Annotated in this window: 48 protein-coding genes and 4 pseudogenes; 28 read left to right on the top strand and 24 right to left on the bottom strand. The window is 69.5% G+C overall.

Annotated elements, in window-relative coordinates:
* The first annotated feature begins 102 nt into the window (after positions 1-102).
* Positions 103-2,469, top strand: a complete 2,367-nt coding sequence (locus AQJ27_RS36365) for a glycoside hydrolase family 3 N-terminal domain-containing protein (protein ID WP_079065495.1) — start codon at positions 103-105, stop codon at positions 2,467-2,469.
* Positions 2,470-2,601: 132 nt separating this feature from the next.
* Positions 2,602-3,645 (top strand): LacI family DNA-binding transcriptional regulator, encoded by a 1,044-nt coding sequence (locus tag AQJ27_RS36360; protein ID WP_067378296.1) that lies wholly within the window; start codon positions 2,602-2,604, stop codon positions 3,643-3,645.
* Positions 3,646-3,688: 43 nt separating this feature from the next.
* Here AQJ27_RS36360 and AQJ27_RS36355 read toward each other — a convergent pair whose 3' ends face one another.
* Both AQJ27_RS36355 and AQJ27_RS36350 read right to left on the bottom strand, forming a co-directional pair.
* The gene (locus AQJ27_RS36355) at positions 3,689-5,866 is read right to left on the bottom strand and encodes a ricin-type beta-trefoil lectin domain protein (protein WP_067378293.1); all 2,178 of its coding nucleotides are present in this window, start codon (positions 5,864-5,866) and stop codon (positions 3,689-3,691) included.
* A 271-nt stretch (positions 5,867-6,137) separates the two neighbouring features.
* Positions 6,138-6,851 carry an SDR family NAD(P)-dependent oxidoreductase gene (locus AQJ27_RS36350; protein ID WP_067378290.1) on the bottom strand — a complete coding sequence of 238 codons (714 nt, stop codon included), beginning with the start codon at positions 6,849-6,851 and terminating at the stop codon, positions 6,138-6,140.
* Between the two features lie 378 nt (positions 6,852-7,229).
* Here AQJ27_RS36350 and AQJ27_RS36345 point away from each other — a divergent pair, with 378 nt between their 5' ends.
* The 4 genes from AQJ27_RS36345 (at position 7,230) to AQJ27_RS36330 (ending at position 14,178) form a co-directional block, all read left to right on the top strand.
* On the top strand, positions 7,230-10,064 hold the full coding sequence (locus AQJ27_RS36345; protein ID WP_201264479.1) for a SpoIIE family protein phosphatase: 2,835 nt from the start codon (positions 7,230-7,232) through the stop codon (positions 10,062-10,064).
* 199 nt (positions 10,065-10,263) lie between these two features.
* Positions 10,264-11,811, top strand: a complete 1,548-nt coding sequence (locus AQJ27_RS36340; protein ID WP_067378542.1) for a sugar ABC transporter ATP-binding protein — start codon at positions 10,264-10,266, stop codon at positions 11,809-11,811.
* A complete protein-coding gene (locus AQJ27_RS36335) occupies positions 11,808-12,944 on the top strand; it encodes an ABC transporter permease (RefSeq protein WP_067378285.1) in 1,137 nt (378 codons plus the stop codon). The genes AQJ27_RS36340 and AQJ27_RS36335 overlap by 4 nt, the downstream gene beginning before the upstream one ends.
* A 70-nt stretch (positions 12,945-13,014) precedes the next feature.
* Positions 13,015-14,178 (top strand): substrate-binding domain-containing protein, encoded by a 1,164-nt coding sequence (locus AQJ27_RS36330; RefSeq protein ID WP_235613899.1) that lies wholly within the window; start codon positions 13,015-13,017, stop codon positions 14,176-14,178.
* A gap of 13 nt (positions 14,179-14,191) precedes the next feature.
* Here AQJ27_RS36330 and AQJ27_RS36325 read toward each other — a convergent pair whose 3' ends face one another.
* Positions 14,192-16,285: a SpoIIE family protein phosphatase gene (locus AQJ27_RS36325; protein WP_067378281.1), complete on the bottom strand. Its 2,094-nt coding sequence runs from the start codon at positions 16,283-16,285 to the stop codon at positions 14,192-14,194.
* A gap of 177 nt (positions 16,286-16,462) precedes the next feature.
* Complete coding sequence (locus AQJ27_RS36320; RefSeq protein WP_067378277.1) at positions 16,463-17,509, bottom strand: NAD(P)-dependent alcohol dehydrogenase; 1,047 nt, start codon at positions 17,507-17,509, stop codon at positions 16,463-16,465.
* A 96-nt stretch (positions 17,510-17,605) separates the two neighbouring features.
* Between AQJ27_RS36320 and AQJ27_RS36315 the strand changes: the two genes are divergently transcribed.
* Both AQJ27_RS36315 and AQJ27_RS36310 read left to right on the top strand, forming a co-directional pair.
* Entirely contained in the window at positions 17,606-18,205 is a 600-nt protein-coding gene (locus tag AQJ27_RS36315; RefSeq protein ID WP_067378271.1) for a TetR/AcrR family transcriptional regulator, read from the top strand.
* A gap of 140 nt (positions 18,206-18,345) precedes the next feature.
* Positions 18,346-19,557, top strand: a complete 1,212-nt coding sequence (locus tag AQJ27_RS36310; RefSeq protein WP_067378268.1) for an FAD-dependent oxidoreductase — start codon at positions 18,346-18,348, stop codon at positions 19,555-19,557.
* A 95-nt stretch (positions 19,558-19,652) separates the two neighbouring features.
* Here the strand turns inward: AQJ27_RS36310 and pgm are convergent, their stop codons facing one another.
* Complete coding sequence (gene pgm, locus AQJ27_RS36305) at positions 19,653-21,293, bottom strand: phosphoglucomutase (alpha-D-glucose-1,6-bisphosphate-dependent) (protein ID WP_067378265.1); 1,641 nt, start codon at positions 21,291-21,293, stop codon at positions 19,653-19,655.
* A gap of 232 nt (positions 21,294-21,525) precedes the next feature.
* Between pgm and AQJ27_RS36300 the strand changes: the two genes are divergently transcribed.
* Positions 21,526-22,344 (top strand): SAM-dependent methyltransferase, encoded by an 819-nt coding sequence (locus tag AQJ27_RS36300; protein ID WP_067378262.1) that lies wholly within the window; start codon positions 21,526-21,528, stop codon positions 22,342-22,344.
* Between the two features lie 81 nt (positions 22,345-22,425).
* Here AQJ27_RS36300 and AQJ27_RS36295 read toward each other — a convergent pair whose 3' ends face one another.
* Positions 22,426-23,346 (bottom strand): helix-turn-helix domain-containing protein, encoded by a 921-nt coding sequence (locus AQJ27_RS36295; RefSeq protein ID WP_067378259.1) that lies wholly within the window; start codon positions 23,344-23,346, stop codon positions 22,426-22,428.
* A 98-nt stretch (positions 23,347-23,444) separates the two neighbouring features.
* Positions 23,445-23,654 (bottom strand): DUF397 domain-containing protein, encoded by a 210-nt coding sequence (locus tag AQJ27_RS36290; RefSeq protein WP_054233872.1) that lies wholly within the window; start codon positions 23,652-23,654, stop codon positions 23,445-23,447.
* 309 nt (positions 23,655-23,963) lie between these two features.
* Here AQJ27_RS36290 and AQJ27_RS36285 point away from each other — a divergent pair, with 309 nt between their 5' ends.
* The 5 genes from AQJ27_RS36285 to AQJ27_RS36265 all read left to right on the top strand — a co-directional run bounded on the left by AQJ27_RS36285 (position 23,964) and on the right by AQJ27_RS36265 (position 26,512).
* Positions 23,964-24,467, top strand: a complete 504-nt coding sequence (locus tag AQJ27_RS36285) for an ATP-binding protein (RefSeq protein WP_079065494.1) — start codon at positions 23,964-23,966, stop codon at positions 24,465-24,467.
* The gene (locus tag AQJ27_RS36280) at positions 24,464-25,006 is read left to right on the top strand and encodes a hypothetical protein (RefSeq protein ID WP_067378256.1); all 543 of its coding nucleotides are present in this window, start codon (positions 24,464-24,466) and stop codon (positions 25,004-25,006) included. The genes AQJ27_RS36285 and AQJ27_RS36280 overlap by 4 nt, the downstream gene beginning before the upstream one ends.
* Before the next feature lie 120 nt (positions 25,007-25,126).
* Positions 25,127-25,762: a ParA family protein gene (locus AQJ27_RS36275; RefSeq protein ID WP_235613902.1), complete on the top strand. Its 636-nt coding sequence runs from the start codon at positions 25,127-25,129 to the stop codon at positions 25,760-25,762.
* Complete coding sequence (locus tag AQJ27_RS36270) at positions 25,759-25,983, top strand: hypothetical protein (protein WP_067378253.1); 225 nt, start codon at positions 25,759-25,761, stop codon at positions 25,981-25,983. Before AQJ27_RS36275 ends, AQJ27_RS36270 begins: the two co-directional genes overlap by 4 nt.
* An 88-nt stretch (positions 25,984-26,071) precedes the next feature.
* Positions 26,072-26,512, top strand: a complete 441-nt coding sequence (locus AQJ27_RS36265) for an OsmC family protein (protein WP_067378250.1) — start codon at positions 26,072-26,074, stop codon at positions 26,510-26,512.
* Between the two features lie 30 nt (positions 26,513-26,542).
* Here the strand turns inward: AQJ27_RS36265 and AQJ27_RS36260 are convergent, their stop codons facing one another.
* The 6 genes from AQJ27_RS36260 to AQJ27_RS36235 all read right to left on the bottom strand — a co-directional run bounded on the left by AQJ27_RS36260 (position 26,543) and on the right by AQJ27_RS36235 (position 32,615).
* Positions 26,543-27,028: a (2Fe-2S)-binding protein gene (locus AQJ27_RS36260; RefSeq protein ID WP_067378247.1), complete on the bottom strand. Its 486-nt coding sequence runs from the start codon at positions 27,026-27,028 to the stop codon at positions 26,543-26,545.
* A 21-nt stretch (positions 27,029-27,049) separates the two neighbouring features.
* Positions 27,050-29,137, bottom strand: a complete 2,088-nt coding sequence (locus tag AQJ27_RS36255) for a xanthine dehydrogenase family protein molybdopterin-binding subunit (protein WP_067378530.1) — start codon at positions 29,135-29,137, stop codon at positions 27,050-27,052.
* A 114-nt stretch (positions 29,138-29,251) separates the two neighbouring features.
* Positions 29,252-30,220, bottom strand: coding sequence for a LysR family transcriptional regulator (locus AQJ27_RS36250; protein ID WP_067378244.1), 969 nt, complete (start codon positions 30,218-30,220; stop codon positions 29,252-29,254).
* Complete coding sequence (locus AQJ27_RS36245; protein WP_067378241.1) at positions 30,213-31,142, bottom strand: DMT family transporter; 930 nt, start codon at positions 31,140-31,142, stop codon at positions 30,213-30,215. The genes AQJ27_RS36250 and AQJ27_RS36245 overlap by 8 nt, the downstream gene beginning before the upstream one ends.
* Before the next feature lie 115 nt (positions 31,143-31,257).
* Positions 31,258-31,743: a hypothetical protein gene (locus AQJ27_RS36240; RefSeq protein ID WP_067378238.1), complete on the bottom strand. Its 486-nt coding sequence runs from the start codon at positions 31,741-31,743 to the stop codon at positions 31,258-31,260.
* Between the two features lie 83 nt (positions 31,744-31,826).
* Complete coding sequence (locus AQJ27_RS36235) at positions 31,827-32,615, bottom strand: ArsR/SmtB family transcription factor (protein WP_067378524.1); 789 nt, start codon at positions 32,613-32,615, stop codon at positions 31,827-31,829.
* A 266-nt stretch (positions 32,616-32,881) separates the two neighbouring features.
* Here AQJ27_RS36235 and AQJ27_RS36230 point away from each other — a divergent pair, with 266 nt between their 5' ends.
* Complete coding sequence (locus AQJ27_RS36230) at positions 32,882-33,367, top strand: VOC family protein (protein WP_341866123.1); 486 nt, start codon at positions 32,882-32,884, stop codon at positions 33,365-33,367.
* A 10-nt stretch (positions 33,368-33,377) separates the two neighbouring features.
* A pseudogene (locus AQJ27_RS59070) lies at positions 33,378-33,464 on the top strand (VOC family protein); the annotation flags it as partial.
* A gap of 26 nt (positions 33,465-33,490) precedes the next feature.
* On the opposite strand, the gene AQJ27_RS36225 reads toward AQJ27_RS59070, so the two are convergent.
* The 3 genes from AQJ27_RS36225 to AQJ27_RS36215 are packed head-to-tail and all read right to left on the bottom strand — an operon-like array spanning position 33,491 to position 36,215.
* Positions 33,491-34,015 (bottom strand): hypothetical protein, encoded by a 525-nt coding sequence (locus tag AQJ27_RS36225; protein ID WP_067378235.1) that lies wholly within the window; start codon positions 34,013-34,015, stop codon positions 33,491-33,493.
* Positions 34,012-35,520: a sensor histidine kinase gene (locus AQJ27_RS36220; protein ID WP_067378232.1), complete on the bottom strand. Its 1,509-nt coding sequence runs from the start codon at positions 35,518-35,520 to the stop codon at positions 34,012-34,014. The genes AQJ27_RS36225 and AQJ27_RS36220 overlap by 4 nt, the downstream gene beginning before the upstream one ends.
* Positions 35,517-36,215: a response regulator transcription factor gene (locus AQJ27_RS36215; RefSeq protein ID WP_067378229.1), complete on the bottom strand. Its 699-nt coding sequence runs from the start codon at positions 36,213-36,215 to the stop codon at positions 35,517-35,519. Before AQJ27_RS36215 ends, AQJ27_RS36220 begins: the two co-directional genes overlap by 4 nt.
* Before the next feature lie 161 nt (positions 36,216-36,376).
* On the opposite strand from AQJ27_RS36215, the gene AQJ27_RS36210 reads away from it, so the two are divergent.
* The gene (locus tag AQJ27_RS36210; protein ID WP_067378226.1) at positions 36,377-37,333 is read left to right on the top strand and encodes a DUF3152 domain-containing protein; all 957 of its coding nucleotides are present in this window, start codon (positions 36,377-36,379) and stop codon (positions 37,331-37,333) included.
* A 304-nt stretch (positions 37,334-37,637) separates the two neighbouring features.
* Positions 37,638-39,197 (top strand): FAD-dependent monooxygenase, encoded by a 1,560-nt coding sequence (locus AQJ27_RS36205; protein WP_067378224.1) that lies wholly within the window; start codon positions 37,638-37,640, stop codon positions 39,195-39,197.
* Between the two features lie 60 nt (positions 39,198-39,257).
* On the opposite strand, the gene AQJ27_RS36200 is transcribed toward AQJ27_RS36205, so the two are convergent.
* A complete protein-coding gene (locus AQJ27_RS36200; RefSeq protein WP_067378222.1) occupies positions 39,258-40,163 on the bottom strand; it encodes an AraC family transcriptional regulator in 906 nt (301 codons plus the stop codon).
* A 197-nt stretch (positions 40,164-40,360) separates the two neighbouring features.
* Between AQJ27_RS36200 and AQJ27_RS36195 the strand changes: the two genes are divergently transcribed.
* The 4 genes and pseudogenes from AQJ27_RS36195 to AQJ27_RS52890 form a co-directional block, all read left to right on the top strand.
* A complete protein-coding gene (locus AQJ27_RS36195; protein WP_067378519.1) occupies positions 40,361-40,678 on the top strand; it encodes a putative quinol monooxygenase in 318 nt (105 codons plus the stop codon).
* Positions 40,679-40,770: 92 nt separating this feature from the next.
* Positions 40,771-41,751, top strand: a complete 981-nt coding sequence (locus tag AQJ27_RS36190; protein ID WP_067378219.1) for an alpha/beta hydrolase — start codon at positions 40,771-40,773, stop codon at positions 41,749-41,751.
* A 131-nt stretch (positions 41,752-41,882) separates the two neighbouring features.
* On the top strand, positions 41,883-42,641 hold the full coding sequence (locus tag AQJ27_RS36185; protein ID WP_067378216.1) for an SDR family NAD(P)-dependent oxidoreductase: 759 nt from the start codon (positions 41,883-41,885) through the stop codon (positions 42,639-42,641).
* Positions 42,642-43,301: 660 nt separating this feature from the next.
* Positions 43,302-43,681: pseudogene (locus tag AQJ27_RS52890) on the top strand (transposase); the annotation flags it as partial.
* A gap of 15 nt (positions 43,682-43,696) precedes the next feature.
* On the opposite strand, the gene AQJ27_RS52885 reads toward AQJ27_RS52890, so the two are convergent.
* From AQJ27_RS52885 to AQJ27_RS36165, 5 genes and pseudogenes are all read right to left on the bottom strand, one after another.
* Entirely contained in the window at positions 43,697-44,035 is a 339-nt protein-coding gene (locus AQJ27_RS52885; RefSeq protein WP_159064467.1) for an ankyrin repeat domain-containing protein, read from the bottom strand.
* Positions 44,036-44,114: 79 nt separating this feature from the next.
* On the bottom strand, positions 44,115-46,823 hold the full coding sequence (locus AQJ27_RS36180; RefSeq protein ID WP_067378213.1) for a SpoIIE family protein phosphatase: 2,709 nt from the start codon (positions 46,821-46,823) through the stop codon (positions 44,115-44,117).
* Positions 46,824-47,547: 724 nt separating this feature from the next.
* A complete protein-coding gene (locus AQJ27_RS36175; RefSeq protein ID WP_162489368.1) occupies positions 47,548-47,997 on the bottom strand; it encodes a hypothetical protein in 450 nt (149 codons plus the stop codon).
* A gap of 499 nt (positions 47,998-48,496) precedes the next feature.
* Positions 48,497-48,692: pseudogene (locus tag AQJ27_RS60920) on the bottom strand (RHS repeat-associated core domain-containing protein); the annotation flags it as partial.
* Positions 48,693-48,780: 88 nt separating this feature from the next.
* A complete protein-coding gene (locus tag AQJ27_RS36165) occupies positions 48,781-49,377 on the bottom strand; it encodes a DUF308 domain-containing protein (RefSeq protein ID WP_067378205.1) in 597 nt (198 codons plus the stop codon).
* A gap of 194 nt (positions 49,378-49,571) precedes the next feature.
* Between AQJ27_RS36165 and AQJ27_RS36160 the strand changes: the two genes are divergently transcribed.
* The 5 genes and pseudogenes from AQJ27_RS36160 (at position 49,572) to AQJ27_RS36140 (ending at position 54,113) form a co-directional block, all read left to right on the top strand.
* Positions 49,572-50,771, top strand: a complete 1,200-nt coding sequence (locus AQJ27_RS36160) for a sensor histidine kinase (RefSeq protein ID WP_235613898.1) — start codon at positions 49,572-49,574, stop codon at positions 50,769-50,771.
* Entirely contained in the window at positions 50,771-51,430 is a 660-nt protein-coding gene (locus AQJ27_RS36155; protein WP_067378199.1) for a response regulator transcription factor, read from the top strand. The genes AQJ27_RS36160 and AQJ27_RS36155 overlap by 1 nt, the downstream gene beginning before the upstream one ends.
* A gap of 430 nt (positions 51,431-51,860) precedes the next feature.
* Entirely contained in the window at positions 51,861-52,076 is a 216-nt protein-coding gene (locus tag AQJ27_RS36150) for a DUF6243 family protein (protein WP_201264478.1), read from the top strand.
* Positions 52,077-52,447: 371 nt separating this feature from the next.
* Positions 52,448-53,008 (top strand): annotated as a pseudogene (locus AQJ27_RS36145) (transposase); the annotation flags it as partial.
* Between the two features lie 187 nt (positions 53,009-53,195).
* Positions 53,196-54,113 (top strand): immunity 49 family protein, encoded by a 918-nt coding sequence (locus AQJ27_RS36140; RefSeq protein WP_201264477.1) that lies wholly within the window; start codon positions 53,196-53,198, stop codon positions 54,111-54,113.
* Positions 54,114-54,666: 553 nt separating this feature from the next.
* Here the strand turns inward: AQJ27_RS36140 and AQJ27_RS36135 are convergent.
* Positions 54,667-55,116, bottom strand: coding sequence for a hypothetical protein (locus AQJ27_RS36135; protein WP_235613897.1), 450 nt, complete (start codon positions 55,114-55,116; stop codon positions 54,667-54,669).
* Positions 55,117-55,965: 849 nt separating this feature from the next.
* Between AQJ27_RS36135 and AQJ27_RS58010 the strand changes: the two genes are divergently transcribed.
* Positions 55,966-56,175 (top strand): hypothetical protein, encoded by a 210-nt coding sequence (locus AQJ27_RS58010; protein ID WP_067378192.1) that lies wholly within the window; start codon positions 55,966-55,968, stop codon positions 56,173-56,175.
* On the opposite strand, the gene AQJ27_RS36125 is transcribed toward AQJ27_RS58010, so the two are convergent.
* A partial coding sequence (locus AQJ27_RS36125; RefSeq protein ID WP_079065491.1) for a PP2C family protein-serine/threonine phosphatase occupies positions 56,172-57,112 on the bottom strand: 941 nt, incomplete at its 5' end. The genes AQJ27_RS58010 and AQJ27_RS36125 overlap by 4 nt on opposite strands.

Here is a 57,112-nt window from a genome sequence, read left to right as displayed (position 1 = left end):
GCCTCACCACCTTTGTCTCAGCAACGCGTCCCGCGACGGCGGCCGGGTTGGCATGCCCGGCCGCCGCGACGCGTTCCCCCGTACCTCCCCGAGGAGTCGTGAATGACGACCACCATGCCGGACCACGGCGGCCTCCCGCACCCGGGAGACCGCACCGGGCCCGATCGCCCCTGGACCGACCCCGCGCTGCCGGTCGACGAGCGCGTCGAGGCCCTGCTCGCCCGGCTCACCCTGCCCGAGAAGGTCGCGCAACTGAGCAGCACCTGGGAGGACATCGAGGCCACCGGCCCCGAAGTCGCCCCGGGCAGCAACCACTTCGGCCGGGTCGGTGACCTCGACGAGACCGCCCGGCACGGCCTGGGCCAGCTCACCCGCCCCTACGGCACCCTCCCCCGGCCCGCACTGGAACACGCCCGGCTGCTGGCCGGGCACCAGCAACAGGTCGTGAGGCAGAGCCGGTTCGGCATCCCGGCCATGGCCCACGACGAGTGCCTGACCGGCTTCACCGCCTACGGCGCCACGATCTACCCGACCTCCCTGGGCATGGCGGCCACCTTCGACCCCGCCCTGATCCGCCGGGTCGGCGAGGCCATCGGCTCCGACATGGCCGAGGCCGGCGTCCACCAGGGTCTGGCCCCCGTCGTCGACGTGATCCGCGACTACCGCTGGGGCCGCTGCGAAGAGACCTTCGGTGAGGACCCCTATCTCGTCGGCGAGATGGCCGAGGCCTATGTACTGGGCGTGCAGAGCGCGGGGGTGGTCGCCACCCTCAAGCACTTCGCGGGGTACTCCGCCTCGATGGGCGGCCGCAACCACGCGCCCGCGCAGCTCGGCCGCCGGGAGCTGTTCGACGTCATCCTGCCGCCCTTCGAACGACTCGTCGCCGCGGGTGTGGGGTCGGTCATGAACTCGTACGCCGAGATCGACGGCGAGGCCCCCGCCGCGAGCGAGTGGCTGCTGACGTCCGTGCTCCGCGACCAGTGGGGCTTCGAGGGCACCGTCGTCTCCGACTACTGGTCGCTGCCGTTCCTGGTGAACGCGCACCGGGTGGCGGCCGACCTGCCCGCGGCCGGGGCGCTCGCCCTGCGGGCCGGGATGGATGTCGAACTGCCCGACCAGCGCGGCTTCGGCGAGGCGCTGGTGAGCGCCGTGGAGAAGGGGCAGGTGGCCGAGAGCGCGGTCGACCGGGCGGTACGCCGGGTCCTGCGGCAGAAGATCGGGCTGGGGCTGCTCGACCCCGACTGGGACCCGCGCCCACCCGCCCTGCGCGCCGGGGCGCTCGACCTCGACAAGCCGGAGCACCGCCGGCTTGCCCACGCGGCCGCCCGGTCGAGCGCCGTGCTACTGACGAACGACGGAGCCTTGCCCCTCCCCTCGGCCGGCCGGATCGCTCTGATCGGCCCGTGCGCCGACGACGTCCGCACCATGTTCGGCTGCTACAGCTTCCCCAACCACGTCCTCGCCGACCGCGACGATCTCGGCGACGGGGTGGAGGCGGTGTCCCTGCGAACCGCACTGACCGCCGAACTACCGCATGTGGAATGGCAGTTCGCCCAGGGCTGCCCGATCCGCGACGAGGACCGCACCGGCATCCCGGCCGCCGTGGAGGCCTGCTCCACCGCGGACGTGACCGTCCTGGTCGTCGGGGACAAGGCCGGCATGTTCGGCGTCGGCACCTCCGGCGAGGGCTGCGACGTCGAGGATCTTCGACTGCCGGGCGTACAGGAGGAGTTGGTGGAGGCGGTCCTCGCGACCCACAGGCCGGTCGTCCTGGTGGTCAGCAGTGGACGCCCCTACGCCGTGGGCCGGTTCGCCGCTGACGCCGCCGCCATGGTGCAGGTCTTCCTGCCCGGCGAGGAAGGCGGCCGGGCGGTCGCCGAACTCCTCGCCGGCTCAGGGAACTTCAGCGGAAAACTGCCGGTGCAGCTCCCCCTGTCCCCCGGCGGTCAGCCCCACACCTACCTCCACCCGCCGCTGGGCGACCGGCAGAGCTGGCTGTCCAACCTCGATCCGACCCCCGCGTTCCCCTTCGGGCACGGCCTTTCGTACACCACCTTCGAGATCGACGGGATGGCCGTCGACCGCGAACAGGTTCCTACGGACGGGGAGTTCACCGTGTCCGCGCAGGTACGGAACACAGGTGACCTGCCCGGCGCCGAGACGGTCCAGCTCTACGCCGTCGACCCGGTCGCCCAGGTCACCCGGCCGGTACGCGCGCTGCTGGCCTTCGCCAAGGTCGACCTCGTCCCCGGCGAGAGCGCCACCGTCCGCTTCGCCGTGCACACCGACCGGCTGGCCTTCACCGGCCTGGCGGGGCACCGCGTCGTCGAGCCCGGCGAGATCCTGCTGTACGCGGGATCGTCGAGCCAGGACACCCCGGCGCGGGGCACGGTCCGGCTCGTCGGCGAGGAACGGGACGCGACGGTCGTACGACACCACACCGTGCGGGTGACCGTCGAGCGGGCTTAGCCGGGCGGGCACGGCAGCGGCGGCACCGGTCTTGCCCCTGGGCACACGGTCCCGTTAGCTTGCGGCGGAGGTTCTGACCAGGGATTCGATGCGTTTTCGGCGCATCGGTGTCGGCAATGGGGCGGGCATCGGGTGGCAGCTCAGGGCAAGGCTCATCTGGAGACGCAGTACGGGCTGCTGACGGGCATCGCCGCCGAGGCGGGGGTGTCCCTCAGCACCGTGTCCAAGGTCGTGCACCGGCGTCGTGACGTCGGTGCGGCGACCCGGGCCCGCGTGGAGGAGCTGCTGGCGCGCAGCGGGTACGTCCGCCCGTGGGAGCCGGAGCCCGCCCGACCCCGGCAGATCATCGCGGTGTTCCGGGACATGTCGGGGCCCTACACACTGGAAGTCGCCCGGGGAATCGTGGACGCGGCAGGCGAACTCGGCATCAACGTGGTGACGGGGACGACGAGTCGGCGGCCCATCTCCCGGTGGCTGGAGGAGTGTGTGGCGCTCGGTGCCGCCGGGCTGATCATCGTGATCTCGATGCTGGCCGAGGAGGACCAGCGCCGTATCGTCGAGCAGCGTCTCCCGGTGGTGCTGATCGACCCGCTCAGCGCGCCGTCCCTGGACATCCCGAGCATCGGGGTGACCAACTGGAACGGTGCCAGGGACGCGATGCAGCACCTCCTCGGGCTCGGGCACACCCGGATCGGCATGGTCGCGGGCCGCTCGCACTCCCTGGCCGGGGCGGCTCGCCTGCACGGCTACCGGGCAGCCCTGGAGGAAGCCGGGATCGGCTACGACCCGTCGATCGTCCGCTCCACCGACTTCGACTACGACGAGGCGCTGACCGCCAGCCTCCAGATCCTCCGCTCCGCCGAGCCGCCCACCGCCGTGTTCGCGGCCAGTGACGCCCAGGCCCTCGGCGTGCTGGAGGCCGCCCGCCAGGAGGGGTTCGGCGTGCCGGACGATCTGGCCGTCATGTCCTTCGACGACACCTTGGTCGCGGCCATGGCCTGTCCGCCCCTGAGCGCGGTGCGCCAGCCGTTCGAGGAACTGGGGCACGAGGCGACTCGGGTCCTCATGCAGCTCGCCGAGGGCCGGCCGCCGGTGTCCCCGCGGATCGAGCTGGCGACGGAGCTGGTGCTGCGGACGTCGACGTCCGTTCCCCGGCACGCGGACAGGTCCCGCTGACAGCCGTTCGGGCGAGGTGCGGCACGCACCCCGCCCGAACCGGCTATCCCCGGCTCCACCTCTGGGTGGCGTTGCCCAGGGCCGTCCACAGTTCCACGGGCGAGCCGTTGGCCGTCCCCCAGTTGGTCACATCGATGGCTAGACCGTTGGACCGGTTGACGACGGAACCGTCCAGCCGGAACCACCACTTCTGGCTGGACTTCCCGTTGCAGGCCCAGAGAATGAGCTTGGTACCCGCGGTGGTGCCGTCACTGTTCGCGGCAAGGCAGTTGCCGGAGACGCGGAGTTCGCCGGCCGCGGTCTGGGTGATGGTCTGGTTGGCGTTGCCCGAGCAGTCGTAGATCTGGACCTGCACGCCTGTCTGGCCGTTCGGGACGTCGAGGCAGCGGCCGGAGTTGGCGCCCTTCAGGGCGAAGGACGCGTCGGTCGGCACGGGGTCCTGGACCAGCTGCCAGTCCTGTGAGCCGTCGCTGGTAGCCGCAGCCACGGTGACGGCGCCGCCCGCGGTCGCTCCGCTCATGTACAGGCTGGTGTTCTTGACCGAGCGGATCTTGTAGTACCCGCTGGTCGACGAGGAGACCAGGGTCCACTGCTTGTCGGTGGCACCGTCGTCGACCCACTGGGCCAGCTTCTGCCCGGCCGTCGCGCTGCCGGTCCAGATGGCGACGGAGCGGCCGCCGGTCTTGTTGAGCAGGGTCACGTTGGCGCCCTTTGCGGTGAGATGCCAGCGCTGCGAGTCGTCCGTGGCACTGCGGGCCTTGAGGACGAGGTCGGGGACGTTTCCGGTGAGGTTCGCGTCCTGCGTCTTCCCAGTGTCGGGGCTGAGGACCTGACCGGTCAGGCGGTTGACGAGGGTGTCGTAGGCACCGTCGGACCGGCCGAGGTCGACCTCGGCATAGTGCACGGGCCCCACGCTTCCGCCGCTCCAGGATGCCTGGAGGACGAGGACGCGTCCCGTGCCCGTGACGTACTGGAGAGTGCGGCTGTACCCGGCGGCGATCGGTGTCTGGTACTCCTTCCAGGACCCGTTGCTGAGACCGGACTCGTTCACCCAGACGTTTCCGCTGCCCGACGCGTTGTAGACGATCCGTCCGTCCGGCATCGAGAGGAGCACCGGGCTGCCGCCCGTGGACAGCGTGTGTCCGCCGGTGGGCACGGGCAGGTTGGTGATCGGGGCGTCGGCGGCTGCGTAGAACTTCAGGGGATCGTCCGCGATCTTGTATCGGACGTTCGTCCCGCCGCCCCAGTACTCGTAGGTGAGGAGCCATTTGCCGTCGGTGGTCGGGGCGATCGTCGTCATGCCCGGTCGGCCGCCGCCGATCTCCGTCTTGCCGTTGCCGCGGTCCACGGTGGAACCCGGGACGTCGACGACCGGTCCGCTCCAGGATGTGCTGCTGCCGTCCCAGGTTCTGTGCACGAGGACCTGGCCGCCCGAGTCCGACGCGGTGTCGTTGTCCGGGTCGAGGACCGGCACACCGGTGCCGGCGTCGTAGCCGAGGTAGTCGTTCTCGTCCGAGTAGTAGGCGACGAGTTGGCCGTTCCGGGCGACGAGGTGCGGCTCCCAGACCGGGTCGACCTGCGCGTGGGTGTTGGCGGTCGAGACGCGCCCGAGGCTTCCCGCGCTGCCGCCCTGCCAGCCGCCGGTGGCGACGATGTTGACGATGTTCCAGGTCGCGCCGTCGTCGGTGCTGGAGTACAGCGCGAGCGCCACGTCCTTTCGGTCGCCGTCACTGGACGGCGTCCAACTGGAATTGGCGGCCTTCTGCTCCTCGTAGTAATAGTCGTCCCCCGAGACCACGCTCGCGAGAAGCAGCGTGCCGGCGCTCAGGTTTCCGACATTCTGTGGGAGCACATAGAGATACGGGTTCGTCCAATTGCTCGTGTACTTCGCGTACTTGGCGTCACTCGACAGGTAGGCCGGTGCTTTGACATCGGCCAGCTTCTGCCACGTCGTCCCCTCGTCGTCACTCTTGTAGACCGGCATCGTCTGGCCCACCGGGGCGGTCTGATCGTTCTCGAACGCCGCCACGATCCGGCCGCTCGGAAGCTGGGCCGACTTCGGGTACAGAACGCAGGGGTTCTTGTTGCACGCGGCGGGATTGTCCGCCACATACAAGTTCGACGAGCTCGGCTGATATGCCGACGCGTTCGCCGCGGAGGCGATGACGAACGCCAGGCCGACGCCGACGGCTGTCGCCGACGCGAGAGCCTTCCGTGCCAATTTCTTTATCAATACAATTCCCCTGGACGGATCGGCACGAAGTCCCTGTCGAGAACTGCCGATTGACGGAGTGCGAGGCCGACAGCCCCGATTGCTCACGGATGCACATTCCACTCAATGAGACGTGAGCCGGTGGGAGACAGTATTGGGACGCGACGCCGTTGTGTCACCGTCACGTTTCCGAAAGTATTTCGTGAACCGGCCGTCACCGGTTGTTGACGTAGCGGAAATCGCAGGAACATGTGCCGGCAGGGGCCCGGCACACCGCCGCTCAGCGCCCCGCGCTCTGGCCCCCGTCGACGTGCAGGATCTCCCCGGTGACGAACGAGGCGCTTTCGAGGTACAGGATCGCGTCGACCACGTCGTCGATCTCGCCCACCCTGCCGATCGGCTGCAACGCGGCGAGAGCCTCGTACTCCGTGGTCGGGTGCATCGGGGTGCGGACGGTGCCGAGCGCGACGGTGTTGACCCGGATGCCGCAGGACGCGTACTCGATCGCCAGCGCCTTGGTGACCGCGTTCAGCCCACCTTTGGTCAGCGACGCGAGCGCTGCGGGCACCCGCGAGTCGGCGTGGTCGACCAGGGTGGTCGAGATGTTCACCAGGTGGCCGCCACCGGCCCGGGAGAGCATGGCGGCGACGGCGCTGCGGGAGACCTCGAAGAAGCCGCGCAGGTTCACCCCGGCCACGGCGTCGTAGTCCTCGTCGGTGTATTCGGTGAACGGCTTGGCGATGAAGATTCCGGCGTTGTTGATCAGCGTGTCGATCCTGCCGAACCGCCCGAGAGCCGCTTCGACGATGCGAGCGCCGACGCCCGGCTCGGCCACATCGGCCCGCACGGCCAGCACCTCGGGGTCGCTGAAATCGCCGATGGAGCGGGAGATCGCCACGACCCCGTAGCCGAGCTCGCGGTAGGCGGTGACGAGGGCGGCGCCGATGCCTTGCGAAGCGCCGGTGACGAGGGCGACCTTCTGCACGGTGTTCACGATGCGAGGAGCACCTCCTTCATCGCGATGACTGTTCACCTTCGGAGGACGGCGGGATGTACGTCAGCCTGCCCCGGCTGCGCCGCACGCGCGCTCATGGAAAGGCAGACGAGTGATGTGCCTGGCCCACTCGGGTGCCGTCGGTGTGTAGGACACGGTGTCCACATCCTCGGTGTCCTGGTCCACGAGGGACACCATCCCGTCCGCGCCTCCGACACAACCCCGTACGGTCATGCCGCGTGCGAGCCACCATGAACCGTGGCCAATATCCCCGATAACCGTATTCTCGGTATTCTCGTGCATAGCAGGTGATTTTCGACGAATGGACTGTCGAAGACGCGAGTGAGGCGCAGCGTGGTTCTGACCGGCCGGAAACCGATGCCGACAGGGCACGCGACAGGCGGCACAGGGCCTGCCCGTTCCCGTGAGCGGTTTCTTCAGGGTGAGCCCGTCGAGGCGGGTGTGCGCACATCGATCCTGAGTTCGTGGCAGCGCAGCCGCTCCCTCGGCCTCTCGCCGGACCAGGCCGACCTGCCCTTCCGGGATGATTTCGACCGGGACGCACGGATCGTCCGCGCGGCCGTCCCCGTGCTCGACCGGCTGCAGGCCAGGTTCGCCGGCAGCAAGATGAACATCTCCGTAGCCGATGCGAGCGGCACGGTCCTCCTGCGCCGCTTCGGCGAGGCGTCGCTGGCCAGGAGTCTTCCTGCGTTTCAGCGCGTTCCGGGATTCGTGTTCGCCGAGCGGGTCGCGGGTACCAACGGCATCGGTCTCGCACTGGCGGAGCGGCAACTCATCCGGGTTCACGGTGCCGAGCACTTCGCCGAGCGCTCCCAGCGAAGCGCCTGCCGCGCGCTTCCCGTCCGCGATCCGCTCAGCGGCCGTATCGAGGGCGTCCTGTGCTTCGGCTATCCGCGCAGCACCGAAGACCCGGGACTGGCGATCACGATACGCAAGGCGGCCCAGGCCATCGAGCGGCGGCTGCTGGGGCAGAGTTCCGCGCGTGAGCGCGCTCTGTTGCGGGCGTACCTGGACACCGGAGCCGCGGCCTCCGTCGGCCTTCACCACACCATGGGCGTGGACGAACTGGCCCTCGGACTGCACCCCCACGACCGGGCGCTCCTCACGGAGAAGGCCGCGGAGTTGATCTCGCACGGGCAGCGGGCCGCCGCCGTCGTATCCCTGTTCGACGGTCGGCGGGTCACTCTCGTGAGCCGTCCGATGAGAAGTGGCTCAGGTGTGGAAGGCGTTGCCATCGAGGCCGTCCTCCCCGGCCCCGCACCGCGAGAACCCCTCGCCGTCCCGACCCCGGTCGACGTACCGCCGGGCTTCTCCGGTCGGCTCGCCGTGGCCACTGCCGTCCGGCCGCCCCGGTTCGTTCCGGCCACCGCGGCCCCCGGGCGTCTGTCCGTCGCCGCGCTGTCCAGGCACCTTCCCGACATCGCCTACGGCCCGTTCGGCTTCGGCAGGGGTGGCATGGCGGACGATCACCCCGACGCCCCGCCCCGGACGAGAGGGCTCGTGATGGTGGGGGAACCGCGTGTGGGAACGTACGCCCTGGCCGCGCGCCGCCGCCTGGAGCTGCTGTCCGAGGCCAGCGCCCGGATAGGTACCACGCTGGACGTGCGCCGTACCGCCCAGGAACTCGCCGAGACGGCGGTGCCACGACTGGCCGACTTCGTCACCATCGACCTGCCCGAGGCCGTACTGCGTGGCGAGGAGTCCGCCGACCCCCGCACCGACCTGCACCGCACGGTGGTGCACGGGATCCGCGACGACCTTCCCTTCAGCCCGGTCGGCAAGCAGGTCGACTTCGGCCCGACCACGCCGCAGATACGCTGTCTGACCAGCGGGCAGGCAGTGCTGGAACCGGATCTGAAGGCCGCTGCGGGCTGGCTCGCCCAGGACCCCGAGCACACCGAACGGCTGCTCACCCAGGTCCACTCCCTCATCGCGGTCCCCCTGGTGGCCCGCGGCGTGATCCTGGGCATCGCCAGCTTCTACCGTGCGCGGGACCCCGCCCCCTTCGGTGACGACGACCGCTCGCTGGGACTGGAACTCGCCAACCGCGCCGCGCTGTCCATCGACAACGCCCGGCGCTACACGCGCGAACGCACCATGGTCCTCACCCTCCAGCGCAGCCTGCTGCCGCACGATCTGCCCGACCAGGACGCCGTGGAGATCGCTCATCGCTATCTGCCCGCCGAATCCGACGTGGGCGGAGACTGGTACGACGTCATCCCCCTCTCCGGCACCCGTATCGGCCTCTTCGTCGGGGACGTCGTCGGCCACGGCATGCTCTCGGCCGCCACCATGGGCCAGTTGCGCACCGCCGCGCGCAGCTTCGCCGAACTCGACTTTCCCCCGGACGAAGTCCTCACCCACCTCGACAACCTCGTGGGACGCCTGGACCGGGAGGAACCCGCCGCCGGTGCCGGTGTCATCGGCGCCACCTGCCTCTACGTCATCTACGACCCGACCTCGCAGCAGTGCGCCATGGCCCGGGCCGGCCACCCTCCGCCCGCGCTGGTGCTGCCCGACGGCACGGTGTCGTTCCCCGACCTGCCCGCCGGGCCCCCTCTCGGCCTGGGCGGCCTGCCCTTCGAAACCGTCGAGATCCACCTCCCCGAGGGCAGCCGACTGCTCCTCTACACGGACGGACTCATCGAGGACCGGCACCGTGACGTCGACGTGGTCCTCGATCAGCTGCGCGGTGCCCTGGCCCACCCCGAGCACACACCGGAGCAGACCTGTCAGACGGTCCTGGAAACCGTCGCGCCCGCTCACCCCTGCGACGACATCGCCCTGCTCGTCGCCCGCACCCACGCGCTGGACTCTCACCGGGTCGCCGTCTGGGACCTGCCCGCCGATCCGGCCCGGGTCGGTGAAGTCCGCGCCGCCGCCCTGCGGCAACTGGCCGACTGGGGACTCGACGAGGCCGCGTTCGCCGCCGAGCTGATGCTCAGCGAGCTGGTGACCAACGCCATCCGCCACGGTGCCGGGCCCATCCGGGTACGGCTGCTCCACGGCCGCACCCTGATCTGCGAGGTTTCCGACGCCAGCAATACCGCCCCGCACCTGCGCCGGGCGGCCAGTACCGACGAGGGCGGCCGTGGTCTGTTCCTCGTGGCGCAGCTGGCACAGAGCTGGGGTACGCGCTATCTGCCCGAGGGCAAGGTCATCTGGGCCGAATGCGGGCTCGACGGCGCCTGAAGGACCGTGTGCGCAGTCCGGCGGACGCGACCGTCGGACAGGGGAGAGGCGAGCGCGGGACACGCGGCTCGCCCGGTCGGCCCACTGACCCGCTGGAGTCACAGCAGCGGGCAGGATGTCTGAAATACTCAGATTCGCCCCGTTGATGACGACGATGAAGGTCGGGCAGAACTCGCCAGACGACCCCTCGGAGATGTCCGTGCATGACGCTCCCGACACTTCCCCGAAGGACGTCCCGCCCTTGGGGGCGACTCCCCTGGTCCGCATCCGCGGGCTCGGCAAACGGTTCGGCGGGACCCTCGCACTGGCCGGGGTCGACCTCGATGTCCACGTCGGCAGCGTCCTCGCCCTCCTGGGGCCCAACGGTGCCGGAAAGTCCACACTCATCAAGGTGCTCGCCGGCGTCCACCACGCCGATGCGGGACAGATCACGGTGGACGGGCACCCGCTCGGAAGTCATGCCGCCTCCCGCAGCATGTCCTTCATCCACCAGGACCTCGGTCTCGTGGAGTGGATGACGGTCGCCGAGAGCATCGCCCTGAGCATCGGGTATCCCCGACGCGCCGGCCTGATTTCCTGGAGGCGGACCCGGGAGCGCTGCGCCGACGCCCTGAAAATCGTCGCCGGACATCTCGACCCCGACGCGCCGATCGCCCGGCTCTCCCCCGCCGAGCGCTCGCTGGTCGCCTTCGCCCGTGCCCTGGCGGCACACGCGAAGCTCATCGTCCTGGACGAGCCCACCGCCCGACTCCCCGCCGCGGACTGCGCCCGGCTCTTCCGCGTGCTCCACGCCCTGCGCGACCAGGGGCACGGCATTCTCTACGTCAGCCACCGGCTGGACGAGGTGTACAAGGTCGCCGACACCTTCGCCGTGCTGCGCGACGGCCGCCTCGTCAGCCACGGCCCGCTGGCGGGCCGGGGCCCCGCCCGTCTGGTGCACGACATCGTCGGTGAGGAACTGGCCGGCTACCGGCCCGCCACGGTTCCGGCCGACGGCCCGGCCGTCCTGACCCTCGACGGCGTACGGACCGCCGGCGCGGGACCCGTCAGCCTGGACCTCGGGCCCGGGGAAATCCTGGGCCTGGTCGGGCTCTCGGGCGCCGGGCACATGAACCTGGGCCGAGCCCTCGCCGGCTCCCGGGCCCTCCTCGACGGGCGCGTCCTGCTCGGCGGTCAGCCGTACAGCCCGCGTACGGTCGCCGACGCCGTCGGCCTCGGGGTGGGCTTCGTGAGCGGCGACAGACAGCGGGAGGGGTGCGCCGCCGAGCTGACGGTACGCGAGAACCTCCTGGCCAACCCCGGCGCGGGCGGTCTGTCGGCGCTGGGCTGGATCAGTCCCCGCCGCGAACGTGCCGAGGCGGCCGGTTTGATCGAACGGCTCTCGGTGCGGCCCCAGGACAGCGAGGCTCCCCTCGCCACCCTGTCCGGCGGAAACCAGCAGAAGGTCGTGATCGGCCGGTGGCTCCGGGTCGGCCTGCGCCTGCTGATCCTCGAGGAGCCGACCGCGAGCGTGGACGTCGGCGCCAAGGCCGCGGTCTACCGCCTGCTCGACGACGGGCTGGCCGCCGGCCTCGCGGTCCTGCTGATCTCCACCGACTTCGAGGAGGTCGCGGGCGTGTGCCGACGCGCCCTGGTCTTCGTCCGCGGGTCCGTGACGGCCGAGCTGAGCGGTCCGGACCTCACCGTCGCCGGGCTCACCCGGGCGGCGTCGGCCATGCCCCTGTCCGGAACCGCGACCCACCCATGACGGACTCCTCCCCACCCCGACCCCGGCCGCAGCGGCCGAGGCCGCTGCGCCGCCTCGGCCGACCGGGCGGGCCACGGGCAGCTCGCGGACCAGGCGGTCACCTCATCGGCAGGTACGGCCTGCTGGCGCTCACGGCCCTGCTCTTCCTGATCTTCTCCCTCACCCTGCCGCGCACCTTCCCCACGCTGGACACCGTCGACGCGATCCTGTCCACCCAGTCGATCCCGGCCGTCCTCGCACTCGCCGCCATGGTCCCCATCGTGACGGGCCGCTTCGACCTCTCCCTCGGCTACGGCCTCGGCCTTGCGCACGTCATGGTGATGCAGCTCGTCGTCAACAACGGCTGGCCCTGGCCACTCGCCTGCCTCGCGGTGATCTCGGGTGGGGCGGTCGTGGGCATCCTCAACGGCGTCATCGTCGAGTTCGGCCGGATCAACTCCTTCATCGCCACTCTCGGGACCGGCAGCATGCTGTACGCCGTGACCGGCTGGATCACCGACGGTGGTCGGATCGTCCCCGGCCCGCAGGGCCTCCCCCTCGCCTTCACCGACCTCTACGACTCGATGTTCCTCGGCCTTCCCGTCCCCGCCTTCTACGTGCTCGGTCTCGCCGTCGCGCTGTGGCTGGTGCTGGAACGGCTGCCGCTCGGCCGGTACCTGTACGTCATCGGTGCGAACCGGCGCGCCGCGGACCTCATCGGCATCCCGACACGGAGGTACTCCGTCTACGCGTTCACCGCGTCGGGACTGATCGTCGGCCTCGCGGGCGTCCTGCTCGCGGCCCAGCAGCAGATCGGCAACCCCAGCGTCGGCCTCGACTACCTGCTGCCCGCCTTTGCCGCCGCCCTCCTCGGCTCCACCGCGATCAGACCCGGCCGCCCCAACGCCATGGGCACCGTCGTCGCCGTCGCCGTCCTGGCCGTCGGCCTCACGGGCATCGGTCAGATGGGCGCGGGCTTCTGGACGATTCCGCTGTTCTACGGCGGCACCCTGCTCGTGGCTGTCGGTCTGTCCGGCTACTCCGCCCGCCGCCTTCGCACCGGCGCCGCGGCGGCCCGCGACTCGCCCGACGCGCCGCCTCCGCCCCCCTCCGCCCCGACGCGGGACGGTGGTGCGGCGGGCACCACTCCATGACCCGCGCCACGGGCACCACCTGTGTGTTCGCGGCCGCATCGTCCCGCCCCTTCCTCCGCGAGGAGCCTCCGTGCACGGCAACCGCAAGGCCACTCCCGCCGTCATGAGGGCGCGGTCCGTCGCCACCACAGTGGTCATCGCGGCAACGGTCCTCGCGGGCTGCGAACGCGGCTCCTCGCACGGCCCGGGAGACTCCCCCACGGGCCCCGGCGGCTGCCCCGCGATCCAGGACCGCGCCGAGACCGCCGTCCGACAGGCGGAAAGGACCGACGTCCCCTGGAGCGGGCCGGCCGCCGGCCCCACGGCGGTCCCCGGAAAGACCATCGTCTACGTCGCCCAGACCATGACCAATCCCGGCGTCGCGGGCGCCGCGAACGGGGTGCGGGAAGCCGCACGGGTCATCGGCTGGAAGGTCAGGGTGATCGACGGCGGGGGCACACCTGTAGGGATCCAGGCGGCGATGAGCTCGGCCTTGGCGCTCAGACCCGCGGGCATCGTCATCGGCGGCTTCGACCCCAACTCGACGTCGCGGCAGGTCTCGCAGGCCGACAAGGCAGGCATCCCGCTGATCGGCTGGCACGCGGTCGCCGCCCCCGGACCCAGCCGAAGGCCTCGGCTCTTCACCAACGTCACCACCCGGGTCGAGGACGTGGCCGGAATCAGCGCCCAGTGGATCATCGCTCACTCCGACGGCCATGCCGGGGTCGTGCTCATCACCGATGCCTCGATCCCCTTCGCGAGGAACAAGTCCGAGCTGATCAGGAGGGACCTCTCCACCTGCTCGGGCGTGCGGCTCCTGTCGTACGAGAACATCCCGATCTCGGACGCGAGCAGCCGTATCCCCCGGGAGATCTCCTCGCTCCTCTCCCGCTTCGGGAGCACGTGGACCCACTCCGTGGCCATCAACGATCTGTACTTCGCCGACGCCGCCCCCGCCTTCCGTGCCGCCGGCAAGAACGGCGCGGGTCCGCCCTTCAACATCGGCGCAGGTGACGGCGACCCCTCCGCCTTCCAGCGCATCAACAGCGAGCAGTACCAGGACGCCACCGTCCCCGAGCCGCTGTCCTTGCAGGGCTGGCAAATCGTCGACGAGTTCAACCGCGCCTTCTCGAGTCGGCCCGCCAGCGGATATGTGGCCCCCGTCCACATCACCACGGCCGACAACAGCCACGGGGCCACGACCTGGGACCCGTCGGGCTATCGGGAGGCGTACCGGAGGATCTGGGGCAGGTAACCCCGCGTCCTCGTCACTGGGAATGACGTACCGCGCGGGCGATCAGCAGAGCGACGTCGTCGCGGTCGCGCGGGTGTCGCAGCCCCTCGAGAAGGCGGTCGCACGTCTCCTCCAACGGGCAGTCGGCCACCTCCAGGGCGTGGACCAGGACGGCGAGGCGTTCGTCGATGGAGTCATGGCGGGTCTCGACCAGACCGTCGGTGTACAGGACCAGCTTGTCGCCCAGGCCGAATTCGACGGCGGTCGCTTCGAACGGGACACCGCCGACTCCGAGAGGGATACCGGCGGGCAGGTCGAGCAGCCGGGGGCGCTCACCACTGCGCACGAGGACAGGAGGCAGGTGGCCGGCGTTGGCGATGCGGCACTCGCCGCGGTGGGGATCGTAGGCCGCGTAGAGACAGGTGGCGATGTACTGCTCCAGACCGGATGTGATCGAGTCCAGCTGCTCGAGAACCCGGGCCGGCTCCAGGTCGAGGCTGGCGAAGGCGGCCGTGGCGGTGCGCAGGCGCCCCATGGCCGCGGCGGCGTCGATGCCGCTGCCCATGACGTCGCCCACGACGAGGGCTGTCTTGTCGCCGTCGAGCGGGAGGACGTCGTACCAGTCGCCGCCGATCTCGTAGGCGGCCTGCGCCGGGACATAGCGGGAAGAGACCTGCAGGCCGGGAAGGCGGGACGGGTGGTCGGGGAGCAGGCTGCGCTGGAGGGTTTCGGCCGCGGTGCGCACGCTCTGATGTGTGCGGGCGTTGTCGATGCACACCGCGGCGCGGAATGCGAGCTCGGTGGCGATGGCGAGGTCGTCCTCGTCGAAGGGCCGTGGATCCCGGGCGCGGGAAAGCCCCAGGAAGCCCAGGACGGCGCCGCGTGCGGTCAGCGGGACGGCCATGTAGGAGTGCACCCCGGCCCTGGCCAGCAACGTGGCGGCGCGGTCGTCGCGGGCGATGCGACTCAGGTCGTTCCCATCGGCGTGTGCGATCAGGATGGGCCGGCCGGTGCGCACACATCGGGTGGCCACCCGATCGGCCTCGTAGGTGGTGATGTTGCCCGGCGGATCGGCGGCCAGGACGGCTTCCGTGGGGTAGGCGGCCTTCACGGCGAGGGCGCGGAAGAGCGCGGGGCCGTTGTCGGAGGCGGAGCGGTGCTCGTCGAGGACGGAGTCGAGCACGTCGACGGCGACCATGTCGGCGAATTCGGGAACGGTCACCTCGGCCAGCTCCCGGGCTGTTTCCTCGACCTCCAGGGTGGTGCCGATACGAGCGGAGCCATCGGCGATCAGGGCCAGGCGCCGCCGGGTCTCGGTGGCCTCCATGGCCGACCGGTACCGCTCGCTGACGTCCACCACGAGTTCGGCCACCCCGAGAACACGGCCCTGGGTGTCCTCCAGCCGGTACACCGAGATCGACCACGCGTGCCGCTGTTCCGGGTCGGCCGGGGTGAAGCCGACGACGGTGGACTCGTCGAGCAGAGGGACCCCGCTCTCGAGGACCCTCCTCATCGCGACCTCGATCACCTCGAACTTGTCGGGGCTCATGATCTCGCGGTAGTGGCGGCCGAGATGCTCTTTCGCGGGGAGACCGTGCATCCGCTCCAGCGCGGGGTTGACGGCCAGGTACCTGAGGTCCGTGTCGAGGATCGCGAGCCCGAAGGGGGACTGGGAGATCAGCCGGGTGGACAGGGCGACATCCCGCTCCACCTCGCGAAGCGTGGGTGAGTCGGTGCCGAGCCCGAGGGCGTAGAAGTCGCCGCGGTCGTCCAGCAGCCGAGTGTTGCGCAGCTCCACCAGCCGGGTGCTCCCGTCCTTGCACCGGATGGGAAACGTGCCGCCCCAGCCCTGGCCGGTCTCCATGACCTCGGCGAACTTCTTGATCACCCAGTCCCAGTCCTCCTCCCGGATGAGCAGCATTGCGGCGTACTGCCCGAGCGCCTCCTCCGCGGTATACCCGTACAGCTCCTCTGCCTGGGGACTCCACAGGACGATCCGTCCGTCCGCGTCCAGCAGTGTCGCCGCGACGCCGAGAAGGTCCATCAGCCCGCTCGGCTGCGACGGCTCGCCGTCCCGGCGGGGGCGAGCCCAGTCGATGCCCGACGGATGCCATTCGGCTTCGCTCATCACAGGCACTCCTTCCGCGGCCGGCGGCACGCGAGGCCATCCGCCGGCCTGGAGCGCGGCCTGCCCGTCTCCACAGGCGCGTCGACTTCCATGGTCCCCCACGACCGCCCGACTACACACCCCGACGGCACGACACGGCCCGTCAGGGACGATCGGGACGGCGGGTCGGAACCTCCTTCAGGCCGCCAGGTCGGACATGTCGAGGACGAAGCGGTAGCGGACGTCGTTGCGGTCGAGGCGTTCGAGGGCCTCGTTCACGCGCGCCGAGGGGAGGAGCTCGATGTCGGCGGTGATGCCGTGCTCGGCGCAGAAATCGAGCATGGCGGTGGTCGCGGGCCTGCCACCGCTGCCTGCGGAGCTGAGTCTCTTGCGTCCCACGAGGAGGTCGATGGTCTCCACGGTGACGGGTCCGAGGTGCCCGAGGTGGCTGAGCGTCCCGTCCATGGCGACCAGACGCAGGTAGGGGCCCAGGTCGTGCGGGGCGGAGATGGTGTCGATGACGACGTCGAACCGGTCACGGGCGTCGGCCATCTGTTCCGGGTCCGTCGAGACGATGAGACCGTGGGCGCCGAGACGACGCGCGTCGTCGGCCTTGTCGGGTGAGCGGGTGATGACCGAGGTGTCGGCCCCGAGCGCCACGGCGATCTTGACCGCGAGATGGCCCAGGCCACCCAGTCCCGCCACGGCGACGCGACTGTGCGGCCCCACGCCCAAGGTGTGCAGCGGTTCCCAGACAGTGATCCCGGCGCAGAGCAGAGGAGCGGCAGCGGCCGGATCCAGACCGGCCGGAAGAGGGTGGGCGAACCGGTCGCGGACGACGTACTCGCGGGAGTAGCCCCCCAGGGTGGTCGATCCGTCGTGCCGGTCGACGCCGCCGTAGGTCAGGGTCGGGAAGGCGTGGCAGAAGTTCTCCTGGCCGGCCCGGCACATCGCGCACTCCCCGCAGGAATCGACGATGTTGCCGACCGCGACAGGGTCACCGACGGAGAAGCGGGTGACGGCGGGCCCCGTTTCGGCCACCACGCCCGTGAACTCGTGCCCCGGCACCAGGGGACGGCCCCCTTCACCGTCGTGGCTGCGGACGGCGTGCAGATCGGTGTGGCAGACACCGCAGTAGTCCACTCGGATCGCGAGGTCGTCCGGGCGCAGGTCGCGCCGCTGCAGCGACGTCCGTCGCAGCCTCGCCGTCGGGCCGTCCGCCTGCCAGCCAGTTGTTGTCCGCACCGCGCATCTCCTTAAACAGACTGTTCGGTCTATCGCAGCGTAGGCGCGTCGGCGGCTCCAGGCAAACCAACTGTTCTGTTTGGTATCCTGACGGGCATGACGGACCGGCCCCTGACCTCGCGCGGAGCGGCGACGTACCAGCGCATCCTCGATGTGGCGACCCAGGAGTTCGCCGAGCACGGGATCGCCGGCGCGCGCATCGAGCGGATCGTGGCCGCCGCGCGCACGAACAAGGCACAGCTCTATGCCTACTTCGGCAACAAGGAAGGGCTCTTCGACGCCATCTTCTTCGGCTCGCTCGAGCGGATCGTGAATGTCGTCCCGATCGACGCCACCGACCTCGCGGACTGGGCCGTACGGCTCTACGACGAGTACCTCCGCCGTCCCGACCTGATCCGGCTGGCCACCTGGGCGCGCCTGGAGCGCCGCCCGACCGGGCACCTGGTGGACGACCCCGACCGCCTCGACGACCGCAAGTTGCGGGCCATCGCCGAAGCCCAGGCCGCCGGATTGGTGCACCGGGGAGACCCGTTCGACGTGATGGCCATGGTCATCGCCATGTCCATGGCCTGGTCACCGGTCAGCAACGTCTACGCGGCAACCGCCCAGGAGCCCCCCGAAGTTCACGAACAGCGTCGCTCCCTGCTCCGCGAGAGCGTCCACCGCGCCGTGGCAGCCGACCGCAAGGAGGGCTAGGACTCCGGCATCCGGCAGATGCGCGAGCGACTGAAGGGCACGGAGGAGCGGACGGGTCGGGAACCCCTCACAGTCGCCCGCGCGTTGGGCACTGCGCAGGTACATCGCGCGAGAGTCCTACGGGTGCCGGGGGATACGACATGACGGAGATCATTGTCATCGGAGGCGGTATCGCCGGTACGGCGACGGCCTTGGCCCTGCACAAGGCAGGGTTGGACGTGACCGTGTACGAGGCGCACCCCGAATCGGCCGAGGACCTCGGTGCCTTCCTCACACTCGCGAGCAACGGCATGCGTGCCCTCGCCCAGATCGACGCCTCCGCCGCGGTCACCGAGGTCGGCTTCCCGCTGCGTGCCATGAGCGTCCTCGACGCAGCGGGCACCGAGGTGGCACAGATGGAGCTCGGAGAGGCCCACGACCCGCTTCTCGCTTACCGATGCCTCCGCCGTGGCGAGTTCAACGCCGCCCTGCAGGCGGAGGCCGCACGCCGGGGCATCGGCCTCCGGCGCGGCACCCGGCTCGCCTCCGTCGAGAACGGTCGGGACGGCGTCACCGCACGTTTCACCGACGGCTCCAGCGCGACCGGTGACCTGCTGATCGGCGCCGACGGGCTGAACTCCACCGTCCGGGAGTCGATCGCCCCTCGGACACAGCCCTGCTTCGCGGGTGAGAGCGTCTTCTACGGCTACGCCGACGAGGCGCCCCTGGTCGCGGAGACCGGGCGTCTCACCATGGTGAGAGGCGGCGCGGCCGCCTTCGGCTGTGCGGTGTCGCCCGGCGGAGAGACGTACTGGTTCGCGCGTGTGGCCGGTGAGCCGCTGTCCGCCGACGACATCGCGCACGGCACGCCCGGCCACTGGCGTGGGTTGCTCCTGCCGTTGCTGCGCGCGGACGCCACACCCGCCGCGGACGTGGTCGCGGCCACCGTCGACCGCATCATGGTCACCAACGCGACCGAGATCCCGACCGGCACACCGTGGCACCACGGACGGACCCTGATCATTGGCGACGCCGCCCACGCGGCCTCCCCCGCGACCGGGCAAGGAGCGTCGATGGCGCTCGAGGACGCCGTCGTCCTCGCGAAGTCACTGCGGGACGCGCCCGACACCGAGTCCGCGCTCTCCCTCTACGAGGCCCTCCGCCGCCCGCGCGTGGAGCACAACATCACGACCAGCGGCAAGATCTCCCGTGGCTCCCACACACCGTCACGCACCGGTCAAAGAGCGCCCGCTCCCCGCCCCGGAGACAGCGACCTCCTCCAGCACCTGGAGTGGGACGTCGACCTCTCGACCGTGGCCGAAGGCAGCAGTTCGGTGGCAGCAGCGGGTGACGGTGGCAGGGACGCCGGTTGACGGTCTGAAGGTCCCTTGCGGACAAATCCCGTCGCGGACAAGGGCCGTTGCGCCAACGGCCCTTGTCCGGATCCGCTCGGGTCACACGCGTGGCGTCACGCGCTCAACGCCGCCGAGACCACGCCCTTGGCCTCCTCCTGCACCTGGCGCAGGTGATCGGCTCCGAGGAACGACTCGGCGTAGATCTTGTACACGTCCTCGGTGCCCGAGGGACGGGCCGCGAACCAGGCGTTCGCGGTGGTCACCTTGATGCCGCCGATGGGCGCGGCGTTGCCCGGAGCATGGGTGAGCACCGCGGTGACCGCTTCTCCGGCGAGGGTGTCCGTGCTGACCTGTGCGGGCGAGAGCTTCGCGAGGAGGGCCTTCTCCTCGCGGGAAGCCGGGGCGTCGATGCGCTCGTACGCGGGGGCGCCGAAGCGTGCGGTCAGCGCGGTGTAGTGCTCCGAGGGGGTCTTCCCGGTCACCGCCGTGATCTCGGAGGCGAGCAGGGCCAGGATGATGCCGTCCTTGTCGGTGGTCCACACCGAACCGTCGCGGCGCAGGAAGGACGCGCCGGCCGACTCCTCCCCGCCGAACCCGAGCGAGCCGTCGACCAGCCCGTCCACGAACCACTTGAATCCCACGGGCACTTCGACGAGTTGACGGCCCAGGTCGGAAGCGACCCTGTCGATCATGCCGGACGACACCAGCGTCTTGCCGATCCCCGTGTCCGCGGGCCACTGGTCCCGGTGGGAGTACAGGTAGGAGATGGCGGCGCTGAGGTAGTGGTTGGGGTTCATGAGCCCGGCGTCCGGTGTGACGATTCCGTGGCGATCGGCGTCGGCGTCGTTGCCCGTGGCGATCCGGAAACGGTCGCGCTGCTCGATGAGCGAGGCCATGGCGTAGGGCGACGAACAGTCCATTCGGATCTTGCCGTCCCAGTCCAGCGTCATGAAGCGCCAGGTCGGGTCGGTGAGCGGGTTGACCACCGTCAGGTCGAGCGCGTGCTGTTCGGCGATGCGTCCCCAATAGGCGACCGATGCCCCGCCCAGGGGGTCCGCGCCGATGTGCACGCCGGCCGTGCGGATCGCGTCCAGGTCCAGCACGTGCGGCAGGTCGGCGACGTAGGTGCCGAGGAAGTCGTAGCGGCCGGTGCCGGGGGCGGCCAGCGCCCTCGTGCAGGGGATGCGCCGTACGCCCTTCAGGCCGCCCTCGATGAGTTCGTTGGCCCGGTCCTGGATCCAGGACGTCGCCTCGGAGCCGGCCGGGCCGCCGTTCGGCGGGTTGTACTTGAAGCCACCGTCTGCGGGCGGGTTGTGGGACGGGGTGACCACGACCCCGTCCGCGAGACCCGAGGACCGTCCGCGGTTGTGGGTGAGAATGGCGTGCGAGACCGCCGGAGTAGGCGTGTAGCCGTCCGCGCTGTCAAGGAGCACCGACACTCCGTTGGCCGCGAACACCTCCAGCGCGGTGACCTTCGCGGGCTCCGACAGGGCGTGGGTGTCGGCGCCCAGGAAGAGGGGACCGTCGATGCCCTGGCCCTCGCGGTACTCGCAGATGGCCTGACTCGTCGCGGCGATGTGGTCCTCGTTGAACGCGGTCGCCAGTGACGACCCACGGTGGCCGGACGTACCGAAGGCCACGCGCTGGCCGGGTTCCGCCGGGTCGGGGTGCAGCGCGTAGTACGCCGTGACCAGCCGGGCCACGTCGACGAGGTCCTCGGGACCGGCCGGAGTGCCCGCTCGTTCGTGCTGCATGTACCCGCACCTCCACCTCGGTTTTTCATCGCTTGCGGTCCCATGTTTCCTCACCGGGCGGCGCGGCCGCACGGTGCCACGGCGATGACTGGACACGCGCCGGGCCAGAGGGTCTCGCGGGTGCTGTCCCGGAGATCCTCGGTCAACAGGCTGGTATCCCCAATTGCCCATTGCCTAGGATGTATTGTCTGTCAAGCCAAGCCACTAGAAGCAGCTTGGAGCTGGGGGAACGATGCAGGCTGGAAAGCAGTTGTCCACGAAGATCGACGCCACCGTACCCACGGCCGCTCGTATGTACGACCACTATCTGGGCGGCAAGGACAACTACGCAGCCGATCGGGCAGCGTGCGCAGAGCTGGACAAGGTCGTGCCCAGCACGCGCGCCTTGGCGCTGAACAACCGGCGCTTCCTGCAGCGGGTCGTCGGGACGCTCGCAGCCGAGTACGGCATCAGGCAGTTCCTCGACCACGGGTCCGGCCTGCCCACCCAGGAGAACGTCCACCAGGTCTCGCAACGCGTCGATCCCTCGTCGCGCGTGGTGTACGTCGACAACGATCCGATGGTGCTGGTGCACGGACGGGCGCTGTTGGACCAGAATGACCGCACCACGGTCATCCACGCCGATCTGCGTGACACGGAGAAGATCTTCTCCCACCCCGACACCCAGCGCCTGCTCGACTTCTCGCAGCCGGTGGCCGTGCTGTTCAACTCGGTCTTCCACTGCATTCCGGACGGAGAGACCGACGGTCCGCTCGCCGTGGCCCACCGGGTGGCCGAACGGCTCGTGCCCGGCAGCTTCATGGTGATGTGCCAGCTGGTCAGCGAGGACGCGAAGGTCCGGGAGTTCGTCACCGACTTCATGGATCAGGCGACCCAGGGGCATTGGGGCAGGGTCCGCCAGGAAAAGGACGTGGCGCAGTGGTTCGAGGACCTCGACGTCCTGGAGCCCGGTCTGGTGGAGGTGTCCACCTGGCGGCCCGACAGCGAGGTCGCACCCCGTCAGCTCACCCAGGAGTGGGTCGAGTTCGGCGGCGTAGGCCGGATCCGATAAGACCGCAGGACCACGGGACTGCTCCACACGGGGCTGCTCCCGTCGGCTCCACCGGGATCCGGCCGGTGGAGCCCGAGGCAGTCACGAGGCCGGATAGCGCCCCGCGGTCGTGTCCCGCAACAGCGTCAGCGAGTCCCGCGGGGTGAGGGCCTCGTCTCCCAGACGGTCCAGAGCCAGTCGGTACTCTTCGGTCTCGTCCCGGTCCTCCAGGAAGTTCGCGCTCCTGATGTGCTCCAGGTAGACGATGTCGGGTAGATCGAGGCCGCCGAAGCGCAGGTAGGTGATGGGGATGGCGGGCGCGGAGGCGTGCGTCACGTCCAGGGGCACGATCTGCAACGTCACCTGGGGATACTGAGCCATTTCCACGAGGTACTCGAGCTGCTCCCGCATCACCTCGCGGCTGCCCAGTACGCGCAACAGGACCGACTCGTCGATGATCGCCCACAGTTGAGGGCCGTCCTCGCGACGCAGCAGTTCACGTCGGCGCATGCGCAGTTCGACACGGCGCTGCACCTCACCTGCCGGTGCCGTGGGCAGGCCGCGCTCCACGACCGCCCTGGTGTAGGCCGGAGTCTGCAGCAGACCGGGGACGTACTGGATCTCGAAGGTACGGATGGCGGCAGCGGCCTCCTGCAGCCCTACCAGCCGATCGAACCACTCGGGCATCAGCCGCTTGTCGTAGCGCTGCCACCATCCCGGCTCACCGGCACGCCGCAGCAACTGGAGCAGAACCGACGCCTCATGGTCATCGGTTTTGTAGAGCTCCAACAGCGCGCGGACGTCACCTTCCGTGGGCGGCCGACGGCCCTTGCCGGCTTCGATGCGCGACAGCTTCGCCGGACTGAACCCGATGGCGCGAGCGGCCTGTTCCTGCGCGAGGCCGACGTCTTCGCGGATGCCCGCCAGCTGGACGCCGACCAGCATCTTCAGCAAGGTCGGAGCGGGCTCGGTCCGCGTCAGATACGGTTCGAGGCGGGAGACACGAGGTGACTCGGCGGACATCCTGACTCCCTGTAGAACGGCAGACGACGGGGTCCATCCTCGCATCCCGCGGCCTTCTGTCGCACGCGTCGGCAGAAGTGGAATCGTTCGGCTCCGCTTCACACCAGGTGGTCGAACTCCCCGTCCTTCGCCCCGGCCAGGAAAGCGGCCACTTCAGCCGCTGTGTAGATGAGGGCCGGACCGTCGGGGTCGCGCGAGTTGCGCAGCGCTACGCCCCCCTCGGCCAGGGACGCCACCTCGACACAGTTGCCCTCGGCGTTGCTGTGCCGACTCTTCACCCAGCGAACACCCAGTGAACTGGCCCGCATTCCGTTTCGCACTGACGGCACCGCACTCTCCTTGTTCACGTTCCACCACGGTGTACAGGTCGGCCGCCCACTGGAGCGGACCGAACCCGTGCGGTCTGCCCCAGCCACCATTCGTGCAATTTCCCGTGAAATTGCACGACGGGCGCTGACAGGATGGATAATAGCTCGGGAGTCAACCGCACCGTCGCCGCACCGCACCTGACGTCGCATCAGGGAGATGTCGTGTCATTACCTGCACGCGAAGCACCGAGCCTTGCAAGCGGCAGGGCTGCGCCATCGTCGGGTCGAGCCGCTCCGACCGGCTCACTCATGGAAGAAGCGCGCTCCTCCCTCGCGAGGCAAGAGCGGCCCGGGGGGAGCGATCCCGCGTGCAACCCACCCAGATTCGCCAGCCTGTGCATCACCGACACCCGCCAGGGGCTCGCCCAAGCGCGCGCCTTCACCCGCCGCACCCTTGGCCACTGGGAGTTGGACCACCGCAGCGACGACGCCGTCCTCATCGTCAATGAACTGGCCACGAACGCGGTGCTTCACGCCGCACCGCATTCCGCCGCCGGGCAGAACGGCGTGCGACTGAATCTGACGCTTCGACGCGCCCATCTCGTGTGCGCCGTCACCGATCAGTACGACAGCCCGCCCGTCTGCCCACGCACGGACACCCCGCTGGAAGTCCACGGCCGCGGCCTGCGCATCGTCGAAGAACTGTCCGAGCACTGGGGCTGGACTCGCTCGCGTGCGGGCAAGACCGTCTGGGCGATGCTGCCCACTCCCCCGTCTCGGCCGACATCACCGCCCTGGCAGGGTCCGACATGACAGCCGCCGCATCGGCAGAGCCACCCGGCGCACGGCATCACACAACGCCTCTCGTGGGAGCGGACATGGAGACAACGCTGAAGAACCTGAGAGACGTCCCATGGCGCGAGCTCCAGGACTCCACCGGATCCGCCACGGGCATCCCTTTCCTGCTCGCGGCCATCACCACGGGCGACGAAGCCACCGCCGTCGCCGCGCTCGCGCGTCTACGGCAACGCATCTGCCAGTACGGCTTCGTCGTGGACCAGGCCACCGCCGCCACGGTCCCCTTTCTGTGGGAACTCGCCCAGCTCCCTCAAGTCCCCTGCCGTGTGCAGGTCCTTCAGCTGCTGAAGAGCATCGCCGACGCCCGGCAGTGGGAGAGTACGGCCGTCGCCTACCCCAAGCTGCTCAATCGCCGTGAGAACTACGTGGGCTGGGAACGCGAAGCACGCCGAGCCGTGCGCGCCCACCGCGAGACGATCCAGCGCCTGCTCGACGAACCGGACGAGGAACTCGTGCAAGCCGCGCGGGAACTGGCCTCCGCGCTGGCCGACTGACCCGCCGTCGACGTCCCGCGTTAGCCCCTACGAATGATTCACGGCGCCGCAGGGTGAAAAGACAGAGCGTGTGCCGCGCCGACGGCAGTCGGCCGCTCGCGACCGTTAGCGTTGCGTCTCGTGCCGCTGAGCTATGCCTTTGTGAACCTGAAACCCGGAGTGGGAAAGACGACCAGCGCGGTCTGGTTGGCCCACGCCCTGCACGAGTCGGGCCTCTCACCCCTGCTGGTGGACAGTGACCCCGCCTCCTCCGCCTTGCGTTGGAGCGAACTGGCAGGAGGCTTCCCCTTTCCTGTGATCGCCTTTCCGGTGGGCGACGTGCACCGGCGCGTGAACGACTTTCTCGGCAACCGACAGTCCGTGGTGTTCGACGCCCCGCAGCTGGAGGACCATGCCCACATCGCGCGGAGCATCATGAGATACGCGAGCGAGTGGATCGTGCCGCTGACCCCGGCCCCCATCGAGCTGGATCGCATGGCACCCATCGGCAGCGAGATGAGCGACGTGCAGTCGCTGCGGGCGCAGCCGGCCCGTGCCGCTGTCCTGCTGAACCGCACCAATCGTCCCGATGCCACGCGCACCGGCCCCGATGCCGACGCGCGCGAAGCCCTCACCGAGCGGGGCTTCGACGTGTTGTCCACCCACATTCCCCGACTCGACTTGTACGCCCAGTCGTTCGGCAGCCCGGTCGAGGTCAAGGGCTCGGCGTACATGGACCTCGCAGACGAACTCATCAAACGTCAGGACAAGGCGTGAACCAGCGCAAGGACACCTACCGAGCGGCACTGCAGCGCGAACCGGACGCCGCCGCCTCCCGCCCCGCCAAGGTCACTCACCTGCACACCCGATACGTCCGGGTGACCATCGAGCTCGACCCCGCCCTGCAGCGCGAACTGACCCGATGGGTCGAGCCACCCCTGTCCGCGCTCCTGCGGGTCGGCGCCGCCGTACTGCACCCCCTGAGAAGCACCCCGTAGGCCGGGACGGGGATGCGCGGGCGCCGTTTCATCGCGTTGCACCGTCGGCGGGACCAGGTCTCGCCACCTGCGCGTTAGTGTCGTCGGCATGACCGAAAACATCCTGCGCTCCGTCACCGTGGAGCGGACCGGCACCGGCCACTTCACCGCGACGAACCCTCGCGGCGGCACGATCAGCTTCGGCACCAGCTCCGATCCCCACGGCGGCACCGACTTCACCCCGGTCGAGCTGTTGCTCGCCGCGATCGGGGGCTGCACCGCGGCCGACGTCGACGTGGCCACCGCCCGCCACGTGGAGCCCACCGGGTTCACCGTCTCCGTCACGGGCGACAAGATCAGTGACGAGTTCGGAAACCGGATGACCGACCTCATGGTCACCTTCTCCGTCACCTTCCCGGACGGCGAACTCGGTGACCGCGCCCGCGCGATCCTCCCCCGGGCGGTCAAGACCTCCCACGACCGGTTCTGCACGGTCAGCCGCACGGTCGAGATCGGCACACCCGTCACGACGACGGTCACGGACGCCTGACCCCAGCGGGACCGATCGCCACCACGTGCCTCAGGTGTGGCTCTGACCAGGGCGGGTCACATGGTCGGCGGCGGAGGCCTTCTTGATCGCCTCGCGGATCCGGGAGTACGTGCCGCAGCGGCAGACGTTCTCGATACGGTCGATGTCGTCGTCGGTGGGCCGGGACGTCTTCTTGAGCAGGGCCGCGGCGGCCATGATCTGGCCCGGCTGGCAGAAGCCGCACTGAGCGACATCGCAGTCGAGCCACGCCTGTTGCACGGGGTGCAGGGTGTCGCCGTCGGCCAGGCCCTCGATGGTGGTGACCCCGCGGCCCACGCAGTCGGCGACCGGGACGACGCAGGGCTGGATCTCCGCCCCGTCCAGGTGGCTGGTGCAGGCACGGCAAACGCCCACGCCACAGCCGTACTTGGGCCCGGTGACGTGCAGCAGGTCGCGCAGTACCCACAGGAGCGGCATGTCGGCGGGGGCCTCGACGGTGACCGGCTTTCCGTTGAGAACGAAGGAATAGGAGGGCATCAGCACCTTCTCGGACAGCGATCAGAAATTGATCGGGAAGCGGCGGGGCTTGGTACGGGTCGCACGGGCGTAGGCGTTCGCCACGGCACCGGCCGCCGCCGGCACGCCGAGTTCGCCGGCCCCGCCGGGCTCGCGCCGTGACGGCAGGATGTGCGCCTCGAAGCGCAACGGGGAGTGCTGCTGGCGGGCGTAGCGGAAGTCGGCGAAGCTGCCCTCGCGCACCGCACCCCGGTCGATGTGCAGTCCGGCCCGCAACACGGTGGAGATGCCGTCGACGGCGGTGCCCATGAGCTGGGCCTCGAGTCCCCGCGGGTTGACGGCCGTTCCGACATCGGCCGCCATCACCACCTTGGTCACCCGGGGGTTCTTCGGGTCGGTGGCGTCGATCTCGACCAGGCAGGCCACGCAGGAGCCGTACTCCTCGTGGACGGCCACACCCTGCGCCTGGCCGGACGGCAGGGGCCGACCCCAGTGTCCGGCGGTCGCGACCTTGTCGAGTACGGCTTTGACGGCCTTGTTCCTGAGCGTGCCGCGCCGGAAGACCACCGGGTCCATGCCCAGCTCGGCGGCGACCTCGTCGACGACGATCTCCTCCGCGGTACGCATCGTCCCGGAGTCCACCGACCGCCAGGCTCCGAGCGGCATCGCCAGCTCGACCGATCCCGAACTCCCCGAGATGCGACCGAAGTTGTAGAGGCCGCTGTCGCTGGGCAGCGGGCCCGCGGCCACCGTGCTCACACCGCCCTGAACGGCCAGACCCTGCCGCTCGTACGACTCGCTCACCGAGGCCATCGCATGGCTGAAGGCGACCACCCTGCCCCGCGCATGGCTGGCCCGGATCCGGTGATGCGAGGCCCCGCGCATCCGGCCGTGCCGGATGTCGTCCCCGCGACTCCACATAAGCTTCACCGGTCGCCGTGCCGCCTTCGAGATCAGGGCGGCCTCGATCGCGGCGTCGTAGTTCAGCCGCCGTCCGAACGAACCACCGCCGCGCACGACATGGACGCGGACCTTCGGCTTCGGCAGTCCGATCGCCGCGGCGATGCTCTCGCGCGCGTCCATCGGTGTCTGGGAGGAGAACCAGATCTCGGCCCGGTCCGCGCGTACGTCCGCCACCGCGGTCAGCACCTCCATCGGGGCGTGGCTGACGAAGGCGAACTCGAACTCGCCCTCGACCTGCGCCGATCCGCGCGGCGGCGCGCCGACCGAGGGGACGGCGGCCCGTAGCCGGGACCGGATGGCGGCGTCGGACAACGACGCCAGCGGCCCCGGCCTCCAGGTGATGCGCAGGGCGTCGCGGGCTTGGAAAGCGTGGTGGAAGGACTCCGCCACCACGGCGACACCGCCGGCGACCTTGACCACCGCGTGGACGCCGGGCATCGCGCGGGCCGCACGGTCGTCGACCGAGACGAGGCGCCCACCGAGCGTCGGCGGCCGGGCCACCACGGTCGGCTTCGCCCCGGCCACCTCCAGGTCCCCGGCGTACTTCGCCTTGCCCGTGACGATGTCCCGCGCGTCGATCCGGCCCGTCGGCCGTCCGATCACCTTGTGCTCGGACGCGGGCTTGGGCTTGCTCGACACGGCGGGCCGGTGGATCCGGGCGGCGGCCGTCGTCAGCGATCCGAAGGTGGCCGTACGGCCGTCGGGGGCGACCACCATCGTGTCCCGCGTACGCAGGCTCCGGGCGGGCAGATGCCAGCGCCGGGCGGCCGCGGTCACCAGCCGGGCCCGGGCGGTGGCGGCGAGCGCGCGGGCGGGACCGTACAGGGAACGGACGGAACTCGAGCCGCCGGTGTACTGGTTCCCCTTGGTGCGGGCCTCGGCGAGCGGGATGTCGACGTCGACGAGCCGGGCGTCCAGTTCCTCGGCGATCATCATGGCGACCGCGGTCGTGATGCCCTGCCCGACCTCGACACGCGGCAGTCGCACGACCACCTTGTTGGCCGCGGTGACCTCCAGGACCAGCATCTCCTCGTCCGCGCCGGTCACCAGGACACGGGAGGTCCCGTGCGCCTCCGCCGCGGTGGGCTCGACACCCTCCGCCGACGACGTGTCGCAGCCGACGGGCGCCGCGAGGGTCAGTGTGGACGCCGCGAGCGAGTAGACCATGAACTTCCGGCGGGACAACTGACGGGCCAACAGGCGCTCCTCTCCCAGTACCCGGGTGGTTCCCCTGGTATGAGGGGACAGCGCTCTTCAAGGTTGCGTGGGGCGGTCGTCCGATCACCGGGGCCGGCCGGCGGTCCTGTCGTCGAGCGCCCTGGCCGTCTCGTGCAGGAGGTCCAGTACGGCCCGCAGGTCGGGGTGTTTGCCGGTGCCCGCGCGGCTGACCGTGAAGACGGTCCGGGACACGGGACGGACCAGGGGGTGGAGGCTGAGGGGCGCGGTGTGGTCCGGCAGAGCCATGCGGGGAACCAGGACGGCACCGGCGTCGGCGGCGGCCAGAGCCGTCAGCACGGAGAAATCACTGCTGGAGGCCCGGATGTCCGGGACGAAGCCGGCCGCACCGCAGGCCCGCTGGATCATCTCGTAGCAGGAGGTCTCCGGGCCGGGGGTCAGCCACGGCAGATGGGCCAGACGGGACAGGTCCGCGGGCTGCCCGGCGGTGAGGCCCTCCAGGCCGGCCCGGTCGGGGTGCAGGGCGAGGAGGACTGGTTCTTCCATCAGGACCGTCTGTTCCCATGCCGCGGGGACACTGCGCGGCAGCACGGTGTAGCTGTGCACCAGGGCGAGGTCGGTCGAGCGTTTGTGGAGTGCGTCGAGGGCTTCGTCGGGCTCCTGGACGGAGAGCCTAAGCGAGAGGTCCCGGGCGGCACCGGTGCCGTTGTCGGGGGCGGGATCGGCGCCGGTGAGACGTGCGAACAAAGGCGGAACGAGGGTGCGGGCGGCGGAGGCGAAGGCGCTGATCCGTACCGTGCCGCGGCGGCCGCCCTTCATCGCGGCCAGGCCGGACTCGGCTGCCGCGAGCTCGGCCAGGATGACTTCGGTGTGAGCCACCAGCAGTTCCCCGGCGGCGGTCAGACGCAGCGTGCGGCCGTGTTTCTCGACGACGGGTGTGCCGGCCTCCTTCTGCAGGGCGGCGAGGTGCTGGGAGACGGCCGGTGCGGTCAGGTGCAGCGCGTCCGCCGTGGCCGCGACGGTTCCGTAGGCGGCCAGGTGCTGGAGGATGCGCAGGCGGCGTACGTCAAGCACAGGCGGCTCCTTGCGGCTCGGACGCGTCCACGGCGGGGGCGTTGACGAGGTGGCGGTTCTGCTTGTGCCGGCTGATCAGGATCACTCCCGCGACACTGATCGCTCCACCGGCCAGCGCGACGGGGCGGGGCACCTCCGCCAGCCAGACGAAGGAGACGATCAGGGCCACCGGCGGCACCAGGTACAGGGCCGCGGTGGAGACGGCGAGCGGCAGCCGGGCAACGGCGTAGGCCCAGATGACGAAGCCGAGGGCAGAGGGCAGGAGGCCCAGGTAGGCGGCGGAAGCGAGTGCGGCGGCCGGGGCGTGGACGGTCGCCTGCCAGGTGGCGGGGATCAGGGGCAGCGCGAAGACCGTACCCGCGACCATCGCGTATGTGGCGACCTCCAGACCGGTGTAGTGGCGCAGCAGGGGCTTGCTCGCGAAGTGGTAGACCCCTTGGACCACGGCGGCCGCCAGGATGACGAGGGCCGAGACGGAGAACCCGCCGGTGCCCCGGGCCAGGCTGACGACGGCCGCGCCCGCGAGCGCGACGACGCTGCCGACGACGATGTCGCGGGTGAGCCGCTCGCCGAGGAACAGGCTTCCCAGCAGCACACTGAAGACGGGGGCGATCGCGATGAGCAGGCTCGCGGTTCCGGCCTCCACGTGCACTTCGCCCCAGTTGAGCAGGACCTGGTACGCGGTCATGCCGGTGGCCCCGCACAGGGTGATCAGCGGCAGGTCGCCGCGTCGCGGCAGCCGTACCTTCGCGAAGGGCGCCACGGCCAGCAGCGCGACAGCGGCGATCAGGAGCCGCAGGAACGACAGCGCCGCCACTCCCAGACCGTCGATACCGACCCGGATGGCGGGAAAGGCCGACGCCCACAGCACGACGGTGCCGGCCAGGGCGAGGAAACGGGGAGAGGCGATGCGTGTGGACATGACTCCACCATCGCCGACCAGAACGAGAAGCTCCAGTTAGCTTTTGTTTCAGAAAGCTTCAGTCCTGCTTACTGGTTGCCTGGCGGGCCACGGCGGCGGGAGAACTCAGGGGCGCTCAGCCCAGCAGGGCCAGGAGCTGCTTGGTGTGGCCGGGCAGCTCCACTTCCGCGAGGCCGGTGATGAGGTCTCTCAGTGGCATGGGCTGATCGACCAGGGCGGTGTCCTTGGACAGGAGACGGGTCGGCACCGGTGTGTCGAGTTCGGCGTCGCTCAGCATCGGTCCGCCGAGTGCGCAGAGGGCGTCCCCTTGGAGGCGGATCCGGTCTCGAAGCCCTGTGTTGCCGCCGGCGAGCGCGATGAGGCGTTCGATGGTCCAGGTGTCGAGCGCCATGCGGTTGTCGTACGTCGTGTTCGATCCCGCGGCGACACAGGAGACCGTGGCGAGGGTGGCGGCGTTGACCAGGGCGACGTGCGCCAGAATCTGCTCGGCGTTCCATTCGCCGGTCGGCGGGGCGGAGTTCGTGTCGCCGGAGCCGGCCACGGTGGCGGCAGCGTCCAGCAGCGCGCGGTAGGCGTCCCGCAGCGGGGTGGTGTCCATCATGTCGACTTCTTTCTGCGGTCGTGCGTGGGCTTCTGCGGACGTGCACGAGGGTGAGTGCGGGAATGGTGGTGGCGGGTGACGTCTCAGGCGTGCCCAGGAGACATCTCCCATGGCGCCTGCGGGAGGACATCGCCGGTCTCGAGCAGCGACTTGAGGTTCGCCAACACGGCCGGCCATCCGCGCGAGATGCCGTTGAGCATCTCCTGGTTGGGGAGATTCTCGTGGGTCACGGTGAGGCGGACGATGTCCTCGTGTGGTTCGACGAGAAAGGTGACGACCGACGGTTCCCTCGGCGTTTCGGCGTCGGGGGCGTCTTCAAAGGTGATGACCAAGCGCGTGGGAGGCTCGGTCTTCATCACTTGACCGACGACATCGACGACACCTGAGCCGTCGACGCGTCGGTGCTCCCAGGTCGAACCAGGTTGCCAGTCCGAGATGTTGGCGTGTCCCCAGTAGCGCGCCGTCAGGTCCGCGTCCGTCAGGGCTTGCCACACCTGCTCCGCACTCGCGCGGATGTAGGTGACATAGACATAGGTCGGCACGGACGTGGGTCCGTCGGTCATGGCGTACTCCTCTGCCTGGTTCTTGATGGCACTGATCGCTTGCAGGCGGGGCTTGTCGAACCCCGATATCCAGCGCTCCTCCATCTCGTGGATCGGTGTCGGGTTGAGGTAGTGAAGCCGCTCCCGTCCCCGTCGCACGACGGTCACGAGATTGGCCTGCCCAAGGATGTCGAGATGCTGTGTCGCCGACTGGCGCTTCATGTCCAACCGCTCGCACAGCTCACTCAGCGTCTGGCCGTTGTGCTCCCGCAGACGGTCGAGCAGGAGTCGCCGGGTGGGGTCGGCCAGCGCTTTGAAGACCAAGTCAATCGCTCTAGCTTCGAGGCTCACGCTCTATTATGCAGGCACTTACCTGCATAATGTCAATGGCGGATCTGCGGATCTTCGGAAGCCTTGATTCACCCGGGGAACGATGAGCTCGGCGCGCCGTCGGACGTCATCGCCAATATCATCGGTCGTACGACAACTACCGCGTAGTCGGTCCATGGGTGACCCGGAGCCGGTGCTCGGGTTCCCGCCGGTGGGGGCCTATCAGGGGCCACAGCCGAACCGGGCGGCCGTCATGGGAGATCGCCATGAGCACCCAGCAGAGAGAGCAGGACGGCGCAACGGACGTCGTCAAGGAGCCGACCATGAGCATGAGGCTCGAGGTCGCCGTCGTCCCGGTCACCGACGTCAGTCGCGCCCTGGACTTCTATCGAAGCCTGGGGTGGCGGCTCGATGCGGACTTCGAGGCCAGTCCGAGATTCCGGCTCGTGCAGCTCACGCCACCGGGGTCGGAATGCTCGATTCACTTCGGCCGCGGGATCACCCCCGCGGCGCCGGGCTCCGCCCACAACTACCTTGTGGTCTCCGACTTGGAACAGGCCTGTGCCGACCTGATCAGCAGAGGCGTCGAGGTGAGCGAGATCTACCACAACGTCTACGACGCGGGCGTGCAGGATCAGGCGGACGGCCCCGATCCAGAGGGCCGCAGCTACGCCTCGTTCGCCTCGTTCAGCGATCCGGACGGCAACGGGTGGGTGCTGCAAGAGGTCCAGGTCCGGCTACCGGGGCGGTGACAAGCGACGCTTTGAAGAGGTCATGAACCACGGCTGGATCGTCACCCTCGCCTCGCCGTCCCACCCGGCGGCACAGGTCAGCCTGATGACCAGTGACTAGACCGCACCGGTCACGCCCGACATTCAGCCGGCCCCCGTCATGGATGGGCACGTCGCGCTGGAGCCTTCGGCGCGCCAGCCGCCGGGCCCCGTGACGGTCACGGTCATGCGCGTCGATGCGGTGTCGGCGTCCGGGGTCTCGACGAGGCGGGCGCCGGCGGCCGTGCAGACCAGCTGGGCGAGTGCTGTCCCGGTCAGTGGATCAGTCCGGTCCGGCAGTTCGATCGACAGCCGTCCGCCGTCCGTCCGGACCGTTGGGGCGTCCCTCATCGGCGGAAGCTCGGTGGTCATGCCCTTACGGCGTTCCTGTGCGTCCGGGCCCTGGAACAGCATCGCCACCGCCGTCTCGATGCCGCCCTGGCCGAAGACATGGCGGCGTACGGCAAGCAGGGTGCCCTCGCCGACGAAGTAGAGGACATGGGTCGGCCGGATGCCGGTGGCGGGTTCTCCGGCCTCCACGACGCCGGTCTCGGGGATGCCGCAGGAGGAGAGCAGGAAGGCGGTCGCGAGCAGCAGCGCGGTCCGCGACGACCGGCGCGTGCGGCTCATGAACCCTCCCGTTCCAGAGGCTGTCCCGGGGACCGTCCCAGGGGGATCCAGACCGTGAACACGGCGCCGCCCTCCGCGCGGTTCGCCGCCCGGACCGTGCCACCGTGCAGATGGACGTTCTCGGCCGTGATCGAGAGCCCGAGTCCACTGCCCTCCGTTCTGGTCCGGGCGGTGTCCGACTTGTAGAAACGGTCGAAGACGTGCGGCAGGACGTCGGCGGGGATGCCCGGACCGCTGTCCCGCACCTCGATGACCGCCCACCCCGTGCCGTCCGCGTCCGGCGACTCCCCCGTGCCGTCCGGGTCCGGCGACTCCCGTGCGTACAGGAGCAGTTGTACCGGGCGTGCGCCGTGGCGGAGCGCGTTGCCGACCAGGTTCGCGACGACCACGTCGAGGCGGCGCGGGTCGACCCGGCCGCGCAGTTCGCCGAGCTCGGGGAGCAGGACGTCCACCGTGTCCAGCCAGGCGCGGGCGGCGAGGGTGCGGCGGAGGGACTCGGCGAGGTCGATGTCGTCCAGTTGCAGGGCCGCCGCGCCCGCGTCGAAGCGGGAGATCTCCATCAGGTCGTCCACCAGGCGGGCCAGCTTCACGGTTTCCTCGCTGATGAGCCGTACGGCCGTGGCGGTGTCCGGGGTCAGCCCGGCCGCGTCCTCGTCGAGGACGTCGGTGACCGCCGACATCGCGGCCAGCGGGGTGCGCAGCTCGTGCGACACGTCCGCGACGAAACGGCGGGCGCGGGCCTCCATGCGGCGCAGTTCGGCCACGGACCCCTCCAACGCGGCCGCGGTCTCGTTGAAGGTGTGGGAAAGGTCGGCGAGTTCGTCGGAGCCGTTGATGGCGAGCCGGGTGTCCAGGTGACCCTCGGCGATCCTGCGAGTGGCGCGGCGCAACTCCCGTACCGGACGCAGCACGCCCCGGGCGGCCAGCAGGGCGAGCAGGACGGCCAGGCCCAGGGCGGGCAGGACGGCGCGACCGATGGCGGCGACCAGGGCGTCGACGTAACCCTGTTCACCGGTCTGCGGCACGGTCAGGAAGACTGCGACCCCGGAGGCCGGGTGTTCGCTGGGGGTCTCGAAGGTGACCGGCAGGCCGACGACGAGCGAGGAGCCGCCGGGCGTCGACACCCGCTGGAAGACGGCGGCCCGGCGGGAGCTCACGGCCGACCGCATGGCGGGTGTCAGTTCGGTGAACCTGTCCTGTGGTGTGGAAGTGGCCCGCAGTTCGCGATAGGTGGCCAGTACGCGCCAGTTCTGCGCAGGTTCCGCGCGGGCCACCTCAGTGGCGATCCACTCCAGGTCGGGCCCGGTCGGGGGGTAACTGACGCCTGCCGCCAGGGCGTTGACGTGATACCGCAGGCGTTTGATCACGTTGTCCTGGCTCTGCTGGAGCACCCCGGTGCGGGCCTCCCGGAAGGTCAGGGCGCCTGTGGTCAGGGTGGCGACGGCGGCGACGAGCACGAACGCCACGAGCAGTCGGCCGCGCAGGCCGCGCAGCGGTGGTTTCACCGGGACTGGAACCGGTAGCCGAAACCGCGCACGGTCTGGATGTAGCGCGGTTGGCCCGCCGGCTCGCCCATCTTGGTGCGCAGCCGCTTGACGCAGGCGTCCACCAGCCGCGAGTCGCCGTGGTAGCTGTGCTCCCAGACCGCCTCCAGCAACTGCTGCCGGGAGAACACCTGGCCGGGCGAGGCCGAGAGCGTCAGCAGGAGCCGCAGTTCGGAAGGGGCGAGGGAGACCGGCACACCCTGCCGGGTGACGGCCAACCCGGATCGGTCGATGGCCAGTTCGCCGTTCTCCCCGTGGGCCTCGATCTTCGGTATGCCACCGTCGGCGGGCGCTCCGCCGACCCGGCGCAGGACGGCACGTATGCGGGCTTCCAGGACGCGTGCCTGCACCGGCTTCACGACATAGTCGTCCGCTCCGGCTTCGAGACCGACCACGATGTCCGTGTCGTCGCCCCGGGCGGTCGCCATGATGATCGGCACCTGGTCCTCTGTCCGGATCCGGCGGCACACCTCGAGACCGCTCAGGCCGGGGAGCATGAGATCGAGCACGACGACGTCCGGTCGGAAGGACCGCAGCTGGGCCAGCCCGTCCTCGCCGGTCCCCACGGCGGCGACGTCGTGTCCCTGGCGGCTCAGCGCGAGCAGGACGCCCTCCCGTACGGCGCGGTCGTCTTCGATGAGCAGGACACGTGGCATGCACTCAGTATCCGTACGGATCAAGGGACTTGACGCGGAGACCGCGTCCGGCCGGGGAACTGTTACGGGACGATCACATAGCCCCACCCACGATCGGGCGTTACGTTCTCGTTATCTTCCGATCCAGGTCCCATCACATCGTGTGCGCAGCCTTGACGGCCATGACCACGACCGCCCACCGTGCGACGCCCCCGCCCCCGCCCCCGCGATCCCATCGTCGTCGCGGCGGCCCCGCGCACGCCGACGGGCGCGGCCGGAAGGGGAAGGGACCTCTGCTGGGGGGCGTCGCCGCGTTCGCCGTTCTCGTCTCCGTCGCCGCCCTCGCCATCAACCGGACGCCCACGGCCTCCGGAAGCGACGACCGGCCCGCTGCCGTCGCGCGGCCCTCCCGGTCGGCGCCGGACGAGCCCTCGACGACACCGGACCGGTCGGCGAAGCCGAGCAGTACGACGGCCGGCGCCGAGCACAGCAAGGAACCCGGCGCCAGGACCAGCGGGATGGGCAAGCCGTCCTCGGGGTCCTCCGCACCGGCCTCCTCCCCGGACTCCGTCCCGTCCTCGGGCCCCGGCACGTTCTCCACCGCGGGCGGTGGGAGCGGGACCGTGGGGCGGGGCAGCCGGCTGCTGCGCTACGAGGTCGTCGTCGAGGACGGCCTCAAGCAGTCGGCCGCCGACGTCGCCAAGCAGGTGGAGGGCATACTCGCCGACCCGCGCGGCTGGACGGCCGACGGCGAGAGCGCGTTCCGGCGTGTCACCGGCGGCACGCCCGACTTCGTCGTACGGCTCGCCACACCGGGAACGGTGGACAAGATATGCGGCCGGTACGGACTCGACACCGGCGGTGAGGTCAACTGCAGCGTGGGCAAGGACGTCGTGGTCAACCTCAGACGGTGGCTGCTGGCGACTCCGGTGTACGCGCACGACGTGGCCGCCTACCGGGCGCTGATCGTCAACCACGAGGTCGGCCACTTCCTCGGCCACAACCACGTGACCTGCCCCGGCGCGGGCAAGCCCGCCCCCGTGATGATGCAGCAGATCAAGGGCATGCACGGCTGCGTCCCCAACGTCTGGCCGTACGACAGAGAGGGCCGACTCGTCACGGGACCTGCCGTGCCCTGACCGGCCGCCCTCGCGGCTGTGGCGTCGCTCGGGGGATCTTCCTGGGCCGACCACCGGCGTGTGCGGCGCCGCTTCGCGAGGAGGTGGTCCTCCACAACGGACCATGGCGGGAAGGAAGTACCGGCTCTCCTCCAGTCTCAACATATAGCGGACCGGGGGGCTTGCGGCAAGACCCCGGTCGTGCCGCAGAATCCTCGGCCGAGGCCACAACCTGCGGAAACGGGAGTAGCGAAGTGCGCGTGTTGTTGTCGACGACCGGGTCGCGCGGGGACGCGACGGAAGACCGCGCGGGGAGGGGCCGGTGATGGACGCCGACGTGATCATCGTGGGTGCCGGCCCGACCGGCCTGATGCTGGCCGGTGAACTGCGCCTGGCCGGCGTGCGACCGCTGGTTCTGGAGCGGCAGCCGCGACCCGGAGAGACCCCGAAGGCCAACGGTCTCGGCGGGCAGATCCTGCAACTGCTGCGCTACCGGGGCCTGCTGGACCGGTTCGAAGCCGCCGGCACCGGCCTCGTACACCCGGCTCCCCGGTACCCGTTCGGCGGTGTGCATGTGGACTTCTCGCCCTTGGCAGATCCCCCGCTGCGGGGGCTGCCGCTCCCGCAACCGCGACTGGAGCGCCTGCTCGACGAACGCGCCCGCGAACTCGGCGCCGACGTACGCCGCGGACACGAGATGGTCGGGGTCGGCCAGGACGACGCCACGGTGACCGCGGACGTGCGCGGGCCGGACGGGCCGTACCGGGTGACCGCCCGATACCTGGTGGGCTGCGACGGCCCGCGCAGCCGGGTCCGAGAACTGACCGGTATCCCGTTCCCCGGCACCACCCATCCTGAGGTCAACCGGCTGGGCCAGCTCGCCCTGCCCGATTCGGTGACCCGGCTCGACAACGGTGACCTCGACGTTCCCGGGCTGGGCAGGATCCGGGCGGGTTCCTTCAGCCGGACAGACCGCGGCGTCTTCGGGTTCGGGTGGCTCACTCCCGAGGTTGTGATGGTCTCCACCACCGAAGACGAGTCCTCCGAAGACGGGTCCATCGGAGTCGAGTCCACCGGAGTCGACGACGACGCCCCGATGACCCTGACCGAACTACAGGACAGCATTCGCCGCGTGCTGGGGGTGAACCTCCCCTTGGGAGAGCCGTTTCGGCTGTCGCGCTACCGGTTTCAGGCTCGGCAGGCGCAGCGCTACCGCGACGGGCGGATCCTGTTGGCCGGCGACGCGGCTCATCTGTTCCCCTCCACGGGCGTGGGCCTCAACGCCGGCATGCTCGACACCGTCAACCTCGCCTGGAAGCTCGCCGCCGACATCGATGGCTGGGCACCGGCCGACCTGCTGGACACGTATCACCACGAACGCCACTTCGCCGGCGCACGTACGCTGCTCCAGACCCAAGCCCAGGTGGCACTGCGGCGCGGACACGACTCAGCCGCCGAAGCGCTTCGAGAGGTCTTCCTTGAACTGCTCGTCGACGAGCAGCCATTGCGCCGCCTGGGAGCCCTCATCGCCGGCACCGACATCCGCTACCCGCTACCCGACGCCAACCAACACTCCTTGACCGGCACCTTCGCACCCGACCTCACCCTGCACACCGACCAGGGCACAACCAGCGTCGCGGAACTCATGCACACCGCACGGCCCGTCCTCCTCGACCTCGCCGACCGCTCGGACCTCCGCGAGACCGCCCGAGCCTGGCAGCACCGCATCGAGATCCACACCGCCAAAACCGATCACCGACCGGCCGACGCGCTCCTGATCCGCCCGGACGCCCACATCGCCTGGGCCGCGACCACCGACGAACCCGCCGACACCGCCGTACTCACGCTGCGGGACGCACTGGTCCGCTGGTTCGGCACGCCGTGAACACGGCAGTGCCCGTGATCGATCCTGCGCCGGCTCGCGTCGTGTCGGCGTGTCGGCGTGTCAGGGAAGAGCGCCCGCGGTGGTATGCATGGTGTGCCGCAGACGGGTGGCGTCCTGGCTGGGGGGTGCGCCGAACTGGCGCCGGTATTCCCTGCTGAACTGTGACGCGCTGTCGTAGCCGACGCGGTGGCCGACCGCGGTGACGTCGTTGGGGTGGGTGGCGAGCAGGAGTCGGGCCTCCTGCAGCCGGATCTGTTTCTGGAACTGGATGGGGCTCATCGCGGTCACCGCCTGGAAGTTGCGGTAGAAGGCGGAGACGCTCATGCCGGACAACTGCGCCACGTCCTCGACCTTGAACGGCTGCGCGTAGTGCTCGCGGATCCACCGCACCGCCCGCGCGACGTGACTGAGGCTGCTGTCGGCGAGGCCGAGCTGGCGCACGATACCGCCCTGTTCGCCGGTGATCAGCCGCCACAGGATCTCGCGCTTGACCAGCGGCGCGAGCACCGTCCGGTCGCGGGGTTCATCGAGCAGGCGCAGCAGCCGGACCACCGCGTCGAGCAGCGGATCCGGAGCGTCACTGACGGCGATGCCCGGCAAGGCGCTGCCGCCTGCGCGAGGGGCATCTCCGGACCCGGCCTGCAGCAGCAGTTCGGCGACGGCGGCCGGTTCCAGCGTGAGTCCGAAACCCAGTGCCGGGTGCTCCGGGTCGGCGTCGGTGAACTGGCCGGTGACAGGCAGGTCCACCGACGCGACGAGGTACTGCCCAGCGCGGTACTCGTACACCCGGTCGCCCAGCGCGAGGCGTTTGGCGCCCTGTGCGATCACCGCCAGCACCGTGCCGGTCATCGACGGCGCCGGCGGGTCGGACCGCTCGACCTTCGAGATGAGGACGCCGTCGATGGCGGTGGTCCACTCCGGCCGCGCGTGTCGAGCCAGCAAGGTGCGGAGCTCTTCGAGGTACATGCCTTCATTGCAGCACACGCCCTGTCGCGGACTCCTGTGCGGAAGAGGATTGTGCAAGGAGCCGACAGCATCGTTCTACCGTTTCTGCAGGTCAGGCCGCTTGAATGGAGTCACTGGAGTCCAGCGGAGGACCACAAGGCCTTCTGCTCCAGGACCAGCGCACCTCCACGATCCGTCCGTCGCAGAAGAAGGTAGTCATGATCGTCAATCACGGATTCAACGCCACCCTGACCGCCATGCCCGGAATGGGCGACCAGCTGGCCGACCTGCTGCTGACCGGCCTGAGCGACGGCAACCCCGGCACGAGTGAACACTGCCTCGTCTATCTCGTCTGCCGTTCGGCGTCCCACCCTGACGTCGTCCATGTCACCGAGGGCTGGACCAGCGAGGAGGACCACCGCCGGGTCTTCGCCGGCGAAGCCGCTCAGGCCATCGTGAAGCGGTTCGACGGGCTGCTGGCGAAGGACCCCGAGTACACCGACTACGTACCGGTTCGCGGCAAGGCCGCCTTCTGAGGCCGCTGTTGGATCCCTGGCCCTTCCTCACGCAGGTGGGCAGGCGCCCTCCACCCCCGACCATCCGTACGACCCGACGAAAGGTAGTCACCGTGACTCCGACACGACCCGCCCTGGACCCCGAACTGAGTACGCTGCTCGCCGACATGCCGCTCATGACCCACCTCGGCCCCGAACTGCTCGCGCAGTTGCGTCTGCTCCCGTCGACACCGGTCGAGCCCCTTCTCGAAGGCCGCTCGGTCGACCGGCGCGAGGTCACCGTGTCGGGCGAGGACGGTGCGCGGATTCCCCTGTCGGTCTTCAGCCCCTCCGGGACCGCACACACCACGGGGGCGCCGTGCGTCTTCTGGATACACGGCGGTGGGATGGTCATGGGAGATCGCTTCTCGCAGATAGACATCCCTCTGGAGTGGCTCGACCTGTTCGGTGCCGTCGTGGTCTCCGTGGACTACCGGTTGGCACCCGAAGTCGGCGGCACGACTCTGGTCGACGACTGCTATCAGGGGCTGCTGTGGATCGCCGAGCACGCCGACGAGTTGGGCATCGACCCCGCCCGCATCGTCGTGGCGGGCGCCAGCGCCGGCGGTGGCCTCGCCGCCGGGGTCACCCTGATGGCGCGCGACGGCGGCACCCTGCCGATCGCCGCCCAGGTGCTCATCTGCCCCATGCTCGACCACCGCAACACCACCACCTCGAGCCTGCAGTACTCCGGCGATCCCGGTGTCTGGACCCGTGAGATGAACGAGTTCGGCTGGCGCTCGGTGCTCGGCGACCTCCGGGGCGAGCGGGTGCCCGGCTATGTCTCACCCGCGGTGGCCGACGACCTCTCGGGCCTGCCGACCACCTACGTCGACGCCGGCTCGGCCGAGGTCTTCCGCGACGAGGATGTCGCCTACGCCACCCGGATCTGGGCGGCCGGCGGCCAGGCGGAACTCCATGTCTGGGCGGGAGGCTTCCACGGGTTCGACGCCCTGTACCCGCAGGCGCGTGTCTCGGCCGAGGCCCGCCGCACCCGCAACGACTGGCTCGCCCGAGTCCTGTCCCCATCCGCTGCCGCTACCTCTGTCGCATAGCGAAGCCGGCGAAGCCACCCCGGCTGACTACCGGGCCAGTCACGGCATTTCCCATGTGAGACCCGTGCCCGTGTTGCCGATGCCCGGGCCGGGCCTCGGTAGACGCTCGACCACACCTCAGGAGAACCATCATGAAGGTAGCAATCATCACTGGCGCCAGCTCCGGTATCGGGCAGAGCGCGGCGATCCAGATCGCGAAGCGAGGAACCGGAGTCATTCTGACCTACGGCAACAATGCCCAGGGAGGGTTGGAGACGGCGGCCGCGATCGAGAAGGACGGCGGCACTGCCGTCGCGCTGCCGCTGGACGTCGGTGAGACCGGCGACTTCCCGGCCTTCCGGCGGTCCGTGGTCGACGTGTTGCGCGACACCTGGCAGCGTGACACGTTCGACTACCTGGTCAACAACGCCGGCTTCGCACACACGTCGCTGATCGAGGACACGACCGAGGAGACGTTCGACAGGCTGATGCGGGTTCTGCTCAAGGGCCCGTATTTCCTGACGCAATGCCTGCTGCCACTGATGGAAGACGGTGGGGCCATCGTCAACACGAGCAGCAATTCGGCGATGGGGTCCGGCCTGGAACCGGGCTACTCGGCGTACGCGTCGATGAAGGGCGGCCTCAACGTGCTGAGCCGTTACATGGCCAAGGAGTTCAGCACGCGAGGCATCCGCGTCAATTCCATTTCGCCGGGCTCGACGCGCACCCGGATCGCCGACGACGCCTTCGAGCGGTTTCCCGAAGTCATCCCGGCCCTCGCGGCGAAGACCGCTCTCGGCCGGGTCGGCGAACCCGATGACATCGGCATGATGATCGCCGCCCTGCTCTCCGAGGAGAGCCGCTGGGTCACCGCTCAGAACATCGAGGTGTCGGGAGGCTACAACTTGTAGCCATGAGCAACACGACGACGGCCTGCGTCGCGACGCAGTTGCCGTCGCCCGCAGCACACACACGCGAGGAGCACCCGATACGCTCCCCCACCTGAGGAGTGCGGTTTTCCCGGCGCCGAGCGGGGCCCTGGAAGGGTCCCCGCGTCCCAGGTCAGCGGCGCTCCTCGGCTCTTTGACCAACCATCAGACACCGGCCGCCCGTACTCGCGAAAGCGCGAGGCCAGTTCACCAGAGCGACAGGAGGCCGCCGTTGCCCTCGATACATGACTTCGCGACCTGGGAGCCCGTGCTGCGGCTTCTGCGGACCGCCGACGCGGAGAGCGTCGCCGCACCGGGCGGCTACGTGGCGGGACGGATCGGCCAACACGGGTGGAGCCTGCCCATGCCGCGGCGGCGCCCGCAGCCCGGACGAGCCCTCCAGATCGAGGACATGCAGGACGAGTTCGACGCGGTGGAGCGGGTGCGCGGTGGGGACCGAGCTCGATCTCCGGCGACTACCTCACCCGCCACGGCAACAAGTGGGTCTCCCAGCCCTATCGGTCGATTGGGAAGACCGCGTACGCCTACCTACAGTCCGCCTACCGCCAGTCCTTCGTCTACGACTGGCTCGGCAACCGGGGTCCCGGCCCTTTTTGTCCTCGGATGCCAGGCCGGCCGGTCCCGAAGCTTCGCGCAGCGCCCGGAGTCGGCGTCAGGACCGGAGCCAGGATCCTCATCGAGGTCGGCGACGGCAACACCTTCCCGACCGCCGGCCGCCTCGCCGCCTACGCAGGCCTCGCCCCAGCGACCCGGAGCTCGGGCTCCTCGATCCGCGGCGAACAACCTTCCCGAAGAGGAAACAAGCAGCTCAAACGGGCTTTCTTTCCGCGTTCGCCGCCCTGGGCGACCCCGCATCCCGGGCCTACTACGACAAGAAGATCAGCCAGGGCAAGCGCCACACCCAGGCCCTGCTCTGCCTCGCCCGACGCCGAGCCGATGTCCTCTTCGCCATGCTCCGCGACGGAACCTTCTATGAGCCGCAGTCCTCGAAAGTCGCGTGACCTGCGGAAACTGCACTACGAGACGGGACGATCCCCGAGATGCACCGCGACATCTGAACGAATACGCCAGCCGGCAAGGCGCCGCGGGCTCACGCCAGGAAGGTTGTCCATGTCCGGATCGGCTCCGGCATTGACCAGCAGCGACAGCACCGCGCCATCACTTCGATATGTGAACACCGCCAGCCACAAAGGCGTATTGCCCTGCTCGTCGGGGGCATCCACTTCCGCACCCGCCGCCAGGAGAGAGCCGACAGCCGCGGCATCCTGCTCATCCGCCGCGAAGTGCAGCGGCGGCCGCCCCCGGCGGCTCCCACGACCCAAGCCCTGAACCTCATCCGTCATGCCAGCCGTCATCACGACAGCTTGACGAAGGACATAGGGGCACCCACCGGTCCACAGAGGAGGTCGCGGGCAGTCGCGAGGCGGGGCCGGATCAGGCGGGCGGTGGGGGGTTGGGCGGGGCTTGTCCGGTGGGCTGGTCCGTTGCGGAGAGCTGCTGTTCCGTCCAGATGACCTTTCCGCCGGATGTGTAGCGAGTACCCCAGCGGTCGGCGAACTGGGCTACCAGGAAGAGGCCCCGGCCGCCTTCGTCCATGGTGGTGGCTCGGCGCAGGTGCGGTGAGACGCTGCTGCCGTCGGAGACCTCGCAGATGAGGCTGCGGTCGCGAATCAAGCGCACACCGATGGGGCCGGTTGCGTGCCGGATGGCATTGGTGACCAGTTCGCTGAGGATCAGCTCCAGGGTGAACGCTTCCTCTTTCATATCCCACTCGTCCAGGAGCCGGGCGGCGGCAGCACGCACGCCGGCAACGGCTGAGGGGTCGGACGGTACGTCCCAGAACGCGGTGCGATCGCCGTCGAGCAGTCGAGTGCTGGCGACAATCAGGGCTACGTCGTCGTGTGGCGCTACGCGGACCATGGCATCCATCGCTGCCCGGCATACCTGGTCCGGCGTTTGCCCGGCGTGTGCAACAGCGCGACGCAGGCGCTCGATGCCTTGATCGATGTCACGCTGCCGGTCTTCGATCAGGCCGTCGGTGTAGAGGACGATGGCGCTGCCCTCGGGCAGCAGTACCTCCGTCTTTTCGTAGGGCAGTCCTCCCAGCCCCAGCGGCGGGCCGGCCGGTACGCCTGGCAGGTCCGCATGCCCGTCCGGGCGCACGATGATGGGTTCCAGGTGGCCCGCCCTGGCCATGGTGCAGAGACGGGAGATCGGGTCGTAGATCGCGTACAGGCAGGTGGCGCCCGTGAGTGTCGGTGTTTCACCGTCGCCGTCCCGGTCCTGGTCGATGCGGGTGACAAGTTCGTCCAGGTGCCAGAGCAGTTCGTCAGGTGGCAGGTCGAGCGTGGAGAAGTTGTGGACGGCGGTGCGCAGTTGTCCCATGGTGGCGGCGGCGTGCAGTCCGTGCCCCACAACGTCGCCCACCACGATGGCGACGCGGGCTCCGGAGAGGGGTATGACGTCGAACCAGTCGCCGCCGACACCACCGAGTCCTGCCTCTGCCGGAAGATAGCGGTGGGCCACGTCGACCGCGCTCTGCTCGGGGAGAGCGTGCGGCAGCAGGCTGCGTTGCAGCGTGACCGCCGTGGTGTGCTCGCGGGTGAAGCGACGGGCGTTCTCGATACTCACCGCCGCGCGGGCAACCAGTTCCTCTGCGAGCGAGAGGTCTTCCTGAGTAAACGATGTCGGCTCCTTCGAACGCCAGAACGTCGCTATTCCGAGAATCACTCCGCGGGCTCGCAGGGGAGCAGCGATCATGGAGTGGATCCCGTATGCCACCAGTCTGCGAGCTCGGTCGGGGTCCTGTACCTGCCAGCCGGAGAAGGCTGCCAGGTCGGCTTCCAGCACGATCTGCCCGGAACCGAAGCCGGATGCCTGTGGGGTTGTCGGGTCGAAATGGATGAGCTCACCGGGAGGGTAGAGCGGCGCATCCTTGCGTATGCCGTCCACTGCGACACGGCGTAGTTCCGTTGCACGCAATGGGTTCGGTTCGTCGCCGCGCAGTACGGCATCGACCAGGTCGACGGTGACGTAGTCGGCGAACCTGGGCACGGCGAACGCCGCCAGTTCCTGAGCCGTGTGGGTCACGTCGAGGGTGGTGCCGATGCGTATGCCGGCGTCGTACAGCAGTTTCAGCCGTTCCTGGACTACTTCCACCCGGCCCATCAGTGTGCTGAGTTCGGTTGTGTCGCGCAGCGTAGCGACCCAGCCTCCCAGCCCGGGCTGCTGCGCCATGGGGCGTTGGCTGACGGCCAGGAGCCGGTCGCCCACCTCGATGACCTCGTCCGTGGTTGCCCTGCCCGAAGCGAGAAGCTGCTCGGCCTTCGGTTCGAGCCCCAGATCCGTGACGGGCCGCCCGTCCCCGTCGACCCTCAGCCCGAGCAGGCGCCGTGCTTCGTCATTGGCCAGCAACAGACGACCTTGGGAATCGACGATCAGAACACCTTCCCGTACCGAGTGCAGAACAGCATCGTGGTGCTCGTACATGCGGGTCATCTGCGTCGGGCCGAGGCCGTGTGTCTGACGGCGCAGGCGCCTGCCGATCAGTGCTGTTCCCCCGGTGGCCGCCGAGAGCACCACTCCGGTCGCCGCCAGGACGAGTGGCACCTGCCGCCCAGCCGCCATACTCACCTGCTTGACCGTGATGCCGGCGGCGACGAGACCGACGACCCTCCCGTCACCTGTGGTGACGGGAACGACGGTGCGGACCGAGGGGCCCAGCGTCCCGGCAGTCGTTTCGGTGACGATCCCGCCGTGCTGCGCTGCCGCGATGCTGCCGATGTAGCGTCGGCCGATCTGCGCGGGGTTCGGATGGGTGTAGCGGATGCCCGTGGGACTCATCACGACGACGAAGTCCACGGCGGTGCGTCGCCGGGTTTCTTCGGCCTGCGACTGAAGCACGGCGGTCGGATTCGGGCTCGACAACGCCTGTCGCACAGTGGGCGAGGCGGCGACTGCCGAGGCAACGGCCAGTGACCGGTTGCGGGCCTCGCGCTCGGCGTCGGCCCGGTACTGGAGCATCAGTGCGGCGACCGCCGCTGCCGCAAGGGCCAGGATCACCATGGCCTGCAGGAGGAAGACCTGGCCCGCGACGGTGCGCAGCCCGCGCCAGGACCGCATACGTCCGATCGGATGATGCATATGCCCATATAACATCGCAGATATGTCAATATCACCCCTTTTGTGACACGCGGCTCTGTTCCGGTTCGAAGCGTGCCCGACTGTGTACGCACGGTGAGCACGAGTCATACCCGATGTCGCCGTCGGCCCAGGTGAGCACCCGGATCCCTCTTTGTCCCTCATCAGAAACACTTCGCCCAGTTCCTCCATGACCTCACCGTGAACAGGGCCGGAGGTCCACTCCGAGGCGAGGTCCCAGCGATCCGGACAAACGGGCTCACGCTACGGGAGGGGCCGCTACCGTAGCCCGCACGGTCCCAGTGCCGCCCGCCTCCCCCGTCGGGCGGCACTGGGACCGGATCGTTGGGCGACCTCCATCGCAGCCCGAAATGCATCAAGGCTGGGCGCGGGGCGTCTGCCCGAGGGGTCAGGAGCGCCGCGCCGGGACCGGTACCGGCTTCTGGTTGCCCTTACCGTGGGCCAGCGAGACCGAGCCGCGGGTCCAGCCGTTCTGTCGGAAGACCTTGCCCGTCCGGGACCTGATGACGCTGAGCCCCTGAAGGGCGACGTCATCACGCAGTTCAGGCTCGACGTCGACTCAGTGCTCACCTGGGCTCCCCGAGGATCCACCCGGCTGAGAGCTCATCTGAGAACGGGAGAGGGTGCCGCGCGTGGCGCGGCACCCTCTTGGTCCGTGCGGGTCAGGGCTGCCCGCTTGCCTGATAGGAGTTGTTTCTCCTGCTTCTTAGTTGCTGTCGTGGCAGTTGAATTGGGCGTCGATCTGTACGGCGGTTCTGGAACCGTCACGGGTCCAGTACTGCCCATCGGGGACATGCGCTGCCTTGACCTTGCGGACGTTGAACACATCACCGGTGCCGTCCTCGACTCCGGCGAACGTAACGGAGACGTCGAGGTTCGCCGGCAGGGTCTTCGGCTGTGCTCCCGAAGACGTCTTCAGGAAATCGTCTGCATTCCACAAGGTGATCACACCTCGCTTCCCCTCTGAGGTCTTCGGGCTGCTTGCCCGCCAAAGCAGCTTTTCGGAGTCGCTGTCGTACACCTCGACCATTCCCACTTTGTCCGTGGGGCAGGTGGGCATCTTGACCGAGACGCGGGAGCCGTCGACCCGGATGCCCGCCAGGATGGTCGTCGCCGGGTCGGACATGCTGTAGGCGCCGTACACCCATGTGCCCACGGCGGCGACGGCCGCCAGGCCGAGTACTGACCCCATCACTACAAAGGGCCACACTGGTCGTTTACGAGGCCGGTTCAGCACTGGAGGTATCCCCCATCCCCCCAATTGGCGCGGCGTTCCCACCTATTGTGGCACGGGTTGCTTCCTGCTCTGAGGTACATGTAGGCGAATCGGTACCCGTACCGCATCCATTGCCACTTGTGCCGGTTCTCGTGACATATCCGGGCCCTGTTTGTGAATTCACCGCGGTTATAGGTGAAGTACGTCGTGCCGAGGGTGGTTCCGCCGCGGGCGTGGAGGCCGAAGCTCCCGGTGCACACCCGCATCATCCCGCAGCGGTAGCGGCATCGATAGCCCAGGTAGCGGCTCCCGATGCAAGCGAGGCCGACTCCGACGATGCGTGCCTGCTGGCGGTTTCGCCACCGGGAGTAGCCGTCGTAGGCGCGCCATCCGTAGTGCCAGGCGAGTTCCGCGCCTGCGCTGAGGTGGAAGTCCCAGAACCTACCGTCGAGGTCGTAGCGGTTGATCGGGTCTCCGCCGCAGTACTCGTAGGCGTTGGCCGAGCCGCCTGGCACGGGGTCGATGGACAAGAAGCGTCCGGTGGTGGGGTCGTAGAGGCGTACTCCCATGAGGGTGGCGCCGGTGACCGTCTCGCTGGAGCGCTGTTTACCGCCGAGCCAGCCGTAGCGGGTGGCGGTGGTGTCGCCCTGGTCGATCTGCTCGACGCCGAGTTGGCGGAAGACGCCGCGCCTTCGGGAGAGGCGGTGGCTCCGACGGCGATGGTCAACGCTTTTCGCGTCGGCTGCGGATGCTCAGGGCGATGACAGAGACAAGGAACCACAAGGCACCGAAGGCTGAGTATCCGGCGACGGTGGACAAGCTGCTCGTCGCCGAGGCGGACATGGCAGCGAAGGAGGCACCGGCGAGGACGGACAGTCCGCCGCTGATGACCATGGGCCACTGGGCACCGACGGTGCGTCGGCGTCGGATCGCCACGACGAGCTGGATCGCTCCGGAAAGGAGGGCCCAGATGCCGAACACGAGCAGGGCCGACCCGATGGCGGAGAAGACGGCGATGATCATCCCGGCGGTGGCGGCGAGGCCGAGAGCCATGTTGGTGGTACCGACGCGGTCCGTGGGGCCGGTGCCAGCCATACGACGCTCGAGGAGCGTGGCGATGACGTCCCACAGGGGGTAGATGACGAGCAGCACGGCTGCGATCACTGTGGGCTTGTCCGTCGACACGAGCGAGGCGGAGGTCGTGACGACGAGTGCCACCCAGATCAGGGAGAAGGCGACTCGGATCAGGTAGAGCGATCGGAGCCCGGAGAGCGTCGTCGAGGTCGTGGTCGTGCTCGAAGTCACGGTGGTCTGAGTCATCGGGTGTCCCGTTTTGTGATCGTGATGGTGTGAGACGGTCGCCTCGATGAGGAGTGTCAGCGGCCTCGGGAGGGGCCGTGTACTTCGAACGAAGTAGTTCTGCCATCCACTTCGAATCGAACGAGTTCTGCCGTCCCCATCGCCCGTACCGGGCTCGCCGTCTACTTCATTCGAAGTACACGGCCGCAGCACACGTGGACGAGAATCAGGCCATGGTCAAGGCGCAGAACAATCAGGACGGGCCCGTGGCACCCCTGTGGGTCCGCCGCCCCGAGGCGCTGCACCTCGTCGCCTATTCGGTGGCCGCGCTGGTGTTCACCGGCCAGATCGTGGCAGTGATCCTGCGAGGGTCGGGTTGGCCGACGGCCCTCTCCGTGCTCCTCGCCGGTGGCGGTGTCGCCCTCTCATGGTGGAGGCCGTGGGCAGGACTGGTCGTGACGAGCGCGGCCTCCTTCGCCGTCACAGCGGTGGGCCACGACCCCCTGTCGGTGTGGATGATGGCGGTGCTCGTGCTGTTCTCGGTCACCCTCAGGGGGCAGCAACCGCTGGTCGGAACCGGCATCGTGGCGGCGTTCTTCCTGGGGGCGTTCATGACGCTGGGAGGATTCCGTGGCGGCGCGATCGTGGGAGCCGCCGCACTCTTCTCAGCCATAGCAGGAGGTGCGACAGGGGCCGCGCTGCGCATCCATCGAGAGCACTGGCGCACCCTGGAGGAACGGGCCGAAAGCGCCATCGCCACCCGCGAGATCGAAGCCACCCGACGGGTGACCGAGGAACGACTCCGCATCGCCCGAGACCTCCACGACGTCATCGGCCACCAGGTCGCGATGCTGAGCCTGCATCTCGGTGCCGCGGAGATCGGGCTGCCCGAAGACGCCGAGTCCTCCCGGCAGGCCCTCGTCTCAGCCAGGTCCAGCGCCCGCACCGTCGTCGTCGAAACGCAACGGATCCTCGCGCTCCTCCGCCTCGGAGACGACATCTCCAACGACGAGGCGCTCCGGCCGACCCCGGCGCTCAGCGGCCTGGAAGGCCTTATCGCCTCTTTCGAGAGCATCGGCCTCGACGTCCATCCCTCCATCGACATCCCCGCCGGTTTCGTGGAGCCCAGCGTCGGCGTCACGGTCTACCGGGTCGTTCAGGAAGCACTCACGAATGCCTACCGGCATGGAGAGGGGGCGGCAACGGTGGATGTGCGCGAGCGCGACGGCAGGATCTGCGTCACCGTGGAGAACCGCGTCGGTCACTCACTGCGCGGCTCCAGCTCGGGCAGCGGACTCGGACTCGTGGGGATGCGTGAACGCGTCGAATCCTCCAGGGGGCGGCTGACGATCGACAGTGACGACGGGCGATTCCGGGTCCATGCGGAGTTCAGCCCCCTGGGAGCTGTCGTCTGATGACGCGGATTCTGATCGTCGACGACCAGGACGAGATAAGGGCCGGCATCAAAGCGATGCTCCGGCTCGACCCAAGTCTCGTTGTTGCGGGTGATCTCTCCGATGGACTCCAGGCCGTCCCCTTCCTCCGGGAGCACCCCGTCGACCTGGTCCTGATGGACATCCGGATGCCCGGCATCGACGGTGTCGAAGCCACCCGCCGGATCCGCAAAGAGCACCCACCCGAAAAGATGCGGGTGATCGTGCTGACCACTTTTGACCAGGACGACATCGTTCTCGCCGCCCTTCGCGCGGGCGCCAACGGTTTCCTGAGCAAGACCGTGAGCCCCGCTGAACTCGTCGCCGGAATCACCGAGGTCGTTGGCGGTGGCGGTGCGCTGTCGGCCGCCGCGACGGCCGCGCTCATCGGTCATATGACCGACAGTCCGCCCCCGGTGATCGACCAGGAACTGCTGCGACGCTTCGACGCTCTGACACCCAGGGAGCGGGACGTGGTCGTTCTCGTCGCGAGCGGTCTCGCCAACGACGAGATCGCGGCCCAGATGTCCGTTTCGCCGTTCACCGTGAAGACGCATGCGGTGCGGGCCATGACGAAGGTCGGCGCACGTGATCGAGCGCAACTCGTCTCGTTCGCCTTCCGGGCCGGCCTCTACCCCTGAGCCTGCCGAGCAGAACCCCGAAACAGGCGGCCGCCGTGGCGATGCCGAGCAGTCCGGCGGGCGGGACGGCGTGGGCACGTACCTGGAAGACCTCGCCGTCGCGCAGCGCGAGCAACGCCCGCGGCGGCCCAGTAACGCCCATCTGGACTTGCCCGGGCGGGTGGCGACCACCGGCGGGTGCTGGCGGGTGCTGAGATTCCCGGAAGGAAACGGCTGACCCCGGGCGCTCGCCGAAGGCCCGGCCGGCGCCGGGACGGCGGAAAGGTTGGTGTGCGGGGCCGACGGAAGCAGGTAACGTCTTTGTCATGTTCTTCCAGCCGCCGATTTACGAGTGAGAGCGTGACGGGCCCCTGCTGACGTCCTTCGACGTCGCCACCCGTCCCCCACCGATGAATCCGTAGATCACTTCAAATTATTACCGGGAGAACCCGTGACCGTGAGCAAGAACATCAACAACCCCGTGGGCATGGGCGGCGGCCAGCGCAAGAAGCTGTCCCGCGCCGAACGGCAGAACAACGGTCCGCACCGCAACCTCGACCGCCAGGGTGCAGCCGCCCAGAAGGCGGAGCTGGTGCGCAAGATGCGCGAGAAGGCAGGCGCAGCTGAGGGCGCCGGGCAGGCGGGCGACGACACCGCACAGAGCTGACGCAGCGCCGCCGTAGGGCGGCACCGCACGGGGCAGGGCCCGGACCGCGACGCGCGGTCCGGGCCCTGCTGCCGTACCGGGCGCGGCCGGTCCGGCTCAGCTCTCGGCCGACCACCCGCGTCTCAGCTGACCACCCGGGGCAGCCGCAGATTCGGCAGCCCCGTCACTGCCACCGCCCCGAGCTGCACCAGCAGCTCAGCGCGTTCCCCGTGCCCAGCCCGGGCGACACCGCAGCCAAAGCCTGCCCCGCATCGTTGAGGCGGGCGCCTGAGGGAGCGAGAGCTCGCCGCCCACCCTCGTGTCACGCAGCTGCCTCGGGATCCGTCGAACGTCACGCATGTCCTTGTGGCAGCCTTTCCGGCACGTCTTAGGGCAAGCGCGCCCGGCCGTCGGCCCGTGTGATCGACGCGCAGAGCGTGAAGACCTCCACCAGCGTGCACGCCGCGGACCAGGGCATCGACGCGGGCAAGAAGATCGTGGGCAGGAAGCGGAGCATCGTGAGCGACACTCTCGGCCTCCTGCTCGCGGTGCTGGTCACGGCCGCGAGCGTGCAGGACTCGGTCGCCGGCACCCACCTGCTCGACCAGGTCGCCACTGTCCATCCCGGCATCCACAAGGTCTGGGTCGACGGCGGCTACCGCCAGCACCTTGTCGAGCACGCCGCCCACCTCGGCATCGACATGGAAATCGTCCAACGCACCCCCGGGGTCAGGGGATTCACCCCAATCCCCAAACGCTGGGCGGTGGAGCGGACATACGGCCGGCTGATGTTCCACCGCCGTCTGACACGTGACTACGAAGCCCTCCCCGCACGCTCCGAAGCCATGATTCACCTCGTCATGACCGATCTGATGGCTCGCCGCCTCATCGGCGAGACCACGATCTCCTGGCGCGACCCGGCAAAGCCTCAAAAACCGCAGATTACGGGATGAAACAACGGGAGAAAACGACCTCTGAGGGGAATCGGACCCGGACGCCCGTGACGGCCCCGGCCGCAAAGCACGGCCTCGGCATGAACCGTCTGCGCATCCACCGTGCGCCGCCACCCGGTCCTGGGAGTCTGCCGAGGTCGGTCCTCGTCGGTCTGCGGTGTCAGTGGGGGCTGCCAGGATGACGCACATGACGATCAAGGAAGTGACACGTCACGGCGTTGACGAGCAGCGGATCGAGGACACCCGCCAGCGAGGGATCCGCCGGGCCATCGGTTACTGGTCCGACATGCGCCACGGTGGGCTTCCCCTGCGGCAGGGACTGAGGGAGCTGCGCGGCGAACTCCTCGACCTCGCCGCAGTCGACACCCTGGAAGATCCCGCCCTCAAGACCCCGCGATCGCGCACGGTGCTGCTCACCGCAGCGGATTGCGCCCTCGGGGAACTGGCCCTGGGCTGTTTCCCCAACGGCGACTTTGAAGTGCCCCTCCCCCTCATCAAGGAGACGCTCACCAGCGAAGAGCTTCACTACGAGGAGACGTGGGAGCCGCCCCGCCCGGCGACCACGGCGCAGACCTGGATCAACGCGTTCGCGTTGTGCGCGGCCAGTGGCCTGGTGTGGGAGTGGCAGCGGGTGATCGGTCTGCTGCTGCGGGAGGATTACGCGCCCGCCATCCGTGATGGAGTGCCCTACTCGAAGCGGGAGTCGATATCCGATCCGGCCGACCTCGCCGAGATGGACGCGCTGTGCGGCTACCTGACCAGGTCGCGCGGGCACCTGCCCAAGGACTGGCCCACCGACCCGGTGTGCAAGCCCGGCGCCGAGGAACGAGCCCGGGCGGCGCAGCAGCTGGAGAACGTCGGCGCACTGACGCCGGACCAGCGGCTGCTGCGCGTACTGCTCGACGACGACCAGGCCGCGTTCGAGCAGGCCCTGGAGCAGCGGCTCGTGGAGCACCGCGAGAACGCCGGCACCGATCCGGCCCCCCGGACCCTGCTGCCGGTGGGGACGGTGGCGCTGGCCGTGCTCGCGTCCCGGGTGCACAACTGGCAACTGGGCGTTCGCTCCGCCTACCTGCCCGCATCGCTGCTAAGCGCCCCGCAGTAGCCCAGGCACGAAGACCTTGGGCTGGTGCCGGAGATTGGGATAGGAGCGCGGGGCCCTGACACCCGGGACAGCGGTCGGAGCTGCGGGCGCTCCACCCCAGAAGTACGTGAGTCCCGGAGTCTGCGGCTCCGGGACTCAACGTGGCCGGAGCGCCGAGATGAGCCGCTGGTCACGCTCCGCCCCCGGACCAGGATCACGCTCCTGCACTGGTCCGCCTCGTGCCGGCACCGCCAGAGGCAGCCGTGACCAGCAACGGCTCACGGCCGAGGCCTCCACCCGGGGTCTGTCAAACGAGCGGTGCAACTGAGGGTAGTTGGGGTTACTGGCTGGAGATCACCGACAGTCTGCCGCTGGGGCCGAGCACGAAGGCCCTGAACCGGGAACTGCGGTCGCGCTACGGGGGGGCGGGGTCCGAGCGGGACAGCCACCGCGGTCCCGTCGTGAATCCGTGAGCACCACGGTTCGGGGCGACTTGGGAAAGTCACCCCGTTCAACCGGAGTTCGGTGGCATTCACGACGGACCGGCCCCGAACACCTGCATCGCAAGCTCTGGTCAGTGGCCGCCGCTCGGGGGCTCACAATTGCTGCCGTCGGGGTAGCCGCCGAAAGCATCCGCCTTGGTGGAGCCACTGGTCATCGTGCCCTCCACACACCAGGGAGAGACGCCGATGTCGATGAGGAAGCCGACCCCGGCGGACCCGTTCTGGTACGCCTGTACTTTCTCGGCGGAGTAGCCGAGACCGGTGAGCGCGTCGCGGACGCTGTCCGGGGCGAAGTCGCCACGCCTGCGCAGCGGTTCGAGTGCATCCTTGACGCGTCCGACGACGGTCAGCCCGTCGCAGCGGTTCTGGCCGTGGAGCGGAATGGGAACCCTGAAGCCGTGGTTCTCGGCGTAGTGGTCGGCCGGCGACTCGGTTGAGCCGGTGGCGGCGGCCGTGGACTCCGTCGGCTCGGGGCTCTCTCCTGGACAGGTGAAGTCCACTGGTGTGCTCGGCGTCGCCATGCCGGTCGGCGTTGGATGCGAACTCTGGTATGCATCGGCGGCATCCCCTGCCCGCTGCGTTCCGCACCCTGTCGCCGACAGGACCAACACCGCTGACGTCAGCACCCCGAGCCGGGCTCTCATCTTCCTTGGCGTCGTCATTCCCTGATCCTTTCCCGCAGCTCGGCGGGCGTCATGAGTACTTTTACTCATGACCGCAACATCGCAGTCAGCCGTCGATGGCAACCCCCCGGCGATCGGTGTGTGGGAGGCGTCGTGGTCGTCGGCGCTGCACCGGGCATCGGCAGGGTGTCAGACGGAGGCACTACGGTACGTCGCTGTGGACGCTGCTGATCTTGACTATCGGATCCGAACGCAGTCCGGTGTATCCCGCCGCATCTGGCCTCCCGGCTTCTCGAACTCGGCCATGCCGAAGCGGTGGGGTACTGGGCCGGCCATGGGGAGTGGTTCTGCGCGCGGGAGTGGGCGCGGCTGCTCGGTGAACAGGAGCTGCGGGCCGAGGCGCTGGAGATACGACGGCCACCAGGACCACGGCGGAGCTGTTGGAGAGCTGGGGGCGGGCCGACGAGGCGATCGCGCTGACCCGATCTCGTATGAAGGCCGGGCATCCGTCGGCGCTGGAGTCCTATGCGCGGTTGCTCGCCCGGCACGGCCGGAGCGACGAGGCGTTCGCCTTGTTGCGGCCACGCGTCGACGACCGCACCCTCGCTGCGGCCCTGGTCGACGTCGCGGCGGGCGCCTGCCGCGACGAGGAGGCCGCAGCACTGCTCGCCGCCCGGATCCCGGACGAGCACCGTTGCGACACGCCGTGGTGCTGCCACGGCCTCGACTCCGACACGGCGATCGGTCTTGCTCGCCGTGATCCGCGAACGTCAGGGCCGCACCGACGAAGCGATAGCCCTGCTGCGGACCCGAAACGGGACCTCGGTCAACGGCCGCGATCAGCTGGCCGACCTGCTGGCCCGGCACGACCGGACCGGGGAACTGCGCTGGGTCGATCCCGACCGGGGGGATATGGCGCTGCTGCGGAGCCGGTGGGAGCCGGTGAGGCTTTTCTAGTGGGTGCCGGGCCGAAGGAGGTGGTGCGAGGGAGTGTGTTCGATGACGAGGATGGCGGCGTCGTCGACGGGAGGGCTGCCGATGTGGGCGAGCAGGTCGCGGTGGATCCGGTCCAGCAGATCGTCGGGGCCTGCTGCGGGGAAGGACGCCACCCGCTCGGCGAGGGGATAGAACGCTCTGGCCGGTGAGCGGGCCTCGATGACACCGTCGGTGTAGAGCACGAGCATGTCGCCGGCCTGGAAGGTGAACGGGTCGGTGCGGCGCGCCTCGATGGGCAGTTCGCGCATGCCCAGCGGCGGCAGGGGGCGGCGGGCGTGCAGAACCATCACCTGCTGATCGGTCACCAGCAGCGGCGGCGGATGCCCGCAGTTGACCATCTCGGCCCCCGGGCCCTCGTCGGGGATCTCCAGGACGAGGCAGGTGATGAAGTGCTCGCCGGGATCGTGCTTGGTGTCTGCCACGTCTTCCACGTTGCGGCTGACGCTGTCGTCAAGGGCAGCCACCAGTTCAAGCAGAGTGGCACAGCGGTGGGTGCCCTCGCGGAAGGCGCTCAGCACCAGCGATGCCTCACCGATCGCGGCCAGGCCGTGGCCCCGCACATCGCCGATCACCACCCGGGTCGCGGCATGCCCGGCCCGGCCGACCGCAAAGAGATCGCCCCCGAGCTCCGTCTCGTCCTCCGCGGACAGATACAGCCACGCCACCCGCAACGGCCCGATCCGGCGCGGCGGAGGCCGCAGCAGAACCCGCTGCGTGGTCGCCGCCACCGAGCGTGCCCGGCTCAGCGCACGTTCACGCCGCTCCGTGACGTATCGCAGGAAAACTGTCAGGGCGGAGAGGACGAGCAGCGCGAGGATCTCCGCCATGCGGCTGGCCGTGGCCAGTCCGCCTTCGAACGCGGCGACGAGCACCAGGGCCGCCACCGCGAGGGCCCCGG

The sequence above is a fragment of the Streptomyces olivochromogenes genome (genome assembly GCF_001514115.1).
Lineage (GTDB): Bacteria > Actinomycetota > Actinomycetes > Streptomycetales > Streptomycetaceae > Streptomyces > Streptomyces olivochromogenes.
Note: the sequence above shows the minus strand (reverse complement) of the source record. Positions and strands in the feature narration are given on the sequence as shown.

What these genes read in the sequence shown, in the direction of transcription:
- AQJ27_RS36215 (WP_067378229.1), bottom strand. Translation starts at nt 36,215, where the DNA reads ATGCCACGTGTCCTGCTCATCGAAGACGACCGCGCCGTACGGGAGGGC.
- AQJ27_RS36240 (WP_067378238.1), bottom strand. Translation starts at nt 31,743, where the DNA reads ATGATGGACACCACCCCGCTGCGGGACGCCTACCGCGCGCTGCTGGAC.
- AQJ27_RS36200 (WP_067378222.1), bottom strand. Translation starts at nt 40,163, where the DNA reads ATGTACCTCGAAGAGCTCCGCACCTTGCTGGCTCGACACGCGCGGCCG.
- AQJ27_RS36315 (WP_067378271.1), top strand. Translation starts at nt 17,606, where the DNA reads ATGACGGACCGGCCCCTGACCTCGCGCGGAGCGGCGACGTACCAGCGC.
- AQJ27_RS36295 (WP_067378259.1), bottom strand. Translation starts at nt 23,346, where the DNA reads ATGTCCGCCGAGTCACCTCGTGTCTCCCGCCTCGAACCGTATCTGACG.
- AQJ27_RS36155 (WP_067378199.1), top strand. Translation starts at nt 50,771, where the DNA reads ATGACGCGGATTCTGATCGTCGACGACCAGGACGAGATAAGGGCCGGC.
- AQJ27_RS36335 (WP_067378285.1), top strand. Translation starts at nt 11,808, where the DNA reads ATGACGGACTCCTCCCCACCCCGACCCCGGCCGCAGCGGCCGAGGCCG.
- AQJ27_RS36365 (WP_079065495.1), top strand. Translation starts at nt 103, where the DNA reads ATGACGACCACCATGCCGGACCACGGCGGCCTCCCGCACCCGGGAGAC.
- AQJ27_RS36205 (WP_067378224.1), top strand. Translation starts at nt 37,638, where the DNA reads ATGGACGCCGACGTGATCATCGTGGGTGCCGGCCCGACCGGCCTGATG.
- AQJ27_RS36290 (WP_054233872.1), bottom strand. Translation starts at nt 23,654, where the DNA reads ATGCGGGCCAGTTCACTGGGTGTTCGCTGGGTGAAGAGTCGGCACAGC.
- pgm (WP_067378265.1), bottom strand. Translation starts at nt 21,293, where the DNA reads ATGCAGCACGAACGAGCGGGCACTCCGGCCGGTCCCGAGGACCTCGTC.
- AQJ27_RS36260 (WP_067378247.1), bottom strand. Translation starts at nt 27,028, where the DNA reads ATGCCCTCCTATTCCTTCGTTCTCAACGGAAAGCCGGTCACCGTCGAG.
- AQJ27_RS36180 (WP_067378213.1), bottom strand. Translation starts at nt 46,823, where the DNA reads ATGCATCATCCGATCGGACGTATGCGGTCCTGGCGCGGGCTGCGCACC.
- AQJ27_RS36300 (WP_067378262.1), top strand. Translation starts at nt 21,526, where the DNA reads ATGCAGGCTGGAAAGCAGTTGTCCACGAAGATCGACGCCACCGTACCC.
- AQJ27_RS36210 (WP_067378226.1), top strand. Translation starts at nt 36,377, where the DNA reads ATGACCACGACCGCCCACCGTGCGACGCCCCCGCCCCCGCCCCCGCGA.
- AQJ27_RS36195 (WP_067378519.1), top strand. Translation starts at nt 40,361, where the DNA reads ATGATCGTCAATCACGGATTCAACGCCACCCTGACCGCCATGCCCGGA.
- AQJ27_RS36310 (WP_067378268.1), top strand. Translation starts at nt 18,346, where the DNA reads ATGACGGAGATCATTGTCATCGGAGGCGGTATCGCCGGTACGGCGACG.
- AQJ27_RS36185 (WP_067378216.1), top strand. Translation starts at nt 41,883, where the DNA reads ATGAAGGTAGCAATCATCACTGGCGCCAGCTCCGGTATCGGGCAGAGC.
- AQJ27_RS36265 (WP_067378250.1), top strand. Translation starts at nt 26,072, where the DNA reads ATGACCGAAAACATCCTGCGCTCCGTCACCGTGGAGCGGACCGGCACC.
- AQJ27_RS36325 (WP_067378281.1), bottom strand. Translation starts at nt 16,285, where the DNA reads ATGAGCGAAGCCGAATGGCATCCGTCGGGCATCGACTGGGCTCGCCCC.
- AQJ27_RS36245 (WP_067378241.1), bottom strand. Translation starts at nt 31,142, where the DNA reads ATGTCCACACGCATCGCCTCTCCCCGTTTCCTCGCCCTGGCCGGCACC.
- AQJ27_RS36280 (WP_067378256.1), top strand. Translation starts at nt 24,464, where the DNA reads ATGACAGCCGCCGCATCGGCAGAGCCACCCGGCGCACGGCATCACACA.
- AQJ27_RS36345 (WP_201264479.1), top strand. Translation starts at nt 7,230, where the DNA reads ATGCCGACAGGGCACGCGACAGGCGGCACAGGGCCTGCCCGTTCCCGT.
- AQJ27_RS36165 (WP_067378205.1), bottom strand. Translation starts at nt 49,377, where the DNA reads ATGACTCAGACCACCGTGACTTCGAGCACGACCACGACCTCGACGACG.
- AQJ27_RS36140 (WP_201264477.1), top strand. Translation starts at nt 53,196, where the DNA reads ATGACGATCAAGGAAGTGACACGTCACGGCGTTGACGAGCAGCGGATC.
- AQJ27_RS36135 (WP_235613897.1), bottom strand. Translation starts at nt 55,116, where the DNA reads ATGGCGACGCCGAGCACACCAGTGGACTTCACCTGTCCAGGAGAGAGC.
- AQJ27_RS52885 (WP_159064467.1), bottom strand. Translation starts at nt 44,035, where the DNA reads ATGACGGCTGGCATGACGGATGAGGTTCAGGGCTTGGGTCGTGGGAGC.
- AQJ27_RS36225 (WP_067378235.1), bottom strand. Translation starts at nt 34,015, where the DNA reads ATGAGCCGCACGCGCCGGTCGTCGCGGACCGCGCTGCTGCTCGCGACC.
- AQJ27_RS36285 (WP_079065494.1), top strand. Translation starts at nt 23,964, where the DNA reads ATGGAAGAAGCGCGCTCCTCCCTCGCGAGGCAAGAGCGGCCCGGGGGG.
- AQJ27_RS36255 (WP_067378530.1), bottom strand. Translation starts at nt 29,137, where the DNA reads ATGGTCTACTCGCTCGCGGCGTCCACACTGACCCTCGCGGCGCCCGTC.
- AQJ27_RS36230 (WP_341866123.1), top strand. Translation starts at nt 32,882, where the DNA reads ATGAGCACCCAGCAGAGAGAGCAGGACGGCGCAACGGACGTCGTCAAG.